Origin of the sequence: Puia dinghuensis, assembly GCF_014642875.1 — a bacterium.
Taxonomy (GTDB): Bacteria; Bacteroidota; Bacteroidia; order Chitinophagales; family Chitinophagaceae; genus Puia; species Puia dinghuensis.
In genome coordinates, this window is the sequence record NZ_BMJC01000001.1 from 1666790 (window position 1) to 1723595 (window position 56806).

At 53.4% G+C, this 56806-nt stretch carries 60 protein-coding genes (2 of these 60 cut by a window edge); 22 read left to right on the forward strand and 38 right to left on the reverse strand.

All coding sequences use genetic code 11. The features are described from left to right. Positions 1-1992 carry the 5' portion of a PAS domain-containing hybrid sensor histidine kinase/response regulator gene (locus tag IEY39_RS06645; RefSeq protein WP_188929718.1) on the reverse strand. The gene continues 324 nt to the left of window position 1, outside the view, so 1992 of the gene's 2316 nt are visible here — the first part of the coding sequence; the start codon lies at positions 1990-1992; the stop codon falls past the left edge of the window. A 24-nt stretch (positions 1993-2016) separates the two neighbouring features. Continuing rightward, the gene (locus tag IEY39_RS06650) at positions 2017-2460 is read right to left on the reverse strand and encodes a hypothetical protein (protein WP_188929720.1); all 444 of its coding nucleotides are present in this window, start codon (positions 2458-2460) and stop codon (positions 2017-2019) included. A gap of 141 nt (positions 2461-2601) precedes the next feature. Here IEY39_RS06650 and IEY39_RS06655 point away from each other — a divergent pair, with 141 nt between their 5' ends. Then, positions 2602-2997 (forward strand): Hpt domain-containing protein, encoded by a 396-nt coding sequence (locus IEY39_RS06655; protein ID WP_188929722.1) that lies wholly within the window; start codon positions 2602-2604, stop codon positions 2995-2997. 94 nt (positions 2998-3091) lie between these two features. After that, the gene (locus tag IEY39_RS06660; RefSeq protein ID WP_188929724.1) at positions 3092-3811 is read left to right on the forward strand and encodes a LytR/AlgR family response regulator transcription factor; all 720 of its coding nucleotides are present in this window, start codon (positions 3092-3094) and stop codon (positions 3809-3811) included. Between the two features lie 1026 nt (positions 3812-4837). Here IEY39_RS06660 and IEY39_RS06665 read toward each other — a convergent pair. Then, positions 4838-5299 carry a hypothetical protein gene (locus IEY39_RS06665; RefSeq protein ID WP_188929726.1) on the reverse strand — a complete coding sequence of 154 codons (462 nt, stop codon included), beginning with the start codon at positions 5297-5299 and terminating at the stop codon, positions 4838-4840. A 181-nt stretch (positions 5300-5480) separates the two neighbouring features. On the opposite strand from IEY39_RS06665, the gene IEY39_RS30065 reads away from it, so the two are divergent. The 10 genes from IEY39_RS30065 to IEY39_RS06705 all read left to right on the forward strand — a co-directional run bounded on the left by IEY39_RS30065 (position 5481) and on the right by IEY39_RS06705 (position 14112). Then, positions 5481-5615 (forward strand): hypothetical protein, encoded by a 135-nt coding sequence (locus tag IEY39_RS30065; protein ID WP_262892846.1) that lies wholly within the window; start codon positions 5481-5483, stop codon positions 5613-5615. Positions 5616-5720: 105 nt separating this feature from the next. Continuing rightward, on the forward strand, positions 5721-5858 hold the full coding sequence (locus IEY39_RS06670) for a hypothetical protein (RefSeq protein ID WP_188929728.1): 138 nt from the start codon (positions 5721-5723) through the stop codon (positions 5856-5858). 66 nt (positions 5859-5924) lie between these two features. Continuing rightward, complete coding sequence (locus IEY39_RS06675) at positions 5925-6944, forward strand: tetratricopeptide repeat protein (RefSeq protein ID WP_188929730.1); 1020 nt, start codon at positions 5925-5927, stop codon at positions 6942-6944. Between the two features lie 127 nt (positions 6945-7071). After that, positions 7072-7722, forward strand: coding sequence for a ribulose-phosphate 3-epimerase (gene rpe, locus IEY39_RS06680; RefSeq protein ID WP_188929732.1), 651 nt, complete (start codon positions 7072-7074; stop codon positions 7720-7722). Positions 7723-7753: 31 nt separating this feature from the next. Next, positions 7754-10273 (forward strand): carboxypeptidase-like regulatory domain-containing protein, encoded by a 2520-nt coding sequence (locus IEY39_RS06685; protein ID WP_188929734.1) that lies wholly within the window; start codon positions 7754-7756, stop codon positions 10271-10273. A gap of 392 nt (positions 10274-10665) precedes the next feature. Next, entirely contained in the window at positions 10666-10797 is a 132-nt protein-coding gene (locus IEY39_RS30070; protein WP_262892847.1) for a hypothetical protein, read from the forward strand. Positions 10798-10867: 70 nt separating this feature from the next. After that, positions 10868-11164, forward strand: a complete 297-nt coding sequence (locus IEY39_RS06690) for a T9SS type A sorting domain-containing protein (RefSeq protein ID WP_188929736.1) — start codon at positions 10868-10870, stop codon at positions 11162-11164. Between the two features lie 143 nt (positions 11165-11307). Then, positions 11308-12033 carry a pyridoxine 5'-phosphate synthase gene (locus IEY39_RS06695; protein ID WP_188929738.1) on the forward strand — a complete coding sequence of 242 codons (726 nt, stop codon included), beginning with the start codon at positions 11308-11310 and terminating at the stop codon, positions 12031-12033. 124 nt (positions 12034-12157) lie between these two features. After that, positions 12158-12739 (forward strand): hypothetical protein, encoded by a 582-nt coding sequence (locus IEY39_RS06700; protein WP_188929740.1) that lies wholly within the window; start codon positions 12158-12160, stop codon positions 12737-12739. A 254-nt stretch (positions 12740-12993) separates the two neighbouring features. Further along, positions 12994-14112 carry a DUF2911 domain-containing protein gene (locus tag IEY39_RS06705; RefSeq protein WP_188929742.1) on the forward strand — a complete coding sequence of 373 codons (1119 nt, stop codon included), beginning with the start codon at positions 12994-12996 and terminating at the stop codon, positions 14110-14112. 49 nt (positions 14113-14161) lie between these two features. Here IEY39_RS06705 and IEY39_RS06710 read toward each other — a convergent pair whose 3' ends face one another. The 12 genes from IEY39_RS06710 to IEY39_RS06765 are packed head-to-tail and all read right to left on the reverse strand — an operon-like array spanning position 14162 to position 24465. After that, entirely contained in the window at positions 14162-15256 is a 1095-nt protein-coding gene (locus tag IEY39_RS06710) for a TlpA disulfide reductase family protein (protein WP_188929744.1), read from the reverse strand. A 7-nt stretch (positions 15257-15263) separates the two neighbouring features. After that, complete coding sequence (gene hisIE, locus IEY39_RS06715; RefSeq protein ID WP_188929746.1) at positions 15264-15875, reverse strand: bifunctional phosphoribosyl-AMP cyclohydrolase/phosphoribosyl-ATP diphosphatase HisIE; 612 nt, start codon at positions 15873-15875, stop codon at positions 15264-15266. 46 nt (positions 15876-15921) lie between these two features. After that, positions 15922-16680: an imidazole glycerol phosphate synthase subunit HisF gene (gene hisF / locus IEY39_RS06720; protein WP_188929749.1), complete on the reverse strand. Its 759-nt coding sequence runs from the start codon at positions 16678-16680 to the stop codon at positions 15922-15924. After that, positions 16674-17381 carry a 1-(5-phosphoribosyl)-5-[(5-phosphoribosylamino)methylideneamino]imidazole-4-carboxamide isomerase gene (gene hisA / locus IEY39_RS06725; protein WP_188929751.1) on the reverse strand — a complete coding sequence of 236 codons (708 nt, stop codon included), beginning with the start codon at positions 17379-17381 and terminating at the stop codon, positions 16674-16676. The genes hisF and hisA overlap by 7 nt, the downstream gene beginning before the upstream one ends. Positions 17382-17383: 2 nt before the next feature. Next, entirely contained in the window at positions 17384-17974 is a 591-nt protein-coding gene (gene hisH, locus IEY39_RS06730; RefSeq protein ID WP_188929753.1) for an imidazole glycerol phosphate synthase subunit HisH, read from the reverse strand. After that, on the reverse strand, positions 17971-18780 hold the full coding sequence (trpA, locus tag IEY39_RS06735; protein WP_188929754.1) for a tryptophan synthase subunit alpha: 810 nt from the start codon (positions 18778-18780) through the stop codon (positions 17971-17973). Before trpA ends, hisH begins: the two co-directional genes overlap by 4 nt. Then, positions 18777-19982, reverse strand: coding sequence for a tryptophan synthase subunit beta (gene trpB / locus IEY39_RS06740; RefSeq protein ID WP_188929756.1), 1206 nt, complete (start codon positions 19980-19982; stop codon positions 18777-18779). The genes trpA and trpB overlap by 4 nt, the downstream gene beginning before the upstream one ends. A 10-nt stretch (positions 19983-19992) precedes the next feature. Next, entirely contained in the window at positions 19993-20637 is a 645-nt protein-coding gene (locus IEY39_RS06745; protein ID WP_188929758.1) for a phosphoribosylanthranilate isomerase, read from the reverse strand. Positions 20638-20642: 5 nt separating this feature from the next. Then, complete coding sequence (trpC, locus tag IEY39_RS06750) at positions 20643-21431, reverse strand: indole-3-glycerol phosphate synthase TrpC (protein ID WP_188929761.1); 789 nt, start codon at positions 21429-21431, stop codon at positions 20643-20645. Beyond that, entirely contained in the window at positions 21428-22426 is a 999-nt protein-coding gene (trpD, locus tag IEY39_RS06755) for an anthranilate phosphoribosyltransferase (RefSeq protein WP_188929763.1), read from the reverse strand. Before trpD ends, trpC begins: the two co-directional genes overlap by 4 nt. Before the next feature lie 4 nt (positions 22427-22430). Then, the gene (locus IEY39_RS06760; protein WP_188929764.1) at positions 22431-23000 is read right to left on the reverse strand and encodes an anthranilate synthase component II; all 570 of its coding nucleotides are present in this window, start codon (positions 22998-23000) and stop codon (positions 22431-22433) included. A 10-nt stretch (positions 23001-23010) separates the two neighbouring features. Further along, entirely contained in the window at positions 23011-24465 is a 1455-nt protein-coding gene (locus IEY39_RS06765; protein ID WP_188929765.1) for an anthranilate synthase component I family protein, read from the reverse strand. 211 nt (positions 24466-24676) lie between these two features. Between IEY39_RS06765 and IEY39_RS06770 the strand changes: the two genes are divergently transcribed. Continuing rightward, positions 24677-25207, forward strand: a complete 531-nt coding sequence (locus tag IEY39_RS06770; protein WP_188929766.1) for an RBBP9/YdeN family alpha/beta hydrolase — start codon at positions 24677-24679, stop codon at positions 25205-25207. Positions 25208-25209: 2 nt separating this feature from the next. Further along, entirely contained in the window at positions 25210-26373 is a 1164-nt protein-coding gene (locus IEY39_RS06775) for an acyltransferase family protein (RefSeq protein WP_188929767.1), read from the forward strand. On the opposite strand, the gene hisB is transcribed toward IEY39_RS06775, so the two are convergent. Beyond that, positions 26368-27507, reverse strand: a complete 1140-nt coding sequence (gene hisB, locus IEY39_RS06780) for a bifunctional histidinol-phosphatase/imidazoleglycerol-phosphate dehydratase HisB (protein ID WP_188929768.1) — start codon at positions 27505-27507, stop codon at positions 26368-26370. The genes IEY39_RS06775 and hisB overlap by 6 nt on opposite strands. 114 nt (positions 27508-27621) lie before the next feature. On the opposite strand from hisB, the gene IEY39_RS06785 reads away from it, so the two are divergent. Beyond that, complete coding sequence (locus IEY39_RS06785; protein WP_188929769.1) at positions 27622-28827, forward strand: ATP-binding protein; 1206 nt, start codon at positions 27622-27624, stop codon at positions 28825-28827. An 8-nt stretch (positions 28828-28835) separates the two neighbouring features. On the opposite strand, the gene IEY39_RS06790 is transcribed toward IEY39_RS06785, so the two are convergent. The 10 genes from IEY39_RS06790 to IEY39_RS06835 form a co-directional block, all read right to left on the reverse strand. After that, positions 28836-29276, reverse strand: coding sequence for a c-type cytochrome (locus tag IEY39_RS06790; RefSeq protein ID WP_188929770.1), 441 nt, complete (start codon positions 29274-29276; stop codon positions 28836-28838). Between the two features lie 23 nt (positions 29277-29299). After that, positions 29300-30619 (reverse strand): PQQ-dependent sugar dehydrogenase, encoded by a 1320-nt coding sequence (locus IEY39_RS06795; protein ID WP_229688801.1) that lies wholly within the window; start codon positions 30617-30619, stop codon positions 29300-29302. A gap of 65 nt (positions 30620-30684) precedes the next feature. Next, a complete protein-coding gene (gene hisC / locus IEY39_RS06800; protein WP_188929771.1) occupies positions 30685-31734 on the reverse strand; it encodes a histidinol-phosphate transaminase in 1050 nt (349 codons plus the stop codon). A gap of 4 nt (positions 31735-31738) precedes the next feature. After that, entirely contained in the window at positions 31739-33022 is a 1284-nt protein-coding gene (hisD, locus tag IEY39_RS06805; protein ID WP_188929772.1) for a histidinol dehydrogenase, read from the reverse strand. Then, positions 33019-33876, reverse strand: a complete 858-nt coding sequence (gene hisG / locus IEY39_RS06810; protein WP_188929773.1) for an ATP phosphoribosyltransferase — start codon at positions 33874-33876, stop codon at positions 33019-33021. The genes hisD and hisG overlap by 4 nt, the downstream gene beginning before the upstream one ends. Positions 33877-34044: 168 nt before the next feature. Then, on the reverse strand, positions 34045-34512 hold the full coding sequence (locus IEY39_RS06815; protein ID WP_188929774.1) for a hypothetical protein: 468 nt from the start codon (positions 34510-34512) through the stop codon (positions 34045-34047). Between the two features lie 14 nt (positions 34513-34526). Beyond that, positions 34527-35000 carry a hypothetical protein gene (locus tag IEY39_RS06820; protein ID WP_188929775.1) on the reverse strand — a complete coding sequence of 158 codons (474 nt, stop codon included), beginning with the start codon at positions 34998-35000 and terminating at the stop codon, positions 34527-34529. Between the two features lie 52 nt (positions 35001-35052). Then, complete coding sequence (locus tag IEY39_RS06825; RefSeq protein WP_188929776.1) at positions 35053-36375, reverse strand: gluconate:H+ symporter; 1323 nt, start codon at positions 36373-36375, stop codon at positions 35053-35055. Between the two features lie 11 nt (positions 36376-36386). Continuing rightward, positions 36387-38105: an IlvD/Edd family dehydratase gene (locus IEY39_RS06830; RefSeq protein WP_188929777.1), complete on the reverse strand. Its 1719-nt coding sequence runs from the start codon at positions 38103-38105 to the stop codon at positions 36387-36389. Positions 38106-38148: 43 nt separating this feature from the next. Then, positions 38149-38865, reverse strand: coding sequence for a carboxypeptidase-like regulatory domain-containing protein (locus IEY39_RS06835; RefSeq protein WP_188929778.1), 717 nt, complete (start codon positions 38863-38865; stop codon positions 38149-38151). A gap of 158 nt (positions 38866-39023) precedes the next feature. Between IEY39_RS06835 and IEY39_RS06840 the strand changes: the two genes are divergently transcribed. The 4 genes from IEY39_RS06840 to IEY39_RS06855 all read left to right on the forward strand — a co-directional run bounded on the left by IEY39_RS06840 (position 39024) and on the right by IEY39_RS06855 (position 41397). Beyond that, positions 39024-39833: an NIPSNAP family protein gene (locus IEY39_RS06840; protein ID WP_188929781.1), complete on the forward strand. Its 810-nt coding sequence runs from the start codon at positions 39024-39026 to the stop codon at positions 39831-39833. A gap of 288 nt (positions 39834-40121) precedes the next feature. Further along, complete coding sequence (locus IEY39_RS06845; protein ID WP_188929782.1) at positions 40122-40691, forward strand: hypothetical protein; 570 nt, start codon at positions 40122-40124, stop codon at positions 40689-40691. A 30-nt stretch (positions 40692-40721) separates the two neighbouring features. Continuing rightward, the gene (locus IEY39_RS06850; protein ID WP_188929784.1) at positions 40722-40859 is read left to right on the forward strand and encodes a hypothetical protein; all 138 of its coding nucleotides are present in this window, start codon (positions 40722-40724) and stop codon (positions 40857-40859) included. 25 nt (positions 40860-40884) lie between these two features. Then, a complete protein-coding gene (locus tag IEY39_RS06855) occupies positions 40885-41397 on the forward strand; it encodes a GNAT family N-acetyltransferase (protein ID WP_188929786.1) in 513 nt (170 codons plus the stop codon). Positions 41398-41459: 62 nt separating this feature from the next. Here the strand turns inward: IEY39_RS06855 and IEY39_RS06860 are convergent, their stop codons facing one another. The 5 genes from IEY39_RS06860 to IEY39_RS06880 form a co-directional block, all read right to left on the reverse strand. Further along, positions 41460-42080 (reverse strand): SprT-like domain-containing protein, encoded by a 621-nt coding sequence (locus tag IEY39_RS06860; RefSeq protein WP_188929788.1) that lies wholly within the window; start codon positions 42078-42080, stop codon positions 41460-41462. Beyond that, positions 42073-42480 carry a hypothetical protein gene (locus IEY39_RS06865; RefSeq protein ID WP_188929790.1) on the reverse strand — a complete coding sequence of 136 codons (408 nt, stop codon included), beginning with the start codon at positions 42478-42480 and terminating at the stop codon, positions 42073-42075. The genes IEY39_RS06860 and IEY39_RS06865 overlap by 8 nt, the downstream gene beginning before the upstream one ends. Continuing rightward, complete coding sequence (locus IEY39_RS06870) at positions 42470-42727, reverse strand: hypothetical protein (RefSeq protein WP_188929792.1); 258 nt, start codon at positions 42725-42727, stop codon at positions 42470-42472. The genes IEY39_RS06865 and IEY39_RS06870 overlap by 11 nt, the downstream gene beginning before the upstream one ends. A 96-nt stretch (positions 42728-42823) precedes the next feature. Continuing rightward, positions 42824-43285, reverse strand: a complete 462-nt coding sequence (locus tag IEY39_RS06875) for a bactofilin family protein (RefSeq protein WP_188929794.1) — start codon at positions 43283-43285, stop codon at positions 42824-42826. Positions 43286-43298: 13 nt separating this feature from the next. Continuing rightward, entirely contained in the window at positions 43299-43694 is a 396-nt protein-coding gene (locus IEY39_RS06880) for a hypothetical protein (RefSeq protein ID WP_188929796.1), read from the reverse strand. Between the two features lie 199 nt (positions 43695-43893). Between IEY39_RS06880 and porW the strand changes: the two genes are divergently transcribed. Next, a complete protein-coding gene (gene porW / locus IEY39_RS06885; protein ID WP_188929798.1) occupies positions 43894-47061 on the forward strand; it encodes a type IX secretion system periplasmic lipoprotein PorW/SprE in 3168 nt (1055 codons plus the stop codon). A gap of 103 nt (positions 47062-47164) precedes the next feature. After that, the gene (locus IEY39_RS06890; protein WP_188929800.1) at positions 47165-49582 is read left to right on the forward strand and encodes a penicillin-binding protein 1A; all 2418 of its coding nucleotides are present in this window, start codon (positions 47165-47167) and stop codon (positions 49580-49582) included. A gap of 36 nt (positions 49583-49618) precedes the next feature. Here the strand turns inward: IEY39_RS06890 and IEY39_RS06895 are convergent, their stop codons facing one another. After that, a complete protein-coding gene (locus tag IEY39_RS06895) occupies positions 49619-50089 on the reverse strand; it encodes a Dps family protein (RefSeq protein ID WP_188929802.1) in 471 nt (156 codons plus the stop codon). Positions 50090-50259: 170 nt separating this feature from the next. Between IEY39_RS06895 and IEY39_RS06900 the strand changes: the two genes are divergently transcribed. Beyond that, the gene (locus tag IEY39_RS06900; protein WP_188929804.1) at positions 50260-50712 is read left to right on the forward strand and encodes a hypothetical protein; all 453 of its coding nucleotides are present in this window, start codon (positions 50260-50262) and stop codon (positions 50710-50712) included. Here the strand turns inward: IEY39_RS06900 and IEY39_RS06905 are convergent. The 6 genes in view from IEY39_RS06905 to IEY39_RS06930 are tightly spaced (at most 59 nt apart) and all read right to left on the reverse strand, a layout consistent with a single transcriptional unit that may run on beyond the window. Beyond that, positions 50709-51185 carry a septal ring lytic transglycosylase RlpA family protein gene (locus IEY39_RS06905; RefSeq protein ID WP_188929806.1) on the reverse strand — a complete coding sequence of 159 codons (477 nt, stop codon included), beginning with the start codon at positions 51183-51185 and terminating at the stop codon, positions 50709-50711. The two genes, IEY39_RS06900 and IEY39_RS06905, sit on opposite strands and share 4 nt — an antisense overlap. 28 nt (positions 51186-51213) lie before the next feature. After that, positions 51214-52905 carry a L,D-transpeptidase family protein gene (locus tag IEY39_RS06910; protein WP_188929809.1) on the reverse strand — a complete coding sequence of 564 codons (1692 nt, stop codon included), beginning with the start codon at positions 52903-52905 and terminating at the stop codon, positions 51214-51216. Positions 52906-52964: 59 nt separating this feature from the next. Then, positions 52965-53960 (reverse strand): chorismate synthase, encoded by a 996-nt coding sequence (locus IEY39_RS06915; protein ID WP_188929811.1) that lies wholly within the window; start codon positions 53958-53960, stop codon positions 52965-52967. Continuing rightward, complete coding sequence (gene aroA / locus IEY39_RS06920) at positions 53957-55294, reverse strand: 3-phosphoshikimate 1-carboxyvinyltransferase (RefSeq protein ID WP_188929813.1); 1338 nt, start codon at positions 55292-55294, stop codon at positions 53957-53959. The genes IEY39_RS06915 and aroA overlap by 4 nt, the downstream gene beginning before the upstream one ends. Further along, positions 55291-56322: a 3-dehydroquinate synthase gene (gene aroB / locus IEY39_RS06925; RefSeq protein WP_188929815.1), complete on the reverse strand. Its 1032-nt coding sequence runs from the start codon at positions 56320-56322 to the stop codon at positions 55291-55293. The genes aroA and aroB overlap by 4 nt, the downstream gene beginning before the upstream one ends. A gap of 2 nt (positions 56323-56324) precedes the next feature. Next, positions 56325-56806: the end of a chorismate mutase gene (locus IEY39_RS06930; protein WP_188929817.1), read on the reverse strand. The gene runs 610 nt beyond the window's last position; only the last 482 of its 1092 coding nucleotides appear in the window; its start codon lies off the right edge, out of view — the gene reads right to left on this strand; it ends in the stop codon at positions 56325-56327.

Here is a 56806-nt window from a genome sequence, read left to right on the forward strand (position 1 = left end):
ATTGTCTTCCGCCAGCAGAATTAGCTTGTTCTTGAATTTGTCGTTACTCTTCGTCACCACCTTTGGCAGCGCCGCATCCGAATCGGAATGATTCCCCAGCTGCAGTGGCAGGGTAAAATTAAAATTAGAGCCCTTCCCGGGGTTGCTCGAGACAAGGATGTTGCTACCCATCAGCTCCACCAGCTTGGCCGAAATGGAAAGCCCCAGCCCGGTGCCGCCATAAAGCCGGGTAGTATTGCTGTCCGCCTGGGTAAACTGCTCGAAGATCTTTTCCTGTGCCTCTTCGGGGATCCCGATGCCCGAATCGATCACCGAGAACCGGGTAATAAAGTTGGAGCCCTTGTCCTCTACCATTTCCACCTTCAGCTTTACAAACCCTTCCCGCGTAAATTTTATGGCATTGCTGATAAGATTGTTCAACACCTGTGACAGCCGGAAGTTATCCCCCTTGACATAAAAAGGTATCCTTTCGTCGAATTCGACATCAAAGACGATATTCTTCTCCCGCGCCTTAAAACTAAAGGACTGGTAAAGACTCTGCGTCAATTCCCGCAGATTGAAATCTATCGCCGAAAGCTCTATCTTCCCCGAATCAAGCTTGGTGAAATCCAAAATATCGTTGATGATATGCAGCAGGCTTTCTCCCGAGAACTGAAGGGTCCGCAGGTCTTCCTGTTGATCATCCCGGGGCTGACTCTGCATCAAAAGGTGGGTGATGCCGATCACCGCATTCAACGGCGTCCGCAGCTCATGGCTCATGACGCTGAGAAACTGCGATTTCGCCTTGGCCGCCTGCTCCGCCTTTTCCTTCATCTGCACGAGTTCCTGTTCCCATTGGCGGCGGCTTGAAATGTCCCGGATAAAGGCGCTGTAATAGGATTCATCCCCGTCTACGATACCCGTCACCGTGAGTTCTATCGGGAACTCTTCCTTGCTTTTTCGCACCGCCGTAAGCTCATGCCGTTGGTTCAATATCGGTGTGACATGCTGGCTTTGAAACCCCTGGAAACCGTTCCAATGCGTATGATCATACGACATGGGAAGAATGGTCTCGAGCAGGGTACGTCCCTTCACCTCTTTTTCCGTGTACCCAAAGATCTCGGAGGCCGCCTGGTTCCAGTGGATGATATGCCCATAGGCGCCGGTGATGACGATGGCGTCCAGCGCCGAAGAGATCACCCCGCTAAGCATGATCTCGTTCTTGCGAAGCAGCCGTTGCGTCCGCTCGTTCTCTTTTATCTTCTGGTCGAGGGCAATATTCAGTTGCTCCGACTCCGCCAGTTTTTCAAGGAATATCTGCTCTATCTGCGCCTGCGTAAAGATGCCAAGGTGTTCTCGGTCGACGATCTCCTTCGGCACCAGCGTGATCATATAGGGGAAGAACTCCAGCTCCTTGTATTTATTGGAAAAGGAGTCATAGCTCTTCTCGAAGATCTTGCCCGCCAGCGGTTCGCCATAGTTGTTGCCAATGAATTTGAAGACGTCAAAGCTCAGGAATTGCAATTTCCGGAAGGCTTCCGGGTCCCGCCGCTGGGCATCCAGCTCGGTCAGCTCGGCTATCTTTCTTTCGAAATAACCGTCGCCGGCACGGCCGAACTTGTCTTTCACCGCCGTCAGAAAAGGTTGCAGGAAGTGAATGGCAAGCGTGTTCTTCTGCTCTGTTTCGGAGACAAAAAGAATATTGAAGATCGATCCGTCCTGTAACAGAACGGGAAATCGCTGCCGAACCCGCTCCCGAAGTGATTTTCGGGTCGGCTGGTCCACGAGCTCAAAAGAAGTAAGATATTTTTCGAATAAGAGATAGGTATGAAACACTTCCTCCGCAGGCCTGCCCGCTGCCTTTGATCCGAGCTGGATCAGTTGTTCGGCATTCGCAGGTACGGAGATGCAGCTGATGAGGAATTCAAACAGTGCCTTGTATAGTGCGGATTCATCGCCTTCCTTTCGGGTCTTAGGGGGCTTGCGCTTGCCCTGCAATAATTGCTTTAACATGGGAGAATGTCTTGATCGGCATTATCAAGCGCCCCTGCTGGCCTTGTAGATAGACCAGAAGCCAAGGCCCGACAACCCCCAGGTAACGATCAGGGCTATAAACCAGGCGATCGAGCCGCTCATCTGTCCTAACAGCGATTTGAAAATATTGATGCCGTAATAGTGCTCTATCTGCATGTGCAGATGCCCCACCGCCATGACGAGAAAGCCCCACGCCATAAAGGTCATCCCCTTGCCGAATTTTCCGCCCCGCAGCGCATAGGCCGTCATGAAGGCAAAGAAAACGGAGATAAAGAGAAAGGGAAGCTCCATGACGCCGAACCAATAATTCGCGGCGGAAGCATGAGCTACGGCAGAGGCATTGCTCACCTGTAGCAGATTACATTGTGACTGACTATAAACAGTAGAGGAAGAAGTGAGAAAACCTACGGTGATCAGTAGAAGGAATAAGGGTCTAATTTTTTTCATAAATCTGGATTTTGGACAATAAAAAGGGGAATTTTCCCGTCTGGATAAAGTCTCGTTTTTCCCGTTAAATAGGGAAATACATGTACATCGTACATATATTTATTACTTAACGAACGGGCGCCAAAAAAAATTGCAGCAGCCATGCAAAATTTCCGTACTGCCTTCGTTTTCGATGAAAGCCTCAATGCCGGTTTCCTGGCCGAACTCTTCGAAGGCGATACTATCTACGCAGAGACCGTATTCGAAGATTTCCTGCGCGATCTTCCCGTCTACTGGGATCGGGTAGAAGCAGCCTACAACAGCAAAAACCTTCCCGTTTTGGGAACTTGCATCCATACATGCAAAACTTTATTCGGTTATGTAGGTTTTACCGATCTTCAAGACCTTTGTCAACAATTCGAGAATAAATGTTCCGTTAATACTGCAGATGAGTTGCGGTTGGATTTTATCCTCCTGATCCAACGAAAGGATCGGGCGCAACACATTATAGAAAAAGAATATAATAGGTTAAGGAAGTTTAACGAAGCGAACGGTTAGTTAGTTGGATGGATATAATGCTTACCTCCTGCCCACATTAAGGATCATCCGGGTAGGATTGTTTTTGTTTTGTTTGGATTGTTTTTCGGATGCTATGAAGTTGTCTTGTATTATAGTAGAAGATATCCAGATCGCCGCGGATTTTCTTCGCAAGTTCTGTGATAAGAGCGACCTGGTCGAGGTTAAGGGGCATTTCCTGAATGTAATGGATGCCTTGGAATTCCTCGATCGGGAGAAGGTAGACCTGCTCTTCCTCGACGTAGAAATGCCCGGCGCCACCGGCTTCGACCTCCTCGACCGCCTCACCTATTCCCCAAAGATCATTCTCACCACCTCCAAAACCGAATACGCTTTCAACGCTTTTCAATATCATGTCGACGACTACCTGAAAAAACCGTTCACCTACAAGCGCTTTCAGGAAGCCATCGAAAAACTCCAGCAAAAAGCCCTGGCGGCCGCCCCCGCCCCAACTCCAATCCCCGCGGTAACGCCACAACCCGACACCGACTTCCTCTTCATAAAAGCCGAGGACAAACTCATAAAGCTGAAAAAGGATGACATCCTCTTCCTCGAAAGCATGCGCGACTATGTAAAATTCGTTACCCCCGGGAAGAATTATGTTACCTACAGCACGCTGAAGAACATGGAAGAAAAGCTCATCGGCCCCAATTTCCTGAAAGTGCACCGGTCGTATATCGTAAACATCAACAAGATCGACGACATTCGCGGCAATACCATCTATTTACTTGGCAATCAAATACCTATCGGTAAAGGCCACAAAGACGAGGTAGCCGCCCGCCTCAACATCCTCTAACGCCCTCCCCCCCCTTTCGTCGGGCCCAAAATGGGAACATTCGCGCCCAAAATGGGAACAGCATCCGTTCGTCGGGCATAACTGGCTTCCGTCGCGCAAAACCATTCCTTCATCGAATAAGTTTCCATTCTTTAACAATGTTTTACATCTTTACATAGCAAACGAAAACAATCCAATCCAGCTAAGAAGAACCACCTCAATATCCGAGAAACCAACATCCAACGATCCTGAAAAACCGAGCATCCGACATCCGAAAAAAACCAAGCATCCAACGATCCTGAAAAACTGAAGCATCCAAGATCCACGAAAATCCAAAAAGTCCAGATCAGTCTGAAAAACCCTGAAGATCCAAACCTAGAAGAATTGTCCAACTGATCCTTGAAAGCCCGTTTACGATCCATTGTCCGATGAGAACCAGGTATCCGGTATCCGAAAAGCCAAATGGCCAAACCTAAATCCAAAACCGAAAAACAGACTGAAGTCCAATCCGAGAAAACCGTAGAAGAATGCCAGGGTTGTGTAACCTGGGAAAAAGTGAAATCCGTCCAAATGATTCCATCCAAGTTCCCTCTAGAAGCCTGAAAAAGATCGTTGTTGGCCCTGACAAAAAAATTGCCGCCGTGACTCCGTCACGGCGGCTTCCTTTTCCCCCTCCCCAAACCCCCTTCCCCGCCAAAACCAAGGACCAAAAAGTCGTTCGTCGGGTAAACCCCTCCTTCGTCGCGCAAATCCACCCCTCCATCGAAAAAACTTCCAATCCCCCTTTTATCTTTCCATCTTTGTATCAGCAAACGAAAACGATCCAATCCGAAAAACTAATAATCCGAAAATCCGAAAAACCCTATCGGCCAGCATCCTCAGAAAAACCAAAAAGATCCAAACCCCTAAAGAACCCCTAAATCCAACTTCTTAAGAAAGACGTAGAAGACGAACCCATCAAAAAATTGCCGCCGCGATAACATCGCGGCGGCTTTTCTTTCCAGCCGCGTCAGCGGCAAATAACATCGTCAGCGGCAAATAATAGCATTAAAACCACGGCCTCGCAATCCCCGCCCGGAAAGGCCAGGGAATCGTCGCCAGGATGATCACCAGCCCCACCAGGAAAAACCAAAACGTGCGCCTGTGCTTCGCCGCATCCGGAATACTCTTCTTCGCCGCCCCACGGCCGACCGTGATCAACGCAATCGCCACCAGCATCCCGAAAATATGCTCCACCGCATAGAACCGCGCTACCCTATCCTTCATCACCGCCCCAAAACCCAGATTCTGGATCTCGGCAACCCCCCACGGACCCGCGAAATACAAATACAACCCCACCAGCAGCGTCGTATGCGCCGAGATCATCAAAAACAAACCCACCTTCTTATCCCCCGCCGTAAAAGGCCGTCCGGCCCTCATCCCGATAAAACTCTTGTAAATAGCAACCAATGCCAGGATGAGGATCACCCATCGAAGAAAACTATGCAGGTATAACAGTCCGGTGTACATGTAAATGAGGTTTAAACTATTAGAAATGGGTCCAAAGCTACAACCGCCTTCCTGAAAAAAGCCAAATGGGAAGAATTTCCCGCGTTGGAACGCCCTACACACAAACACTAAATTTATTTACTCTGACAATCAACCAATTATAAAAATGGTCTAACCTTAGTCCCAGCCCCAACTGGTGCACATGAACGGTTCCACCAACATGACCCCAACCATCGGTTCCCTGGCCCTGACCAACACCAGCACCATCTTCATCGGGGACCGACCGCTCACCAGCACCGCCTACCTGAATATGAACAGGATCGTACTATTACAATAATAACACCTATCAATATACGAATTCCTCCGGGACCAATTCACGACGGCCTGTACTATCCTGGCAACCACAGCGATCGATCTTTCAGCCAACCTCACCGGTTCCGGCATGCTCCTCCGCACCGACCTGAAAGGACAAACCCAATACACCCTTCATCTGCCCCTCCCGGTGCTGTCCCTCGGCTCCGTCGTTGTACAGACCATCGGCCAAACCGGCACCCACGCCTTTACCGTGCTTGTCCGGTAATTCCGGATCCCGCACCGTCCGTCCAGTCCGCCCGGTCCATCCGAAAGGATTCCTTATTTTTGTCGCATGAAGCATTTCGTAGGTGCCCTATACTGGATGGTTTGCTGCACAGCGCTGCTCACGACAGCATGCAACGGTTACGACAATAAAAAAAATAATGAACAGGCAGTTGTCCTGCACCGACCGCCCTTTGCTCCATTGACCGACAGCCTTACCCGGGCAAAAGACGATGAAGCAGCCGGCCTCTATTTCCGCCGCGGCGAACTACTCGCCCACAACAACCTTCACGAACTGGCCGCTGAAGATTACCGCCACAGCTGGGAACTCCACCCGGACGAGGCCACCGGCTTCCGGTACGCTTCCACCCTCTCCATCATCGGCCAAACCGACCGCGCCATCCAGCTACTGAAGGCCTGCGAACAAAAATTTCCGGATAACCCCTCCTTTCCATCCATGCTCGGCGACCTGTACGAGCAATCCGGTAAAATGAAAGAAGCCCTCGACATCTACGACGGCCTGCTCAGCAAAGACACCGGCAACTTCGAAGCCTGGTACGAAAAAGGCCTGCTGCTGGAAAAAAACCGCGACACCGCCCGGGCGCTTCTCGCGCTGAGCAAAGCTTACGGCCTCCAGCCCGTCAACACCTACGGCCTCGAACTCGCCCACCTCTTTGCCGAGAACCGTAACCCCGCCGCCCTGTCCATCTGCGACGGCATCCTCCGCAAGGACTCCACGCACGAGCTCCTCGACCCGCTCTTCATAAAAGGGATCTACTATTCCAACATCACGCAATACAAAAAGGCCATCGTTCAATTCGATTCCTGCATCAGCCGGGACTGGAAATTCACCGACGCCTACCTCGAAAAAGGCATCGCCCTCTTCGAACAAAAACAGCTTGACAGCGCCATGAGCACCTTCTTCATGACCATCAAAGTATCCAACACCTACCCCGACGGCTATTTCTGGGTCGGCCGTTGCTATGAAGCCACCGGTCATAAAGACCAGGCCATCCTTTACTACCGGCAGGCGCTGGCCCTCGACAGGGATTTTACCGAGGCGGCCGATCGCATCAAAAAACTCCAATAAGGCCGCCCCCACCGTCCCCCCCAAAGCCCGCTGCAATCCCCGCCCCCGCCATCCCTCCGATGCCCCCGGACAACTGCCCAACGCGGAAGTCTTTTATTCCCTATCTTAGCCCGGCAAAAACACAGATATGCCCATTATAGCGCCCTCTTTGCTGGCCTCGAATTTTCTACGGCTCGAAGATGAATGTAAGATGCTCAACGAAAGTGATGCCGACTGGTTCCACCTCGATGTCATGGATGGCCGGTTCGTCCCCAACATCAGCTTCGGCCTGCCGGTGATCGAACAGATACGCAAAACCACAAAAAAGTTCTGTGACGTCCACCTCATGATCGAAGAGCCCGAACGCTATGCCGAAGCCTTTAAAAAAGCCGGCGCCGACCAGCTCACTGTCCACATCGAAGCCTGCCGCCACCTCCACCGCAATGTCCACCAGATAAAATCACTCGGAATGAAAGCCGGGGTAGCCCTCAACCCGCATACACCCGTCGAATTCCTCTCCGATACGCTGCAGGATATCGATACCGTCCTCATCATGAGCGTCGACCCCGGCTTCGGCGGCCAGGAATTTATCCCCCATACGACGCAGAAGATCCGCAATCTCCGCCGGATGATCCATGACAGGGGACTCGACGTCCTCATCGAAGTCGACGGGGGCGTCACCGAAGAGAATGCCACCGCCATCATCCATTCCGGCGCCGACGTCCTGGTGGCAGGCAGCTTCATTTTCCATTCCAAAGACCCGAAAGCAACCATCAGTAAACTAAAGAACCTGGATTGATCGTTCTTCCGTCATCAACAACAACACCTATTTGAGAACCGTCTTCGCCGCCCTGGTCTTCGTTTCCCTGGTCTTTCCGGCTCTTGCCCAAAAAAAGCCCGCGTCCTCACCTGCCAAAACCCCTCCGGCCGGTCAACGGCACACCGCCTTCGTCTCCGGCCGCATCCTGGACGAGAACGAGAACCCGCTCGCAGGCGTATCGGTCACCATCCTCGGCCGCCAATCCGGCCTCATCACCACCGACTCGGGAACCTTCCGCATAAAAGCGCCGGCCGATAAAGCCTTCGCCCTCGTCTTTTCCTTCACGGGCTACAAATCCGAACAACGCAATTTCCTGCTCAATGAAAAGGAAGAAGAAAGCATCGTCGTCCGGCTGGAAAGAAGCGACAATGCCCTGCAGCAAGTGGTTGTCTCCGACCAACGCGATCGCCAGGAGTCGGGCCTGATAAAGATCAACCCCAAAAACGCCATCAACATCCCCACCCCCATCGGCGGCATCGAAAGCCTGCTAAAGGTCTTCGTCGGCTCCAACAACGAGCTCACATCCCAATACTCCGTCCACGGCGGCAACTACGACGAAAACCTCACCTACATCAACGACTTCGAGGTCTTCCGGCCCTATCTCGTCAGCAACGCCCAACAGGAAGGCCTCAGCATCATCAATCCCGAACTGACCCACAGCGTCAACTTCTACACCGGCGGCTTCCAGGCCCGCTACGGCGATAAGATCTCTTCCGCATTGGATATACAATATCGTAAGCCCGGCGGATTCGGCGGCTCCGCCTATGCCGGCCTGCTCGAACAGGGACTCCATCTCGAGGGGACAGGCGCGAACAATAAATTTACCTGGCTCGTCGGCCTGCGCAATCGCACCAACAGCAGCCTGCTCAGCAGCCAGGAGACCCAGGGAACCTACGCCCCTTCATCCTCCGATCTGCAGGCGCAGCTTACCTGGCAGCTCACCCCCCGAACCCAGCTCGAACTGCTGGGGACACTCTCCCAAACCCGTTTCCATCTCATCCCCCAGTCCAGCCAGCTCACCTCATCCATCTTCTCACCGTATTATACCGCCAATCTGGGCCTCGACACCTGGTTCGACGGCCAGGAGAAGGACCAGTACGAAGCCAACCTGCTCGGACTCACCCTCACCCAACAGGTGACCCGGCGACTCAAGCTGAAATGGATGGCCTCCCGCTTCGAAGACAAGGAACAGCAGTCTTACGACATCACAGGCGTATACATCTTCGGCGACCGCGACTTCGATAAGTCAAGCGCCACCTTCGGCCAGATCACCAACCCGCTGGGCGCAGGCGCCTATCAGAACTTCGCACGCGACCACCTCGACATCGACGTGTACAACGTTACGCACAAAGGATACCTCGCCCTCAACCACCACTATCTGCAATGGGGCCTCAGCGCCGAACGGCAACTGGTCGTGTCCCATCTCGACGAATGGCAGTACCAGGACTCCGCCGGCTACTCCCTCCCCTATACACCCGGCGTCCCCAGCATCAGCAATGTCGTCAAGGGCGATCAAAACCCCAATATCACCCGGACGACCGGCTATATCCAGGACAACCTGCTGTTTCGGGACTCCGGCCGCTTCACGCTACAAGGCGGAGTGCGCTACAACTACAACGATCTGAATAAGGAATTCCTCGTCTCTCCGCGGCTCGGCGCATCCTGGCGACCCCGTTACGCGACAAAGGATATCGTCTATAGAGCAGCGGTAGGTATCTACGACCAGCCGCCGTTCTTCCGCGAGATGCTGCGCCCCGACGGCACCCTCAACACCAGGCTCAAAGCGCAGCGCAGCTGGCAGGTCACCGCCGGCTTCGACCAGAACTTTCACATGGGCGATCGCCCCTTCCGGTTCACGACCGAAGCCTATTACAAATCCATGACACGCGTAGATCCCTATGACATCAACAACGTACATATCCAATATTTCGCGCAAAATGACGCCAAGGCCTATGCGACGGGTATCGAGTTCCGCCTCACGGGCGAACTCGTAAAGGACGCAGAGAGCTATCTGAGCCTGGGCTTTATGCGGTCGATGGAAAAGATAGACACGTTCTATTATACCTACACGCTCGACAGCCTCCACCATCCGCTGGACAGCACAAGAACAAGAATGGGCTGGGTCCGCCGGCCAAGTGACCGTCTTTTCAATCTTGGTCTATTCCTTCAAGACTACCTTGCTACCAACAAGAACATCAAAGCCTATCTCAACTTCCTGTACGGCAGCAACCTCCCCTTCAATATTCCCGGCAACCTGCGCTATCGCAATGCCCTCACCATCGATCCCTACATCCGCGTCGATGTCGGCTTCAGCGCCCTGCTGCTCGACAGCGAAAAAAGCAACCGCCGCAGCCACAGCCCCTTCCGCAACTTCGAGAACATCTGGGCCACCCTCGAAGTCTTCAATTTGATCGATCGCGCCAACACCATCTCCTACATGCTGATAAAAGACTTCTCCAACACCACCTATGCCATCCCCGAACGCCTCACCCCCCGCCTGCTAAACCTAAAGCTCGTCGGCACCTTCTAACGGGTCCCTTGGGCGCCTCCCGCGCTTCGGCCAGAACTTCGTCGACGCTGCTTCGCCACGCGTCTCCTCGTTCGGGTCCATCGCTCACGCTCGGACCCCTCGCGCGGGTCGGGCTTTCCGTTCCAAGTCCTCGCCCTGGACCTTCGCCAGCGCTCGGTTTCTCGGCCTCCGGGCTTTCCACTGCAATCCCTGGCGCAATCCTTGCGATTCTACGCAAAAATTTTTCGTCAAATCCGCAACTTTTTTGCGTATATTCACGTGTCAATTCCCACAAAAACCGCAATCTTCCCATCCAGGGAACCCATCCTGTGATTATATTGGTGCAATCACCTCATCCTCAACATCTTAATTTTTTGGCCGCAAATTGGTCTATATTATTGTAAACCGCGCATATGAAAACCCTTATGACAACGCTCAACAACTTCCTCAATACCGTCCTTATCAATCTGACCTTCCACAAAGAAAAAATGCCTGCATTGATCCCCGTGCGTGTCGTTACCAAGGTCAACCCGCATCAGCGTTAACAACGCTCATCCCGGTACCCCGTAACAGCCCGCATCTAACCCTAAAATTTAAATCCTAGAGGCTATGGTTATGGCAATTGAAATTTCGGTTTACCCGAATCCGTTTGATCATTATCTCATGCTCGAGATAACGTGCGAAGAACCGATCGACTGCATCATTCTGTTGGCCGATCTCCAACAAGGCAAAATCATCCGCATGTTAGGCGCCGGCCTGAAGAGCGGCACCAATCGCATCCCCCTCGACGACCTGCAATCACTCGCCGCAGGTAACTACCAATTGGAAATAAAAACAGCCGCCGCCGACTCTGTCTTCCGGACCAAGCTCTTCAAGCAGTCGGCCGAAGGCCCTACCATTTCTCTTAACTGATCAACGATACGAGCAACCCATCGCGACAATTACGGAGGCATCTCAATGGTGCCTCCTTTCTTTTGCCCTCATTCGAGCCATCTTCAGTCCTCATTCGAGCCATCCTTGGACCTAATTCCAACCGGCATCCTTACCTTTGCCCCATGACAAAGCTCTCGGTCAACATCAACAAATTCGCAACCCTCCGCAATAGCCGCGGCGGCAACAATCCCGACGTCGTCAAAGCAGCCGTAGACGCCCAACTCTTCGGCGCCGACGGCGTCACCGTCCACCCCCGCCCCGACGAACGCCACATCCGTTATGCCGATGTCTACGCCATCAAATCCATCATCACCACGGAATTTAATATCGAAGGGAATTCCCAGGAACAGAAGTTCGTCGACCTCGTCCTCGACGTAAAACCCACCCAGGTCACCCTCGTCCCCGACGCCCTCGATCAGATCACCTCCAACCACGGCTGGGATACCATCCGTCACAAGGAATATCTCGTGGAGATCGTAAGCGTCTTTCAAAAAGCCGGCATCCGCGTCAGCCTTTTCGTCGACCCCGTCATCGCCATGGTGGAAGGCGCGGCCGACACCGGCACCGATCGGATCGAACTCTACACCGAAGCCTACGCCCATGGCTATCCCGCTGACAAAGAAAAAGCCATCGCCCCCTATCACCAGGCAGCCCTCCGCGCCCGCGAACTCGGCCTCGGCCTCAACGCCGGCCACGATCTCGATCTCCACAACCTGCACTACTTCTCCCGCAACATCCCGCATCTCGACGAGGTCTCCATTGGCCACGCCCTCATCTGCGACGCCCTCTACCTCGGCTACGAGAACACGATCCAGCTCTACAAACGCCAGCTCCAGCCCACCCCCTAAAACCCCATCCCCACCGCAACCCCACGGCCGCCACTCCCCCCTCATCGCGCCGCCCGCCGCATCCTCATCGCCCCGCCGCCGCGTCCCGCTTGCAAATACGCGCACTATCCCCTATATTTAGAATATGCTGAAACGCATCGCCGCCTACTGCTTGATCGTGCTGGGCCTCACTACCGTCATCATAGGCTTCATTACCTTCCTCTTCTTCCGCCACTATAGCGGCAAACTCATCCCCTACCCCTGGGCCTTCATCCTGCTGGGCATCGGCATGTTACCGGCCGGCTACCTCCTGATGGGCTACGCGGTGTCCGTGACCAATAAAGCCGATCTCAGAAAGCTGCAACAACGCATCGAAGACCTAAAGGCTAACGGCGAAAAGATCCCGGTCGACCTCAATAGCTGCGACATTCGCGGCCACGACTACTCCGAACAAGTTTCCTCGGATGACCCCGATTATCCATTCCACTACTTGCATCATTATCACATCAACGAAGAACCCATTACGCGCGAGATACCTCAATCCATCATCATCTTCCCCTATTCCAATAGCCGCACCGGCCTCACAGAAAAATTCTACAGCCCCGTTATCCCAAAAGATCAACTAACCCTCTCCTTCTATCTCGATCGTCAAAAGCAAACCACCCTTTACGTAGATAGAACCAACCGGAAGCTATACTATTTCGACCTCGACTTCCTGAAAGCCTGAGACTCCCAAGCCCACAAGCAACCCCAGGACCGCCATCACCCCCTCATCGCCCCTCCCGCCGCAACCCCACGGCCGCCACTCCCCCCTCATTGCGCCACTCCTTTTTCAACCACTGCCGCCCATTCTTCAACGCCCTGCCCCCCAACCCAATGCCCCGGCGCTCATATCCCTGTTATCCGCCTCCCCTGTAAAATCCCTTCCCCCCGGCAACCCAAATCACCATCTTTACTCCACATTCACCAAAAAACATCCATATGAACAAAGGTCTTCTCACCGCTACTGTGGTGGCCGTCCTCTGCCTCGGCGCCAACTCCCGATCCTTCGCCCAGTTGACAACCCTCCCCGACGGCGGAAACAAAAAAGCCTCCGTCAGCGAGCGCATAGGCCTCACCGATGTTACCATCGACTACGACCGACCCGCCGTCAAAGGCCGCGAAGGCCAGATCTGGGGAAAGCTCGTCCCCGCCGGCTACACCGACCAGGGCTTTGGCACCAGCAAGGCAGCACCCTGGCGGGCAGGCGCCAATGAGAACACCACCATCGAATTCAGCACCGATGTCACAGTCGAAGGCAAACCCCTCCCGGCAGGAAAATACGCATTCTTCGTCGCCTACGGCCCCGACGATTGCACGCTTATCTTCTCCCGCAATTCCACATCCTGGGGTAGCTTCTTCTACGACCCCAAAGAAGACGCCCTGCGCGTCGACGTAAAACCTGTCCCGATGGATAAAGAAGTAGAAAGGCTGAAATATGAGTTCACCGATCAAAAGGAGAATGCCGCCACCATCGCCCTGGAATGGGAAAAGCTCAGCATCCCCTTCAAAGTGGAAGTAGACTATGTCAACCAGCAGTTGGAGTCCTTCCGCCACGAACTCCGCAACAGCAAGGGCTTCACCTGGAACTCCTATCAGCAGGCCGCCGAATTCTGCGCCACCCGCAATGTCGATCTCCAGGAAGGACTCACCTGGGCCGACAACGCCATCAACCTGCCCTTCATCGGTGAGAAGAACTTCCAGACCCTCTCCACAAAAGCGCAGGTCCTCGCCGCGCTCAACCGCAAGGACGAAGCCGACGCCGTCATGAAAGAAGCCCTGCCCATGGGAAAAGTCAACGAGGTGCATGCATACGCCCGCCAGCTCCTGGCAGCGAAAAGATCAAAGGACGCCTTCGACGCCTTCAAGCTCAACTATGACAAACACCCCAACGAATTCACAACGAATATGGGCATGGCCAGAGGATATTCCGCAATGGGCGACTACAAAAAAGCTATGGAATATTTAAAGAAAGCGCAGACCATGGCGCCCGACAAGGCAAATAAGAACAACATCGCACAGATGATACCCAAACTCGAAAAAGGTCAAGATATAAATTGAGTCGCACCCACCGCTAACAAAGAGCCCCGCCGTAAGCGGGGCTCCTCATTTAATTACATCCTAGTAGCTCGCAAAGCTTCTGCTGCAACGCCTCCCCTCGCAAGTTTCGCGCTATGATCTTCCCATTGGGATCCACCAATAAATTCTGCGGAATACTTTCAATATGGTATTTGGTCGCAACATCATTGTACCAAAACTTAAGATCGCTCACCTGTGTCCAGGAAAGCCCATCATCCTTTATCGCCTTGACCCAGGGCTCCTTCGCCTTGTCAAGACTGACCCCCAGCACGGTAAAATTCTTGTCCTTGAATTTCTTGTATGTTGCCACCACGTTGGGATTCTCCATCCGGCAAGGGCCACACCAGGAAGCCCAGAAATCTACCAGCACATATTTCCCCTTAAAAGAAGAAAGAGTCACGGCACGCCCCGCCGTATCGTTCTGCGTAAAATCTATCTCATCCGTACCGACAGCCCCTACGCTTGCCTTCTCCAACATCGGCCCTAAATACTGGGCATAATAGCCCTTCTGCACATCCGCCGAAAGCGAATGCAGCCGCTTCTCCTGCGCCAGCACGTCTTCGGTAAGCTGATTGACCACCACCAGCACAAAAGGAGAGACATAGGAATTTGGCCGCTGCGCAATGAATTGATCAACGGAAATAAAGATAGAATCTGTCAATCGCTTATACGTCCGGAAAAGCGAGTCGCGTATCGACGCCCCCGCAGGAGTATTAGCCACACTCATCACGGCATTCAGCCGTGTAAAATAAGGGGTGAACATCGCCTGGAACGCCGTAAAATCATCGTTGCTCGACGAACCCGTCATCTTCAGTCCCGCGATGTCCTCCACGCTGCCGCTGAGGCTCATCTTATCATTACCCAAAAACACCGGAACCTTCTTCTTCGCCGAAGCAAAATTCAATTCATAAAGATTCGGCTCCGATACATGACCGCTAAGTACAAACTGCCCGTCTTTTACCAAAGCTTTCGCTACCGTATCGGTGGGATTCGATGCATCGACAACAAAAACCGTGGATTTCTCCGCCAGACCCGCCACCTTCCCCGTTATCGTAAACCCGGGCGCCGCCTGCTGCGCAAGCCCCACCACCGGCAAAGCCAGCATTACTCCAAAAAATAATTTCATATAATCATTAGTTTTCATGTCTCCCACGTAACACATCCGTTACATCCTGTAAGTTATATCCTTTTGCATTGAGAAGGATCAAATAATGGAACAAAAGGTCTGCTGCCTCATTCAGAAAAAGCTTGTCATCATGATCCTTGGACTCGATCACCAGCTCTACTGCCTCTTCCCCAACTTTTTGCGCAATTTTGTTAATGCCTTTGTCAAAAAGGCGCGCAACATAGGAGGTCTCGGCATTCCCGTCGCGGCGGCGCTGCTCGATAATCTCTTCCAGGCATACCAGGAAGTCCTCCCGATGGTTCTTCTCATTCCAGCAGGTGTCAGCGCCCGTGTGACACACAGGTCCAAGCGGCTCCGCCTTGATCAACAGCGTATCCTCATCGCAGTCCACGGTAATCTGCTTAACCAGCAGGAAATTACCGCTTTCCTCTCCCTTGATCCAAAGCCGCTGCTTGCTCCGGCTGAAAAACGTGACCTTTCCCTCTTTCTGCGTCTGATCCAGCGCTTCCTGGTTCATATACCCCAGCATCAGCACCTTTTCCGTCACATGGTCCTGCACAATGGCCGGCACCAGCCCGTCCGGTGACTTCGCAAAATTGACGGTTAAAGTGTTTGTCATATGATCATTTTTTATTTTCCGCGAATCGCCGCCTGGTTCATCGTTTCTAGAGCCGAACGGCAATCCCGCGCTCCTGCAAATATCCTTTTAATTCCGGAATGGCGATCTCCTTAAAGTGGAAGATACTGGCCGCAAGCGCCGCATCCGCCTTCCCCGCTTCCAACACTTCCACAAAATGATCAGGGATCCCCCCGCCACCGGAGGCGATCACCGGCACCGGCAAAGCCTCCGCCAGCTGCCGCGTAATATCCAGCGCAAAGCCCTTCTTCGTACCGTCATTGTTCATCGAGGTCAGCAGTATCTCTCCTGCCCCCCTGTCTACGACATTATGTGCCCAATCAATACACTTCGTCTCCGTCTTCACCCTTCCGCCATTCAGATAGACATACCACTGCCCATCGGCTTCCATTCGGGTATCAATAGCCGCTACCACACACTGGCTGCCAAACTCCTTCGCAAGCTCCGACACCAGCTCAGGCCGCCGGAAGGCCGACGTATTGACGGAGATCTTGTCGGCGCCATTCTGCAACAACACCCGCACATCGTCCACACTGCTGATGCCACCCCCCACCGTAAAAGGAATATTGATATGATGGGCGATACGGTTCACCAGCTCGCTCAACGTCTTTCGCTTCTCATTGGTCGCAGTAATATCCAGAAACACCAGCTCATCGGCGCCCTCCCGCGCATACAACGCCCCCAGTTCCACCGGGTCCCCGGCATCGCGGATATTTTCAAAATTTACCCCCTTGACGGTCCGGCCGTCTTTAATATCCAGACACGGTATGATTCTCTTCGTCAGCATAGTTCTTTTAATGTTATCCGTCCTTCATAAATAGCTTTCCCTATAATAACCCCTTTGCATCCCACTTCTTCCAATCGCCGCACATCATCCATTCCACTTACTCCACCGCTGGCGATAAAATGCAGCTCGGGAAACTTCCCGACAATATTTCTATACAACTCCAACGCCGGCCCCTGCAACAACCCATCCTTGCTCACATCCGTACAAAACACCTGCCGAACGCCCTTGTCCAGGTACTCGGCGATAAAATCATACACCCACCGGTCAGTCGTCTCCTGCCAGCCACTCACCGCGATCTTCTCATCCTTTACATCCGCCCCCAGTAAGAACCTTTCGGCCCCATACGCTGACAACCAACTGACAAACAACGGCCCATCCTTGACGGCAATACTCCCCACCGTAGCCAGCGCGGCGCCCGAATCGAAAACGATCTCCACATCCGCCGCCGTCTTGATCCCGCCCCCAAAATCGATCACCAGCCCCGTCTTACCCGCCAGCGTCTCCAGCACCTTCCAGTTCTTCACCGCTCCTGCCTTCGCCCCATCCAGGTCCACTAAATGCAGCCGCCGCAACCCCGCATCCTCAAACGCCTTGGCCACTTCCAGCGGATGTTCGTTATACACTTTCTTCTGGCTGTAATCGCCCTGTGTCAACCGAACACACTTCCCGTCAATAATATCAATAGCCGGTATAATTTCCATGATCAGATCAAATCAATAAAGTTTCTCAATATCCTTTCCCCCGCCTGTGCAGACTTCTCCGGATGGAACTGAACTCCATAAAAATTGTCCCGGTGCAGGGCCGAAGAGAACGTCTCCCCATATCCGGTGCGGGCAATCGTCTGTTCACCCAACGCGGCATAATACCCATGTACAAAATAACAATAGCTCTTATCTGCAACTCCTTCAAACAGCGGCGACCGAAGATCATAGATGTTGTTCCACCCGATCTGCGGCACCTTCAACCCACCCTCACCGGAAAACTTCCGCACCTTCTCTTCAAAAATTCCCAGACAGGTAGTATCATTCTCTTCGCTATAACTGCACATCAGCTGCATTCCCAGGCAAATCCCCAGCACCGGCTGCCGCACCCCCTTTATCACGGCATCAAGTCCTCGCTCCCGCAAATACTCCATCGCCGTGCTCGCCTCGCCTACCCCGGGAAAGATCACCTTGTCCGCCGCAACAATTTGCGCTGCATCATCAGTGACGACAGCCTCCCTCCCGATCCGCTCCAGCGCATACAACACCGATTGGATATTCCCCGCGTTATACTTTATAATAACCAGCTTCATATCGCACTCTTTTTCGCTGCCCCCGATGCCTCAGCGGGCCCCAAAATACCCGATAAAAATTTTTTCGTCGCCGCCCCAACATCCGCCCCACCTTCCAGCGCCCGGATATACGCCGTCCCGATAATCGCTCCATTGGCATGCCTGCAAGCCGCTTCAAAAGTCCCCCGGTCGCGGATACCAAAACCCACCAACACCGGATTCTTCAGCTGCATCTGCTGCAACCGCGCAAAATATGCCTCCTGCTCCCCCATATCCTTGTCCTTCCCCGTTGTCGAAGACGACGACACGGCATACAAAAATCCCGAACTCAAACCATCCACCTGCCGGATCCGTTCCGGAGAGGTCTCCGGCGTCACCAGGAACACAAAGTCCAACCCACACTTCCTCATCACCGGCCCATACTCCGTCTCGAACTCGTATATCGGCAGATCGGGCAGTATCAATCCATCCACGCCCGCAGCAGCCGCATCGGCACAAAATCGCTCAAATCCATATTGCAACACCGGGTTCATATACCCCATCAGCAACACCGGAACGCCGATCGACTCCCTCATCCTGGCAAGCTGCCCGAACAACGTAGCCAGTGTCATCCCATTCGACAAAGCAACAGTGCTGCTCGCCTGTATCACCGGACCATCCGCCAGCGGATCGCTATACGGCATCCCCAATTCGATAAGATCGGCCCCATTGTCCTGCAACGCCTTCATTACTTCCAGCGTGCTGTCCAGCCTGGGGAATCCCGCGGTGCAATACACATTCAATACCTTACTGCTCTTTCGTTTGAATAATTCCGTTATCCTGCTCATATGTTACCTCCTTCCATTACTCGCATATATGTCGCCATATCTTTATCGCCCCGCCCGCTAAGACAGAGCACTACAGTATCCTGTTCATTCAGCTGCAGCTGATCCAACGCCGCCACCGCATGCGCCGATTCCAGCGCCGGGATGATCCCTTCGAGGCGAGTCAATTCAAAAGCCGCTGCCACCGCCTCATCATCTGTGGCACTCAGGAAAGTAGCGCGCCCACTATCGAACAAGTATGCATGAAGCGGACCGATGCCCGGATAATCAAGACCTGCCGAGATACTATGCGGTTCCACCACCTGCCCATCCTCCGTCTGCATCACATAGCTGCGGCTCCCATGCAATATCCCAGGTTTTCCCAACTGCGTCGTCGCGGCGCTCATCCCGCTGTGAATCCCATGCCCCGCCGCTTCTACCGCGATCAGCTCCACTTCTCCTTCCTCGAGAAAATGATAAAAAGCACCCGCCGCATTGCTGCCTCCACCAACACAAGCAATAACATGCGTTGGCAGCTCACTCCCCGTCTTCTCCTTCAGCTGCGCCCGCGTTTCTTCGCTGATCACACTCTGAAACCGGGCCACCAGATCCGGGTAGGGATGCGGTCCTACGACACTACCGATGATATAATGCGTGTCGACAGGATTGTTGATCCAGTCCCGGATGGCCTCATTCGTCGCATCCTTCAACGTTTTGCTGCCACTGGTCGCGGGCACCACCTTCGCCCCAAGCATCTTCATCCTCGCCACATTCGGCGCCTGCCGCTCGATATCCTTCTCGCCCATATAGACGATACACTCGATGCCTTTCAGGGCACAGACGGTGGCCGTCGCCACCCCATGCTGACCCGCCCCCGTCTCGGCGATGATCCGCCGCTTGCCAAGCCGCTGCGCCAGCAATATCTGACCGATCGTATTGTTGATCTTATGCGCCCCGGTATGATTGAGGTCCTCCCGTTTGAGATAGATACGGGTATTGTACTTCGCACTCAGCCGCCCCGCCAGGTACAAAGGCGATGGCCTTCCAACATAGTCCCTCAACAGATCGCGATACTCCATCTGAAAAGCCGCCTCATGCATTATCTCCAGGTAGCGACGCCGCAACTCCTCCACATTGGGGTAAAGCATCTCCGGGATGAATGCCCCGCCAAACTTCCCATAATATCCCCGCTCATCCGGAGAGGTACTGACTCTTTCCTTTATCATAAAGATGTTATTATTTGTTTGTCCCCTTTATCCCGTCGAGCATCGCCCTAACCTTCTTCAGATCCTTTACCCCGGGACTCACCTCGAACTTACTGTTGATATCTATCGCAAACAGCTTCCGCGCCACCGGCTCCCGTTCAAATTCCCTCAGCTTCTCCACATCCCCCGGCTCGATACCCCCGCTGAGGAAAAAGAGTTTATCGATGTTCGCTGGCTTCAGCGTGTCCCAATTGAACTTCTTTCCCGTGCCCCCATAGCCCACCCCTTCCGTGTCGAAAAGGAACATATCGCAATAGTCCTGGTAAGGCCGGATAAGCCAGTCTATCGGATCGTTCTCACCAAGCCGGAAGACCTTGATCACCGTAATATAGTTGGCCAGCTGCTCGCAAAAGTGCGGGGTCTCGTCTCCATGAAGCTGCACCATATCCAGTCCATAGCTGTCCACCTGCTTCATCACCTCGTCATAGGTAGCATTCACAAATACCCCCACCTTACCAAGCCGGAGCCTGGCCTTCTTCACCTGCTCGCCGGCAAGATGGCGGACCACATAACGGGGAGATTTGGGGTAGAAGATAAAACCGGCGAAGTCGACCCCCATGGCGTCGAGCTGTTTCACCTGGTCTAACTCGGTCATTCCGCAAACTTTTACTCTCATAAGTTTTAGCGACGCATTTTAAGCTGTTCAACAAATGAGGCAAAGGCAATCGCAGGATCTTGTTCTTTCATAAAGCGCTCACCGATCAGAAACCCATGAAAACCGGCATCCTTCATCCGGAAGATCGTTTCCACATTGTCGATCCCGCTCTCCGCAATCAGTAATTTATCGGTCGGTATCCGTTCGATAAGGCGGATACTGCTTTCTATATCCACCGTAAACGTCTTCAGGTCCCGGTTATTCACCCCCACTATCGGCGTGGCTCCGCAGATATGCCCCAATTCATCCTCCCCATGTATCTCCAGCAACACCTCCAATCCCAACGATCGCGCAAACTTCGCCAGCCGGCAGACCTCCTCCGGCGACAAACAGGCCGCGATCAGCAAAATGACATCCGCCCCAATGGCCTTCGCCTCGACGATCTGGTATTCGTCTACGATAAAGTCTTTACGCAGGATAGGGATGTTATTCACCCGCGCCGCCATCAGGTCTTCACTGCTGCCGCCAAAAGAAGGCCCATCCGTCAACACCGACAGACAGGAAGCCCCCGCTGCCGCATACCCCTTCGTCACGGCCTCCACCGATACCCGGTCATTGATCACCCCCTTCGAGGGACTCCGCCTTTTGAACTCGGCGATGACCCCCGTCTTTGCCGGATCGGTCAGACTCGCCCGTAAAGACAAAGGCTGCCGGTCAAAGAACCCGTTCCTTTCCAGCATCGCCACCGGCGCTGCCGCCTTCCTTTCTGCAACTTCCTTTTTTTTGTATTCAACTATCTTATCGAGAATGTTCATTGCAAGGATATTAACGTTGACAAAGCTCCATACGCCCTACCGCTCTCCAGGCTCTCCACCGCCGCCGCATACGCATCATCATACCCCCCATATCCGCCCGCAGAATACAGCGCCATCGCCGAATTGGCCAGCACCACCGCCGACTGCGCCCAGCTTCCCTCCCCCTTCAGTATCTTAACAAACAGCTTCGCCGACTCTTCCACAGTGTTGCCGCCATAAATATCGGTAGCATTTACCATTCTCTTACCTAATTCTTCGGGTGTGGCGATCCTTTCACCCGTATTCGTGATCACCTTGGTATCCCCCGTCAGCGAGATCTCGTCGTATCCGTCCAGGCTATGGATGATGGTAAACCGCCCGCCCGTCTGCTGCAACAGGTAATTATATATCCGGGCCATCTCCAGATTGTAGACCCCCACTAATTGTGTCGCCGGGAATGCCGGGTTCACCATCGGTCCCAGCATATTAAAGAACGTGCGGATGCCTAGCGCCTTCCTTATCGGCCCCACCGTCTTCAATGCCGGATGGAAAAGGGGCGCATGCAAAAAACAGATACCCGCTTCATCCACTTCTCTACGCAACTGGCCCTGCTCATTCTTAAACCGGTAGCCCAGCTGCTCCATCACATTGGAAGCCCCGCTGATGCTGGAAGCCCCATAATTGCCGTGCTTGGTGACCTTGTACCGCCGCCCCGTGCCCGCCACAATAAAACAGGACAGCGTGGAAATATTGAAGGTATTCTTCCCATCCCCACCTGTCCCCACAATATCGATCGTCTCCTCCCCGCCGAGGTCCACGCGAACGCAAAGCTCCAATAACGCATCCCGGAAACCTTGCAGCTCATCGATCGTAATGCTACGCATAAGATAGACGGTGATAAAAGCCGCCATCTCGCTGTCATTGAACTCACCCCGGGCGATCCGGGTCAGTACATCCTTCGCCTGTTCCCGTGACAGGGCCTTGTGCTCGAATAAATATTGTAATATCTTTTTCATAAGCCTAAGCTTTTAACCAGTTCTTCATTAATTGTTCGCCCGCCGGCGTCAGCACGCTCTCCGGATGGAACTGCACCCCCTGAACGTCAAATCGGGTGTGCCGTAGTCCCATGATATAATTGTTGTCGTCCCGCGCCGTTACCTCCAGCTCACCCGGCAACCCTTCGTCACTCACCACCCAGCTATGATAACGGCCGACTTCCAGCCGCTCCGCCATCCCTTCGAACACCCCCTCCGGCCGAAGCACCCGCACCGGCGTCGCCACCCCATGATAAACAGTGCTCAGGTTCACCAGCTTCCCGCCAAATGCTTCGCCAATAGCCTGATGTCCCAGACAAACCCCAAGGATAGATTTCGATGCCGCATACTCGCGGATCAACGGCAGCAACAAGCCCGCCTCGGACGGGATCCCGGGCCCCGGCGAAAGAATGATCTTATCATATTCGGCCACCTTTTCCAGCGCTATCGCATCGTTACGGTGCACATCCACCTTCTGCTGCAACAGCTTCTCCACCAGGTGCACCAGGTTATACGTAAAAGAGTCGTAGTTGTCAAAAACAAGTATTCGTGTCACGATCGTCTATTTAAAGTTGTGCTGCATACCGGATCGCCGATTTCAGCGCACCCAATTTATTATTCACTTCCTGTAATTCGCTTTCCGGCTGGCTGGCGGCCACCACCCCTGCACCCGCCTGATAGGTCAGCGTATTGTTACGGCTCAGCAGACTGCGGATCATGATCGCATGTACACAGCTACCGTCAAATCCCATAAACCCGATGCACCCCCCATAATAGCTCCGCGCCGTTGGCTCATATCCATCGATCAGTTCCATCGCCTTGAACTTCGGCGCCCCGCTAAGCGTCCCCGCCGGAAAGGTCGTAGCCAACAGGGCAAAAGGGTTATGGGCAGGCCTCAATTTGCCCCGCACCTCGCTCACCAGGTGGATCACATGGGAAAAATATTGCACGCTGCGATATTGAACTACGCGCACATCATCACAACTGCGGCTTAGATCGTTCCGCGCAAGATCCACCAGCATGACATGTTCTGAATTCTCCTTTGCGTCCTTCAACAATCTGTCCGCCGTCTGCCGATCGACAGCATCATCTCCACTTCGCTTGAACGTCCCCGCGATGGGATGCACAATTGCCTCACCGTTCTGCAACAGTATCTGCGACTCGGGCGAAGACCCCATCAGCTTATAGTCGCCATAGTCAAAGAAAAAGAGATAAGGCGAAGGATTGATATTGCGCAATGCCCTGTAGACATTGAATTCATCACCCCGGAAACCCTGCTGAAACCGGCGGCTCAGCACGATCTGGAAAACATCGCCCCGCAGACAGCTCTTGATCCCCTTCCCCACCATCTGCCGATAGTCCTCGTCCGTCATATTGGACACCTCTTCCCCCGCCGGCTCAAAGGGATATACGGGCACATCCTTGCTCCGGATAAGCGATTCCACCACGGGCAACTCTGACTCCAGGCCCGCAATAACATTCTCACAGATAAACAGCTCATCCTTAAAATGATTGATCGCGATCACATACTGGTAAAGCCGGTAGCGCATCAGCGGAATCGCCTTCTCCGTACCCCTGTCGCTAAATTTAACCGTATCAAAAAATTGCACCGCATCAAATGTCGTATACCCAAACAACCCCTGCACCGCCCGAACCGGTTTCTCGACGGCAGGCTCCACCTCGAATCGGGCCATAAAATCCCACAACAACTTCGGCGCATTCGCTAAAGTCTGGCCTTCGGCCGGGCCGCCACCGGCGTCCTGGGCCAACTTCCCCAGCGGCTGACGCTCCGGCGCCTGCCCCGGTAGTTTAAATTCGATGCTCTTCTTATCCGTGATCTCTATCCCGGCAATCGCATTGATACAGATAAAGGAATAGCTGTTGTCCGCAGCATGATAATCCGTGCTTTCCAGCAGGATCGTATCCCTGAACCGGTCGCGCAGCCGCAGATAAATACCCACCGGCGTATAAATGTCCGAGAGCAGCTTCTTGCAATGGGTCTTGATGGCGATCTTTTTCATAATTGTCTGATGGCGGGAACTCCGTCCCTTCTGGCCAAAAATTAAAAAGGCCCCGAACTTCGGGGCCCAAATATGGTAATAACTATGATAATAGCCTTACTTGCCCCGTTCGGAGTTCGTATGCCACCACCACGCTTGATTAAATTGCTTTTTCATTGCTCAGCAAATATGGTGGCTAAAAATGATTCCACCAAATTTTTTATTTTTGAGCATGTCGTCAACCTTCTGTTTCATCCTACCGGGACTCAACAACTCCGGACCCCAGCACTGGCAAACACGTTGGGAAGAACTATATGGCTTCACCCGCATCCAGCAACAGGACTGGGATACCCCCGTCAAAGATGATTGGATCCATACGATCAACGAGGTCATCGCCCCCTTTCCACCCGATCAGGTCATCCTCATCGGTCATAGTCTCGCCTGCGCCACCATCGCCCATTGGGCCAACCGCTATCAGCGCGCCATCAAGGGAGCATTACTCGTAGCGCCAAGCGACGTAGAAGCGCCATCCTACCCGCCCGGCACCGAGGGATTCACCCCCATGCCCCTGCAACCACTTCCCTTCCCTTCCCTCGTCGTAGCCAGCGATAATGACTATTATGTCACCCCCGAACGGGCCACCCGGTTTGCCACGCAGTGGGGCAGCCGCTATATGTCGATCGGCAATCGCGGCCATATCAATGCCGCCTCCGGACTCGGCGACTGGCCCGAAGGGTACAAACTCCTGCAAACCCTGTTTTAAATATGGAATCCCCCTCAACCCAACCCGCCGCAACCGCACCCCCGGCCCCTCCTTCGGCGACCTCCTCCGCATCGGCGCCCCGCCCCCCGCGCCTCCTCTCCTTGGATTTCATGCGCGGAGCCATCATGGTTCTGCTCGCACTGGAATCCACTCATCTCTACGAACACCTGGAAAAGGACACGGAAAATACCCCGCTTCATGCGATCGCAATCCAATTCTCTCATCATCCCTGGCACGGCCTCCACGCGTGGGATCTGGTGCAACCCGCCTTCATGTTCATGGCCGGGGCCGCCATGGCCTTTTCCCTGCACCGCCAGCAGCAACAGGGCATCAGCTGGAACCAGTCTTTCCGTAAGGCCCTCAAACGCTCGGGCTGGCTTTTCTTCTGGGGTGTGCTCGATTACGCCGTTCGCCCCGGCGGCCTGTCGTTCGAACTCTGGGACGTCCTGACCCAACTCTCCTTCACCTCCCTGGTCGCCTTCCTCATCTTCCGCTGGTCCGTCCCCGCCCAGGTCGCCACCTGCGCCGGTCTCCTGGTACTCACCGAGATCGGCTATCGCTTCACCCACATTCCCGGCTTCGACCAGCCCTTCACCGACCAGCACAACTTCGGCAACTATATCGATCTTCTCCTGATGAACAAGATCAACAAAGGCGGCTGGGTCGCCATCAATTGCATCCCCACTTCCGTACACACCATCGCCGGCGCCCTCGCAGGCAAGCTGCTGCTCGGCCCGTCCACGCATAAGGTAAGAACCCTCCTCGGCTGGTCAGCGGCCTGTCTGCTCCTCGGCTATACCATGGATGCTACCGGTCTCACCCCCATCATCAAACGCATCGCGACCAGCTCCTTCACCATCGTCTCCCTCGGCTGGTGCCTCCTCATCCTGGCAGCCTGCTATTGGTGGATAGACGTCCGTAACCATCGAAGGCGTCTGCTCTTCTTCACCATCGTCGGCATGAACTCCCTATTCATCTATTTATTCTTTGAAATAGTCGGTGACAGGTGGTTCACCGCCTACATCGGCGCCATCACCAACGGGCTAATGGGCATGGCTCATATTCCCACTGCCATCGCAGCCATCATCACCTCCCTGACCGTCTTCGGTCTCGAATGGTATCTCTGCTATTTTCTATACCGCAAAAAGATATTCTTCAAATTATAACACCCCCTTCGTACTCGGCAGGTAATTACTCAACGGGTCGCGCCGCACCGCCATCCTGATCGCCTTCGCAAACGCCTTGAAGATAGCCTCTATCTTATGATGCTCATTCTCCCCCCGGCTCCGTATATTCAAGTTGCAGCGGGCCGCATCGGAAAAGGATTTGAAAAAATGAAAGAACATCTCCGTCGGCATCTCCCCGATCCGCTCGCGCTTGAACTCCGCATCCCAAACGATCCACGACCTGCCGCCGAAATCGATCAACACCTGAGCCTCCGCCTCATCCATCGGCAGGGCAAACCCATATCGCTCCATCCCCCGTTTGTCGGCCAGCGCCAGCGCAAAAGCTTCGCCAAGCGTGATACCCGTGTCTTCAATGGTATGATGCTCGTCGATATGCAGGTCGCCATTCGCGCGGATCACCAGGTCCATCTTCCCATGCCGCGCAATCTGCTCCAGCATGTGATCAAAAAAACCCAGCCCCGTGACGATCGCCGCCTTCCCGCTGCCATCGATCGTAAGATCGATCTTTATCTGCGTCTCATTCGTATTCCGCTCATGTACCACCCTCCGGATACCCAGCTTTAAGAATTCATAGATCCTGCTCCACTCCGAGGTCTCGAGCGCAACCGCCCCCTCCAATTCCCTGCGGGAATCATTCACTTCCGCCCCGCCAAGACCCGGATCGTTGTTTAGCCAGATCGCCTTACAACCCAGGTTCTTCGCCAACTGCACATCCGTGATCCGGTCGCCGATAACAAACGAATTGGCCAGATCATACTCCGGGTTACCGATATACTTCGTCAGCATCCCCGTACCCGGCTTGCGGGTCGGCGCCTTCTCCGATGCAAAGGTCTTGTCGATATACACCGCACTAAACCGTATTCCCTCCCCTTCCAGCGCCTTCACCACAAAATCTTGCACCGGCCAAAAAGTATCCTCCGGAAAACCCTTCGTACCAAGCCCATCCTGGTTGGTCACCATCAACAGCTCGTAATCGAATTCCCTGGCTATCCGGCCCATATACTCGAACATCCCCGGGTAAAATTCCAGCTTCTCAAAAGAGTCTATCTGGTAGCTCGGCGGCGCCTCTTTGATAAGGGTGCCATCCCTGTCTATAAATAAGATCCGTTTCATCTTCTAAATTACAAATAGTTGAAAAACAATTCATTAACATCCAATCCCAACGCCTTTACTCTATACCGTACAAATTTAATAATTTTAAAAATCTTTACGCCATAAAAGAAACTCATGAATTACATCAGACGCCCCCATTATAGCGATAAAATTATTCCGTTCATCGATAAGCAGATCATTAAAGTGCTTACGGGTCAGCGACGCGTTGGCAAAAGCTTCGTACTCTACCAATTGATGGACGAGATCAAAAAAAAGTATAAAAATGCAAATATCGTTTATATCAATCGGGAATTAGAGGATTTTTTATTTATCCAGGATCACAAAGATCTTAACAACTATCTGAAGGAAAAGGCAGTTGAAGGAGAAAAGAACTATTTATTCATTGACGAGGTCCAGGAAATTAGTGATTTTCAATTATCCTTACGAAGCCTTTTGGCAAAAAATACGTGGGACATTTATTGCACTGGAAGCAATGCCAGGATGCTTTCCGGTGAATTAGCGACTACCGTGGCTGGTCGTTACATCGAATTCCATATTCATGCTTTAAATTTCCAGGAATTCATATTGTTTCACGACTTGGAAAACAACTTTGAAGCATTGATGAAATATTTGCAATTCGGCGGAATGCCTTATTTACGCAACATAGGCTTCGAAGAGAATTTGCCTTATGAATACCTGCGAAATGTTTACTCAACTATACTTTTAAAAGATGTCGTAGCCAGAGAGAATATCCGCAATGTATCCTTCCTCGAAAACCTTGTCACTTATTTGTGCGACAATGTCGGCAATCTCTTTTCGGCATCCAATATCAGCAAATTCCTCAGGTCTCAGCGTATCGATATATCCCCCCAACTGACCATAAACTATCTCAAAGCGCTGGCAAATGCCTATTTCGTTTATAGGGTCCCACGTACTGAAATAGGCGGTCTAAAGATCTTCGAAATAGGAGAAAAATATTATTTCGAAGATCTCGGATTGAGAAACGCGATACGTGGATTTAATCAGCGATCCGACATTCACAAATTGTTGGAGAATGCGGTTTATAAACATCTCATACAGCAGGGATACAGGGTATATGTAGGTAAACTTGGCCACAATGAAATAGATTTCTCAGCAGACAAGAACGGCCAGAAGATCCACGTACAAGTTGCTTTAACGGTCAACGATAAAGATACCGAAAGACGTGAATTCGGCAACTTACTCCTGATCCCGGACAATTATCCCAAATTCGTAGTTACGCTTAATGATCCGATGCTGGGCAACGATTATAAAGGCGTAAAACAGTTGAACTTGCTGGAATTCCTCAACGAGATCGGATAACCTCGGGATCACTGCGCCGGCGGCGTATTTGTAGCTCTTATCGCTTTCACCTGCGCAGCCGTCACCGCCGTCGCCTTATTTCCAAAACTATTGCGGACATACGTCAACACATCGGCTATCTGCTCGTCCGTAAGATCGGGATGCGGCGCCATCACCCCATGATAATCGTCCCCGCCGACATCCACGCCTTGCATTCCATTGAGCACGATCTTCACCAGCGTCGGCTTATCACCCAACACGAATTTCGTCTTCACCAGGGGCGGGTTCATCCCCTGCACTCCAAGCCCGTCCACCTGGTGGCAGGCCAGGCATTGCTCGAGATACACCTGCTTTCCTCTCTTTATCTGTGCAGCCAGACCACCCTGTGCTGGCTTCCCCGTCTGGGACATCAACCCCCAAGCCAGGACGAAGAGCCCCCCGGCCAAAACAAAAGAACTATACTTTTTCATGCGTATACGCTCTATAGTTAGCATTATTTATGATAAGATATCTTCCAGATCGTCCCCTTGGAATCATCCGTGACATAAAGGGCTCCATCCGGGCCTTGAGCCAAGCCACAAGGCCGGTAGTCTACCCGACCGGAAGCCGTTTTTTCCGCACCGCCCGAGAAATTGTCGGCAAATACTTCCCACTTGCCACTGGGCTTCCCATTCTTGAACGGCACAAAAACGACAAAATACCCCGCCTGCGGTTCCGGCGCCCGGTTCCAGCTTCCATGGAAGGCGACAAACGCGCCATTCTTATACTTTGCCGGAAACTCGCTGCCGGTATAGAACAACAGGCCATCCGGCGCAAGGTGACCAGGGAAAGCCACTATCGGCTCCTGGTACTCCTTGTCGGGTCCTTTCTTGCCGTCGCCGCCATATTCGGGCGCCAGTACCAGCCGGTGCTGCATCTGGTCGTAGAAGGTATACGGCCAGCCGCAGTTAGAACCCTGGTGCAGCTCGTACATGCACTCGGCAGGCAGCTCGGCGCTTTGTTTGGTATCCCAGATATCGGGGAACAGATCGTGCAGCTGGTCGCGACCATGCATCATCACGAAAAGCGAATTGGTCTGCGTGTTCCAGTCCAAACCAACGATATTCCGCAATCCCGTGGCATAATGGACGCCATCGCCATAGGTCTGGTTCTCCTTATTGGCCGTGAACATCCAGATGCCGCCCGCCGAATCCAGGATGGGACAAGGCATCTGTCCGGGTGAACCCTTTTGTCTGTCTTTAAACTGACAGGAATTGGAATAAGCCCCGACATTGACATACAGGTTGCCATTATGATCCAGCACGATCGACTTCGATTCATGCTCACCCCGGTTAAGCAGCCCCGTGACAATTTTCTCGGGCTGATCGGGATTGACGACATTATAGTCATTGTCCAGTTTATAACGGAAGACCTCCTCATCGGAAGAAGCATACAGATAGCCGTCGCTGATATAGATGCCCGTACCGCCATAATTGCCAAACCCGGTTATCTTGTCGGGCTTGCCGTCGCCATTCGTATCCTCGAGCCGGTAGATCCCCTTCCCATCCTTTGGCCGGTTTAATTTGACAAAGATCACCCCGTTGGGCGCCACCGCCAGATGACGGGTCCGGCCGAAATTCTCTACTAAGGTCCTGGCCTTGAACCCTGCCGGCAATTTGAGCTGACTGGCCGCATGCACGGTCGCTGCCGGATGTTTTGCTCCTTTTCCGCCGCCGGCCTGGCCAAAGGTTATCAGGCCGCTAAGACATAATCCCGCTGCGCAATACAATGATCTACGGAACATTTCTTTCGATTGATTGATGATGTGTTGCATGAAATGATCGATTAACGAACCGTAATTTAGTCCAAAAATCTACCCCGTAGTTACTAATTTTTCTCTTAGACTTGCCAGCCTCTCAGCGATTTTAACAATTCCGCGTTCTCCTTTTCAGTGCCCACCGTGATCCGCAGACAACCCGCACACAATTCTACCTTACTGCGGTCCCGAACGACAATGCCCGCGCGCAGCAGATGCTCATATACCCCCCGCGCATCATCCACTTTCACCAACAGGAAGTTGGCGTCGCTGGGATAAATATGCCGCACCAGCGGCAGCTCCCCAAGATCGCGGATCAACTGCTCACGCAGGGCCACCAGGCTACGGATCATATCGTTCACCTGCCCCACCTCTTCCAGGGCCTTCAGCGCCAGCTCCTGCGTCGCCTGGCTGATATTATAAGGCGGCTTCACCTTATTATATACGTCGATGATGGCCTCGCTTGCAAAAGCCATACCGAGCCGCAGCCCCGCCAGCCCCCAGGCCTTGCTCATCGTCTGCAACACCACCAGGTTGGGATACTCGCTCAGCTCCTGGATAAAGGACTTATGACGTGAAAAATTAATATAGGCTTCATCTATGATAACCAGCCCCGGGAAATTGTTCAGGACGATCTCGATATCCTGCCGGTCGATGGAATTGGCCGTAGGGTTATTGGGACTACAGATCCAGATCAGCTTGGTGTTCGCATCCACGAGGTTTTCCAGGTGCACCAGGTCGAGCTGGAAATCATCCAGCAAGGTCGCCCGGCGTACTTCCACATCGTTGATATGCGCACTTACTTCATACATGCCGTAGGTGGGCGGATTGATGATCACATTGTCCTTACCCGGCACGCAAAAGGCGCGGTACAGCAGGTCGATACACTCATCACTGCCATTGCCCAGAAAGATATGTTGCGGCGGAATGCCCTTTATCTTACTGATCGCCTCCTTGACTTTCCACTGATGCGGATCGGGATAGCGGTTATACCATTTCGTAAGCGGTGACCCAAGACTGTTCTCATTGGCGTCGATAAAGACCCTTGCCTCGCCCGTAAATTCATCCCTGGCCGAAGAGTAAGGCGTCAGCTGCCGGATGTTGTCGCGTAAAAGCTTATCTAAATTGAACATAATCTCATTTTTCTATTCTTATCGTCACCGCCCTCGCATGCGCCTCCAACCCCTCGGCCGAAGCCATTGCCATCACCGTCCCGCCAATCGCCTCCAACCCCTCCCGGCTCAACTGTTGAAAGGTGATCTTTTTCACAAAACTATCCAAACTCACCCCGCTAAACGCCCTGGCAGCTCCATTGGTCGGCAGCACGTGGTTCGTCCCGCTCGCATAATCGCCCACGCTCTCCGGTGAATAATGACCAAGGAATACCGACCCGGCGTTCACCACGGTTGAAGCCAGCCGCTCCGCATCATCACAGGCCAGGATAAGATGCTCCGGCGCATACTCATTCAGCAGCTCCATCGCCTGCTGCCCATCCCGGACAATAAAGGCCCGGCTATTCGTCAACGCTTTGCGTGCGATAGCTGCCCGCGGCAGCAATGCCACCTGCTCGTCGACAGCCGAAAGCACCCGCTCCACCACCGCTACCGAAGAGCTCACCAGTACCACCTGGCTGTCCGCTCCATGCTCTGCCTGAGACAACAGGTCGGCCGCAACAGATCCGGCGTCAGCCGTTTCATCAGCATACACCGCCACTTCACTCGGGCCCGCAGGCATATCTATCGCCACCCCGTCCCGCTGCACCAGTTGCTTGGCGCAGGTGACATATTGATTGCCCGGTCCGAAAATTTTATACACAGCAGGAATAGACTCCGTCCCATACGCCATCGCCCCGATCGCCTGCACACCACCCACCCGGAAGACCCGGGTCACGCCCACCAGCCCGGCGGCATACAGCAGCGCCGGATGCAGCCTGCCCTGCGCATCGGGTGGCGAACAAAGGACGATCTCGCGACAACCCGCGATCCCGGCAGGGATCGCCAGCATCAGCAACGTCGAGAACAACGGCGCCGTCCCACCGGGAATATAAAGCCCCACCTTCTCGATAGCGACCGATTTCCGCCAGCACCTCACCCCCGGCATCGTTTCGACGACGTCCTCCGAACGCTCCTGCCGCCGGTGAAAAGCTTCGATATTTTCTTTGGCCATCCTGATCGCCGCTTTCAACTCCTCATCTACCATCGCCGCACCTTCCGCTATCTCCTCCGCCGTCAGCTCGACCCGCTCAGGCGCCACCTTATCGAATTGCAACGAGAACTTCCGCACCGCATCGTCCCCACCCGATCGAACCTCGCTCAATATTGCCCCCACTGTCTCCTCCAGCCTTGAAACATCGATCACCGGCCGCGTCAGCAATCCGCTGGCAGCCGCGAGGCCCGTCTCTCTTATATCAGTAATAGTCATATCACCATTTTTTCGATCGGTACGACAAGAATACCCTGCGCACCCGCATCCTTCAGCTGCTCGATGATATCCCAGAAATCATTCTCGCTAAGCACGCTGTGTACACTGCTCCACCCCGCCTCCGCAAGCGGCAGCACCGTTGGGCTCTTCATCCCCGGCAACAGCCGGATTATCTCCGGCAGCTTGTCATTGGGCGCATTAAGCAAAACATATTTGTTGTTCCGCGCCTTCTTCACCGCCCTTATCCTGAACAGAAATTTCTCCAGCAGCTGCTGCTGCCGGGCCCCAAGCTGCTCATTACGGATAAGCACCGCCTGGCTCTTCAAAACCGTCTCCACTTCCTTCAGTCCATTCATAAACAGCGTACTGCCGCTGCTCACCAGGTCGACAATGGCATCCGCCAGACCAATACCCGGAGCGATCTCCACCGATCCGCTGATCTCATGGATCTCCGCCTTGATGCTGTTCTTATCCAGAAACTGTTGCACCAGCACCGGGTAAGTAGTAGCGATCTTCTTCCCATGGAGAAAGTCCACCCCATCGTACTGCTCGCTCCTGCCTACCGCCACCGACAGCCGGCATTTCCCGAATCCCAGCTGCTCGACGATCTCGGCCTTCTTCTTCTTCTCATAGAAAACATTCTCCCCCACGATGCCGATATCCGCCACCGCATCTTCCACATACTGCGGGATATCGTCGTCACGAAGGAAATAGATCTCCATCGGGAAATTGTCGCATTCCGCCTTTAACTTGTTGACCCCGTTCTTCAGGTCGATGCCGCAGTCTTTTAACAGTTTGACGCTATCGTCATACAAACGGCCTGACTTCTGGATAGCAATTTTTATTTTATCCATATATTTAAAATAAGAAGGGCCTACCTCGCGGTAAGCCCTTTAGTAATTTTATGTTTTAGACAAAACATCACCGGCCTACCTACGGTAAGTACACATGATGGTGATGATGTTGTCTGTAATTCTTCATTGCGGGCCCAAAATTAATGGCCAAAATCCAATGTCCAAAATTTATTTTCCAGCGCCACCGCTGGCGCCCTGCGTCTTGTCCAGCTGCCGCTGCAATTGCAACACCTCCCCCTGCGCATGCCGGTACTCGACAAAATAATAAATAGCCAACCCCAAAAAGATCTTGGAAACAATACAGAAAATAATAAACCACGTCCGCCAGACCTTGTGCACCCGGATATAAGGGTCGGTTACTTCCGCCCGGACATACTCCGCATGTTGCCTCCGGTAATAACCCCGCCTGTACGCCCGCCGGACATCCGGCATCTCCCTGATCCGCTCTTCTATCTTCACACGGACACCAGGCGGCGGTGGTATCTCATGATCGATAGAAAACAGCTCCAAATGGTATTCGAAATCCGACAACGCCTCCTTCAACTCCGGGAAATGCGGCAGCAACTGCTCGAATTCGTCCACCTCTTCCGGGGTAGCCAAACCCAAGGCATAGCTTTCGACAATGCCGCTTTGCATATATAACTCTATATTCACCCAAGGTTTTTTCTGATCATAACCAGGCACTCCCGAAGGATTTTGCTGATGTACGCAAGGTCTTTACCCGAGCAGGCAGCCAGTTCCTCTTTTTTCCGGCCATTCAGAAAGAGCTCCCGGAATACCCATTGATGTTCCGGCGGGGCATCTTCCAATAGAGAAAAATAATAGGTCCTGGTCTGTCCACCCTCCTTCGTTGTCTCATGTAAGTGCTCCAGGATGATCTTCCTCGACTCTACCTGCAACCAGCAATAGACGCTGAGATGGGAGTCGAAGCCGTTCTGCAGTTTGGGTGTCAGGCGGGAAAAAATGTCCACTAATAGGGTAGCGGCTTCCTTCTCATCGGGTACAAACTGCAGGATATAAGAGAACAACATCCCACTATACCGCGTATACAGCATCTCTGCGACGGACCGATCACCGGTATGCAACTCTCTCCTCAAAATATCCTTTGTAATAGTCTGCTCCAAAATAGTCAGGTTTCACCCCCGGACGGCGGGGATATGCTAAATTTAGCTAATATTAGAGGAAAACCATTAAATAATTTATCGATAAAACCCCAATAAGACCCACCACGGATACAATGGTTTCCATCAGCGACCACGACCTTATTGTATCCTTTAAAGACAGGTTGAAATACTCCTTGAACATCCAGAACCCCCCGTCATTGACATGCGAGAACATCAGGCTGCCCGCACCGATGGACAACACCATCAGGTTTGGGTCTACATGTAGCCGGTTCATCAGCGGGAGGATGATCCCCGCAGTCGTCAGGCCCGCCACCGTCGCCGATCCCAGGCACACCCGGATAATGGCCGCTATCAGCCAGCCCAGCACCAGCGGATGTATAGGCCAGCCCTGCAGCACATTGGCAATCTCCTTGCTGACCCCGCTGGCCGTAAATACCTCCTTCAGCGCCCCGGCCCCCGCCACGATGAGAAGGATCATCGCGATATCCTTCACCGCCTCTTCATAGATGCGCATCACCTTCGCCATCTTCATCCCCCGGCGAAGCCCAAGCAACCACGTAGCCAGCCCGACGGCCATCAGCAGGATCACCGACGGATCGTTAAAGAAATCCAACACCGCCCTGGACTTCGCGGACAAAGACATCCGCTGCCCCAGAATCGTTGTCAGCATCAGCATCCCCACAGGCAACAGGCTGCAAAGCAGGCTGTTACCAATACCCGGCAACTGGTCCGCAGGCTTGTCTGCCGCCACCAGACCCTCCAGCGGCCGCGCTACCACATTCTTCAACGTGCGCGAATACAGCAATCCGGCAAGGATGATCGCCGGGATGGCGATCGTCATCCCATACAACAACGTCTTACCCATGTTGGCATGAAACTGGCCCACCAGCGCAGCCGGAGCAGGATGCGGCGGAAGAAAACCATGCGTCACCGACAAAGCGGCAAGCATCGGCAGCCCGATATAGATCGCCGGCAACTTGTACTGATACACCACCGAAAAGATCAGCGGCACCATCAACACAAACCCCACATTGTAGAAAAGAGGAATGCCGATGATAAAACCCGTGATCATCAGCGCCCACTGGATATACTTCTCGCCAAACGCATTCATCATCGTCGTGGCAATGCGCTGCGCAGCCCCACTCTCGGCGACTATCTTCCCAAGCATGGCGCCAAGCACGATGACAATGGCCAGCTGCCCAAGCGTGTCGCCGATGCCTTTATACACGGCTTGCGTAATGTTGTTGATAGGAATACCCAATAAAAGCCCGGTAATGATCGCGACGACAAGAAAGCTGAGAAAGGCATTCACCTTCCCCCAGGAAATAAGCGCCACTAATAACAGGATACCAAAAAGAACAAGCAGTAAATGCATAAACAATTAGTCTAGTGTGAATCCCTCGTAACCTCCGAGCCCGAACCACCTCGTAAAAAATCCAGGTCAGCCCCTTCATGGGCTTGCTGTACGTGTTTGCGATATAGCTGGACATACCCTCTATCCGCCTGCGAAACCACCGGTGGCGCCCAGGCCTTCTTCCTCCTTTCCAGTTCGGCATCAGACACATCCAGGTGCAGCCGCCGCCCCTCCACATCGAGCTCTATCCAATCCCCATTCTGCACAAGAGCCAACACCCCGCCGATGGCCGACTCCGGCGAGACATGCAGCACAACCGTTCCATAAGCCGTCCCGCTCATCCGCCCGTCCGAGATCCGCACCATATCGGTAACTCCCTGCTCCAACAATTTCTTAGGTAAGGCCATATTGCCCACTTCAGGCATACCAGGGTAACCAACCGGCCCCACGTTCTTCAAAACCATCACAGAAGAAGCATCGATCTCCAATCCCGGATCGTCTATCCGCCGGTGATAGTCTTCGATATCTTCGAACACGACGGCCCGGCCGCGATGCTGCATCAGCGCGGGTGTCGCGGCAGAAGGCTTGATGACGGCGCCATTGACGGCCAGGTTGCCCTTCAACACCGCTATACCCGCGTGCTCGATCAGCGGCTGTTCAACCGCGGCGATCACCTCCCGGTTGTAACAGACATCCCGGCCCTGCACATTCTCTCCATGCGTGCGACCGTTCACCGTGAGCGCATCCATGTCCAGCACATCACGCAATTCGCTCAGGATCACCGGCAGACCACCCGCATAATAAAAGTCCTCCATCAGGAATTTCCCCGAGGGCATAAGATTGAGCAGCAGCGGTATCCCGCTTCCAAGCCGATCGAAATCCGCCAGTTCCAGCGGCACCCCGATACGACCCGCAATAGCCGTAAGATGAATAATGAGATTGGTGCTACCGCCAACAGCTGCATTCACCTTGATCGCATTCTCAAAAGCGCGCTGCGTCAATATCTTGCTAAGCTTCAAGTCTTCTTTCACCATTTCAACGATCCTGCGGCCCGAAAGATGCGCCAGCACCTTCTTCCGGCTGTCGACTGCAGGGATCGCCGCCGCCCCCGGAAGCGTCAGCCCCAACGACTCGACCATACAGGCCATCGTGGATGCCGTACCCATCGTCATACAATGACCCGCGCTCCGCGACATGCAACTCTCCGCATACAGGTAGTCAGCGTCGGACAACTGTCCTTTCTTCCGTTCCTCGTCAAACTTCCAGACATGCGTCCCCGACCCGATGTCCATCCCCCGGAATTTCCCATTCAGCATCGGGCCTCCCGGTACGACAATGGTCGGCAGGTCCACACTCGCCGCGCCCATCAAAGTAGAAGGCGTGGTCTTGTCACAACCGGTCAACAACACTACTCCATCGATAGGATTACCGCGGATGGATTCCTCGGCATCCATGCTGGCCAGGTTCCGGAACAGCATGGCCGTGGGCTTCAGCAGCGTCTCCCCAAGGGACATGACGGGAAACTCCAGCGGGAAACCGCCGGCCTCGAAAACGCCACGCTTGACAACCTCAGCAATATCCCGTAAATGTGCGTTGCAGGGAGTGAGTTCCGACCAGGTATTGCAAATCCCTATCACCGGCCGGCCATCAAAAAGATCTTCGGGAAACCCCTGGTTCTTCATCCAACTGCGGTAGATGAACCCCATCTTATCGGTCTTCCCAAACCAACTTCGGCTTCTGAGTTCTTTCATGGGATAAATATAGCCAAAGCCGACCAAAAACCGGACCCGGAAATCAATTGTCGCCTTTCATGTATTGTTTGTAACTATCGCTGATATATACCAGAATATCCACATTGGCCGCCCGCCGGCAATAGTCGTAAGAGGGACGGTATCGCCGCATGAATTCGGTAAGCGAATCACCCTTCAGCTTGGTGATCTTGGAGACATAATCCTTGTTATAGCGAAAATCGACATAATAATCCTGCTCTTCCTTCTCCAGCCGCTTCTCCAAATGGATGCGCTGTTTGGCCGCCGAAGAGGTATTGCGGAAAATATTCAGCGTCACCCCCACCCCATCGGCGCCCTGCCGGTCCTTCGCCATCCGCGGTGTATTGTCATGACCGTAGACCCAGGCATATTCCTTCCGCCGGTCGACCGAATCCAACTGGTAATTGCTCAGCTCCCCAACCCGCACGGCCTGTAACGTCTGAGGCCGCACATCCATATAAACGGGATAAGCCGCCGTCAGCATCGAAGTCGTCACCGTTATCGTATCTGCCTTATAACCCACCGACGAAAACGCAATATGATCGCCCGGAGCCGCCTGTATCCGGTAGCTGCCATCCTCATCGGAGAGATCATAACGCTGTTGGGTAATGTTGTGGATGCTCACGGAAAGAAGCGTTTCCGTACTGTTCTCCTTATAAACCTTCCCTGTCAGAAACTGCTGGGCTCTGCTCCGCAGACAGGAAAGCAAACATAGTAGAAAAAGACAAGTTATATACCGCATAGATTAGCCACGCATAGATTAGCCAGGAATTGGTGAAAATAGGACTAATTTTTTTATTAGCCTGCCCTACCCTCTTCAAGTTTTTGTTAAAACAGGGATACTATTCTACATTTATCCGGTCCAATGGGGCAGACCCAATCATATTAAACAATTAAATAATGACAAAGATATTAATCGCCACCCTTTTATTAACTGCTCTGCACATTTCCGCTACCCCAATCCCGACGCCCCTCCACACTTCGGCTACCCCTGCCGCCAAACAGGAATACTACTCCATCCGCATATATCAGTTGAAGAACGCACAGCAGGAGACAAGGGTTGACAACTACCTGCAGGCTGCGCTCCTCCCTGCCCTGCATCGCCAGGGCATTCCCGATGTGGGGGTATTCAAACCCATCGGAAATGATACGGCCGCCATCCGTCGCATCTATGTGCTCATCCCATTAAAAAGCCTGGAACAATACACCGGCCTCTCCGCCGCCCTGCTCAAAGATGCCCGCTATCTCGCCGATGGCAAGGACTATCTCGATGCCACCCATGACGACCCGCCCTATGCCCGCATCGAAACAATACTCCTGCAGGCCTTCCCCGACATGCCGCACCACGCAGCCCCCGGCTCCCTGCAAGGCTCACCCGCCGAAAAGGTCTACGAGCTCCGCAGCTATGAGGGCCCCACAGAAAAGTATTTCAACAACAAAGTACAGATGTTCAACGCCGGCGGCGAGATCCCCCTCTTTTCCCGGCTTGGCTTTCACGCGGTCTTCTACGCCAGCGTCCTGGCCGGCAGCCATATGCCCAATCTCATGTATATGACAAGTTTTGAGAATATGGCTTCCCGTGAGCAACATTGGAAAGACTTCGGCGCCGACTCCGTCTGGAAAAAGCTGGTGGCCGACCCGCAATACCAGCACAACGTTTCACACATCGACATCGTTTTCCTGCACCCGGCGCCCTATTCCGACCTTTAGTCCCATTTTGTCCTTTTTTACCACCCAGGTCCCCAAAACGCCGCCACAGGTACAAGTTAACACTTACCATTTCTTACAATTTATTGGAAGAAGTGGTTTTTGACATCTATAAAATTTCTATTATCTCAAAATTTAGTTCATCTTCGCACCCTGTACTCCACATTGCACTACACTATTATCGGTTAAGACTCCACTCGCCCGTAAAAAACCAGCACATTCGTTAAGGTCCGATGGGTAGCAAATTTGCACGACAAAATTTAAACGTCTGCTGTCTAAACCATCTGCATCATGTTGACTATAACCTCATCGCCTATGAAGGGGCCCTTCTCAGTACGCCCCATTTGCAAAGAGACCGACAGGACCATTGTCCGCGAACTGTTCCGCCAGGAATTTTATGGCCCGCTTCAGCTGCTCTATCCCGACGAAGGACTATGGGAGATCTATGACAGTATGGAGACGGACGACGCCTACGGCGCCTATCTCGTGTTCTACAACGATCGCCTCCTGCTCCTGCTCGAAGTGCATCCGCCCGTCCAGATGGACCTCGCCGCCGATTATATGTCCAAACCGGGCACCATTGGCATCTATTGCTTTTACGCCAACCGGCAGGACCCCATGAACCTCCCGGCCATCCGGACCTGCATCGACGCCCTGCTCGGCTATCGCAGCATCAAACGCATCGTCACCCGCGTCAACTTCGTTGGTCCCCAGGACCCAAGGGTTGCGCTTCTCGAACAAGCCGGCTTCCGCCGCCTGGCGAAAAGCCCCGACAAATCCGCCATCTACTACTGCACGCAGGACACTTTCTCCCTGCTAGGCAAAAACCAAAACAAACACCTCCTGCAAAACACTTTTTAACAAAACTCTTTTTATTCTCAGGCATACTATTTGCCTTTCTCCCTCCGTTATCAAGGTATTCACCCAAAGAAAACGGAGTATTCAATGAAGAACGCAGACAGGCCGTTCATCGGTATCCTCATCGTCTCCATAGCCATCCTCTATGGAGTCATCGCCCTGCTGAGCTAAAGCGTTTTTGCCTTAGTTTCGCCCTATGGATAACATAGTGGACCCAGGTTGCATCTCCCCCATCAGCATCCGCGCCATTCTCCCTGCGGATAACCCGGTCATAGCCGCCATCATCCGCGGCACCCTCACCGAATTCGGTCAAAACAGACCCGGAACAGCTTATTACGACGCCGCCATCGACGATATGTACAGCAGCTTTCAGACTCCCGGCAGCCGTTATCATGTCTCCCTGTTCAACGGCCAGATCATAGGCGGCGGCGGAGTCTACCCCTCCAACGGATTGCCAACAGGCATTGCCGAACTGGTAAAGATGTACCTCCACCCCTCCGCCAGGGGCATGGGCGCAGGCAAACGGCTCATAGAAGCATGTGTGGAATTTGCAAGGCAATACGGCTACAAACAACTCTATCTCGAGACGATGCCGGAATTTGGCACAGCCGTAGCTATTTATGAAAAATTTGGGTTCCGCTACCTCTCCGGACCCCTGGGCAATACTGGCCATTATGGCTGCACCGTCTGGATGCTGAAAGACCTGTAGACCCGCCGTCATCCTGGGATCGGCGCCCCTCAGGACGCCGGCCTCACCTCACCCCCAGCCCCTCACGAAGCCGGCCTCACCTCATAGATCGGACTGAATAAATACAATTTGCCGGTCGCTATCTCCAGGCACTGGTATCTCTTTCTTAATTTTTTCCCCCGGCGAAACACCCGCTTATCCTCGAGGCTAAAACACCCACCCTCGGGTATTTGCTCCACCAGCAACAGCTCCCCCGTATTCTCATCATATTTTTTGAGCACCCGCATCAGATCCTCATCCGCACAGCTGCTCGCAGGAAGATTGTGCAGACTCTTCTTAAGCGCGGCAAGAATATCTTTTGGGAAAACCGCAAGCCGGATAAATTCCTCCAGCATCTTCCGGTAGATCCCTTTCCATTCTTTCCCATGCGAATTGACCCCGTTGCCCCATTCCATAAAGGTCACCAGGTGCGCTAATTCATGGATCAGCGTGATCAGGAAAGAATAATGGTTCAGATTGCCGTTGACGCTTATCCGGTGATTGCTGGTACGCGTGGCATGCCGGTAATCGCCAAGCACGCTCTTCCGCTCCCGGGTGATGGTCAGATGAACATTGTAATGGTTCAGATACTCCAGAATCAACGGAGCGGCTTGCTCGGGTATCCAGCGGCGCAAATAATCGAGCGGAGCTTCTTTCTTAGACATTTTTCGCGGGTTTCCGATTCAATTGCACCAGTATCCTCACTTCCAGCCACGTATACAACATATACAGGCCAAAACAGCCGAATATTCCGTTCTTGTTGACACCCCGCCCCGCTATCCAGCCATACACCAAAGTAGCCAACAGGCAGGCAAAAAGCTTCACCAACAGGCTGCCATACATCGTACGCACAAAAGCATGAACATTATTATTACGCAACGCGCTGGTATACAAGTAAAAAGAAATTACCGTCACCCCGAATAGCAGGATATTGCCCGCCAACAGGACCCGGAAATCAAACCTTCCCTCCGCCAGCAGCGGCCGGGCAAGGACAATAAAAAGGGTGGAAACGATGAATACAATGAGAATAGGCAGAAAAGGCCTGCTACTGACTTTATTTTCCATTTTTCTTATTCGTACCCGCTTTGACCAGGTTGATCAGCAGGACTACGATTACCAGCAAAGGTAACGCCCAGGAAAGGATTGGAAAAGAAAGCTTCAACCATTTGTCCGCCTTCACCCCCAGCCATACGGATACCCCTACGGAAGCAACCACTTCCGTCGACAATCCCGCCCATCGGATCAGCTCCCGCCGGCGGGCGGCTCCACCTTCATCATCACCATCAGGCTGGGGCGATTTGCCTCGTTTCATGATGTCTTCTCAAATGCCTCGGCGATCCGCATCGCTACGCAATGGCGGATTACTTCGCATGTTAATGTCTCTTCAAAGGCCTCAGTGAACCGCCCGCTACGCTATGGCGGTGTCTGCATTTTTGAATTCCTTCTTGATTTCCGGCGTAGACTTCGAGGCAGGCGCACTGCTCGTAGCCGCGGCGGCAGGCGTCATATGACACTCCCCGTTGAAATTCGCCGTAGGCTCGATCTGCAATTTGGAAGCCTGGATATTACCGTTCATGAAGCTGCCGCCCTTCAATTGCAGCAGATCCTTCACTTTGATCGTCCCGGTCACCTTCCCCATGATGTCCGCCGTCTGGCCGTTGATATCGCCCTGGACATTGCCATTGGCGCCGATGACGACCTTTGCCGAACAATGGATGTTTCCTACCAGGGTCCCGTCGATCCGCAGATCGCCGTTGCTGGTGATGTCCCCTTTCATGGTTGTGCCGGCGCCGATCAGGCTGGCGCTCGCGCTCACGGGCGCTGCTCCGCCCACCTCAAATGAATCAGATTTGGTCTTACCGTTAAACATATAAATATGGATTTTAGTCGTTTATTTTCTCGGGTTTCGGGATCTTCAACGTCGTCGTATCCAGCTTCACCGTCGTATTCCCCTGCAACACATTCCGGATGCTCTCCAGGTACTGATCCTTATACCGCACCTGCTGCTCTAACGAATCCGTCCGTATTTTTAGTTCACGAAGGTCCTTCGTATTATTCACATCCCCATATCCGGGAATATACAGCTTCAACGGGGTAAAAACGATCAGTGCTACCGTCAGCCCCGTCAACAGTACAAAAATCGTGCAGAGAAGGGTATACACGCTCAGCCTCGACAACTTAAAGGTGACCACCTCTTCGTACGTATCATCGTTCATAACTACCAGGCGGTAGCGGTTCTGCAGACGCTTTAAGGTGGAATTGGCATCAAATCTGGCCATACAGGATTAATTGGTACAATCTTGGTCTTTCGCAATAAAGATAATAAAATAAATTTCCCTAAAAAGAGTTAATTGTAATGCGGCGGCGCTTTATTTGCAATTTAAATCACCGCCGCATTACGGCTAATGATTGGCCTTCGGCCGGCGGGCTGGAGGCCCGCTTGGTTAATTGCGGACTGGTTTCTCAATCTCGATCATCTTGGCTCGAAAGATTTGGCTATTCGGAGTATTCTTTTCCTGCTGCCTGGCCGCATTCGCCCAGGAGGGCGTCGACTATACCCTCGTCAAGCCAAAAAAATGGGAGAACCGCACACTCGCCTCCGAAAACTCCAACAACGGCCATAAGATCAAAAGGGTCCGCCGCTTCATCCAGAACACCATCACCCACTACAACTACTATTACAACGCCAACGTAAAGCTGGATATGATCATGGCCAGGGCCAAGGCCGCTTTCAAGGAAGACTACACCCGGCTCCTGCCCTTCTACAACTATAGCCTCGACGCAACAGCCAGCCAAAAGCGCGAACTGGACTCCGTCATCTATAAATGTACCATGGGCATCCTCATCCACGACACCCGCGACGACTGGATGGACAACCTCTACCTGCTCATCGGCAGAACCTACTACCTGAAAAAAGATTTCGACTCGGCCTTCATCACCTTCCAGTTCCTCAACTGGGCCTTCGCCCCAAAGGATAAAGAAGGCAACGACCAGCCCATCGGCAGCAACTACAACAAGGACGAAGGCACCAGCGCCGATAAGGTCGCCACAAAAGAGCATCCCAACATCGCTCAAAAGGTCTTATCCACCCCCCCAAGCCGCAACGACGCCCTCATCTGGAAGATCCGCACCTACATCGCAAAAGAGGAGTTCCCCCAGGCTTCGGGTCTCATCGAGATCCTGGTCCACGACCCCCAATTCCCACCCCGGCTCCAACCCAGCCTGCAGGAGGTAAGGGCCCTCTGGTTCTATAAACAAAATATTTACGACAGCGCCGCCTTCTACCTGGAAAGAGCCCTGCCCGCCGCCGAAACCCGCGAAGAGACCGCCCGTTGGGAATACCTCATCGCCCAGCTCTACGAAAAAACCGGCAACAGCTACCTGGCAAAAACCTGGTACGAGAAAACGGTCAACCACACCTATAACCCCGTTCTCGAGATCTATGCCCGCCTCAACGCCATCCGTCAGAATAAGGAGGGCGGCGAAGATTATATCGCCCATAATATCCAGGCCCTGGTAAAAATGGCGCATCGCGATCGCTACGAATCCTACCGCGACATCATCTATTTCACCGCTGCGCAGATGGAGCTGGAAAGGAATAACAAGCCCGGCGCCGTATCCGACCTGCGCCTATGCATAAAATATTCTGTCGGTTCGACAAATAACCAGCGCAATAAGGCCTTCCTGCAATTAGCCAATCTCTCTTTTGAGGCAAAAGACTATCGCTCGGCAAAGAACTTCTACGACAGCCTCAACCTCACCGCCGCCGACAGGGAGACCCTCGGCGACATCAGCTGGCTGACCGACCGCAAAGCGGCCCTCGCCATCCTCGTCCGGCAGTTACAGGTCCTCGATCGCCAGGATAGCCTCCAGCGCATCGCCGCCCTGCCACCCGCACAAAGGGACGCCTATATCAAAAAGCTGGTCCGTACCCTCCGCCGGCAACAAGGCCTCCGCGATGAAGCAGACAGCAGTTTCTCCCCTTCGCCGCTCAACAATAGCAACACCACCCCCGATCTTTTCGCCGCCAGCAGCGGCGCCGATTGGTATTTCGACAACCAGTCCATAAAAGCAAAAGGCTATTCCACCTTCAAGGAAAAATGGGGCAACCGGCCCAATGTCGACAACTGGCAGGTCGCCGCTCTCGCAAGGAACAGCCTCGCCACCCGCAGCGGCGCAAGAGGCGCCCCCGATCTGTCCGACAGCGCCACCCGCGCCATCAGCCTGACAACCATCGACTTCAAATCGTTGCTGGCCAACCTGCCGCTGACACCCGAGAAAATGAAGAAGTCGATGGACTCCGTCGAGAACGCCCTCTTTACCCTCGGCCGCACCTACCAGGACGGGATACCCGATTACGTCTTTGCCATCAATGCCTACGACAGCCTGCTCGGGAAATTCCCCGACACCCGCCGCAGGCAGGAAACCCTGTTCAACCTCTACTACTGCTATAAAAAACTGGGGGACGAAGAAAATGCCCGGCGCATCCTCGCGCTGCTCAACAGCACCTATCCCACCGGCGCCTTCACCGCCCGGCTCGCCAACCCCGACTCCGCCACGGAAGGACCGGGCAGCCTCAAAGCCAGGGCGACCCAACAATACGAAAAGGTCTACAATGACTTTATAGAAGGACGGTTCGATGAAGCGCTCGCAGAAAAGAACATAGCCGACAGCCTCTACGGGGACAAGTATTGGACCCCGCAGCTGCTTTACATAGAATCCGTTTACTTCATCCACACCCGGCAGGACGCCCGGGCCCGGATCGAACTCACCGGCATCACCACTAAGTGGCCAAAGACCCCCATGGCCGAAAAGGCAGCCAGAATGCTCGATGTCCTCGGCCGGCGAAAGCAGATCGAAGAATACCTCACCCGCCTGCAGGTCACCCGGGCAACAGAGGACGAGGTCGTAGCCCCGCAATTCGACACCGCCGCACAGGCCGCCGCCAACCGCAGACCCCGCCTGGTCCGCAACGACTCCAACCTCCTGGTGAAAGTCCCTGTCAAAAAACCCACCGTGGCCGGCCCCGGCGACAAGCTCAAAACCGACACCGCCAGCCTCACTAAGATCAATATGGATGCCGATCGGCTGGCCAGCCTCCATCGCCTCCAGGATTCCCTGCAAAAAGCCATGTTGCAGGCAAAGGCCGATTCCGTCCAATCCGCTATCCTGAAACACAAAGCGGACTCCATCGCGGCGGCAGTACAGAAATTACAGGCCGATTCCACTCAATTGGCCGCAAAATTGCGTACCCTTAACTCGGTATTTTCCCTCACTCCGGATCAGCCCCATGCGGTGATCCTGGTCCTAGATAAGGTAGACCCGGTATACGTTTCAGAAGCTGGCAACGCTTTCAACCGCTACAACATCGAAACCTTTTACAGCAAGTCCCTCAAGACGGAGAATGCCGCGCTCAGCGATTCGTTGAAGTTGGTGATCATCAGTAAATTTGATAATGCAAACGACGCCCTGGAATATTACAAGAACGTAAAAGCGCTGGCTCCAAGGCAGATCGTCCCCTGGATGCCCGCAGGCAAGTACACCTTCCTGATCATCTCCACCTCCAACCTCAACTTACTGCTGGACAACAAGGATATGCCCGCCTATCGTAAATTCCTTTCGGCCGCCTATCCAACCATATTCTAGCCGCCCCGCCTACCCAAATTTTGGAAAGGAATTAACACACTAAGCCCTACCTTGCGAACTCGGGCCCGCCACCCGAAAACAACTTATTACAACTATATTGCATATGTCGTCCAAACTCATTCATCTCTTCTGGAAGGCCTTCTTTTATGGACTGGGGGCCTTTATCCTTTTCCTCATCCTCATCAACCTGGGCGTCTTCGGCTCCCTGCCGTCGTTGAAAGAGCTGGAGAACCCTTCCATCACGCTGGCAACCGAAGTCTTCGCCGAAGACGGGACCCCGATGGGAAAATATTACAAGGACAAGGGCAATCGCAGCAATGTCGAGTTCAAGGACATCTCACCCAATGTCGTCAATGCACTCATCGCAACCGAGGACGAACGCTTCTATGAACACTCCGGCATCGACGGCTATTCGGTGATGCGCGCCGTCCTGAAGCTCGGCCGCGATGGCGGCGGCAGTACCATCACTCAGCAGTTGGCAAAGAACCTCCTCGATCAGGGGTCGAAGAATTTCGTCCGGCGTTTCATCGAAAAGCTGAAAGAATGGATCATCGCCATAAAACTCGAACGCAATTTCACCAAACAGGAGATCCTCGCCCTCTACCTCAACGAAGTGCCTTTCGGCGACAACGTCTATGGCATCCGCAACGCGTCCCGCACCTTCTATCAGAAAGAACCCGATCGCCTCTCCGTCGACGAAGCCGCCGTGCTCATCGGGATGCTAAAAGGCAATACGCTCTATAATCCCCGTAAGAATCCCAAGATGGCCATCGAACGGCGCAACGTCGTCATCAGCCAGATGGTGAAGAACAACTACCTCACGGATGCCGAAGCCGCAAAACTCAAGGTAAAGCCCATCGATCTCAGCAACTACAAAAAAGTCGACGAGAACAACGGCCTGTCACCCTACTTTCGCGATGTCCTCCGCACCTATCTGCAAGCCTGGTGCAAGGAACACAAGAACCCCGCCACCGGCGAACCCTATAACCTGTATACGGATGGGTTGAAAATTTACACTACGATCAATCCACGCATGCAGATCTATGCGGATGAGGCAGTAGCCAAGGTTCTGCCCATGTTGCAACACAACCTCAGCGCGCAGTACGACATCCGCAAAGGGCTCATCTGGAAAGATCACATCAACGTCCTGGAAGCCGCCATGCGCAACAGCGAACGCTGGCACAACCTCGAAGACGATGGGCTCAATGACGCGCAGATCCGCAAGACCTTCGATCGACCCGTTCCCATGAAGATCTTTGCGTGGAACAGCAAGCGGGAAAAGGATACCGTGATGACCCCGCTCGACTCCATCAAATACCACCAGGCCATGCTCCAAACAGCCTTCATGGTCATGGACCCCATCACCGGACAGGTAAAAGCCTGGGTCGGCGGCATCGACTTCAAAACCTATAAGTTCGACCACGTCAACATCAATACCAAGCGCCAGGTCGGCAGTGCGATCAAGCCCTTCCTCTATAGCCTCGGCATCGAAGACTACAACTTCACGCCCGAGACGGAATGCCAGACGAGCCAGCAATACTTCCCTGGCTTTGGCTATGTCCCCGCACGGCCCGACAAGCATGAGGGTGGCTCTATGACGATGGCTTCCGGTCTTGCCTGGTCCATCAATGGTGTTGCAGCATACATCATGAAGACAGTAGGACCGAAGCGCTTCGCGGAATACGTTAAACAGATCGGCATCCCGACAAAGATCGACCCTTATCCTTCTATGGCTTTGGGTACCTGCGACCTCTCATTATTCGAATTGATGTGGGGCTATACGATGTTTCCCAGCGGCGGCTTTAGCACGAGACCTTTTTATATTTTACGCATCGAAGACAAGAACGGCAATGTCCTCCAGCGCTTCGACACCGAACGCAAGGAGGTCATCAGCCAGGGTACCGCCTATACCATGGCCCGCATGATGCAGGGTCCCGTCGACTTCGGCACGGCCGCGGGCCTGCGCAACCGGTTGGGCCTCTCCGAGATGGGTGGCAAGACGGGCACGACAAACGACAATGCCGACGCGTGGTTCATGGGCTATACCCCACAACTGATGGCCGGCGCGTGGATAGGTTGCGACGATAGGTTCATCCATCTCGAAAGCGGCCTCGGCTACGGAGCGCAGGCGGCGCGCCCCATCTGGGAATACTTCTTCGCCAAGGTGCTGACCGACCGCACCCTCGGCATCGAACGCCAGGCCAAATTCATCGAGCCGGAGAATATGCGCAAGGAAATGATGTATGACTACATGAACATCGAGAAGGTCGCCCCGCCGGGCGCCGAAGGCGGCAACCAGGGTAATGGCAAGGCCAACCAATACCTCGATACCAGCCCGCCAACAGTGCCTGTCGACTCCAAGCTATCCCCCGATGAACAAAAGGTCCTCCAGGAAGCAAACCGAACCAGCAAAGAAGGCTCGGTGCGCATCACCGTCACCGACGCCGATAAAAAACCTCAGCCCCCCAAAAAGAAAGGCGGCTTCTTCAAACGCCTCTTCGGAAAAAAAGATGACCAATAAGCAAACGCCCCGTCAGGGGCGTTTCGCTTTTAATTATTACAAATGCGCGCGTAAGAACCACGCCATCTTCTCGTGCTCTTCCATCAGCCCTGTGATAAAATCAGCCGTACCCAGATCACCATAATCATTGCCGAACTTGTTGATATTTTCCCGCAGGAAAATAATGACATTCTCATGGTCCGTCAACAGCTCATGGATAAAACCCTTGCTGTCATTGCGCTCACCGAGTTTCTCCGTCAGGTGCGTAAGCGAAAGAAAGCTTTGCATCGTGGCCGGCGCATAATGCCCCAACTGACGGATCCTTTCCGCAACGCTGTCCATCACATCATCCAGCTGTTCATACTGCCCCTCGAAAAAGATATGCATAGAATGGAAATCAGGCCCCTCCACATTCCAGTGTGCATTCCGCGTTTTGGTGTACAGGAGAAATTCATCTGCCAGTAACTTGCTCAATTCGGATGCTACAGCCTGAAGATTTGCGGGCGTAATGCCAATGCTTGCTTTCATAATTTTATTTTTAAGTTTAAAATGCATTTGTCCTGTTACCGTACAACCGATCGTCCGAAACCGAACACTCTCATTTGTGACGAAAAAGTTAACGCCGCTCACAATCAACATCTTACATCACACAACCTTTTTGGCATTGCATTGGCCTCTATTCATCAAAACAAATAATCATGAAGCACCTATCTATCGCCGTTATACTCTTATTGACTATCATCGGCAACACTTATGCCACTCCGCTTTCAGGAAAAAATGATCCTACCTTTGTCGGCGCCGCCAATTTCTATCATCAGTATCCTCAGGCTACCGACATCCATTGCAAAGTTAAGGGACTATACACAGAAGTCAACTTCACCTGGAACGGCCTGCAGCTGCAAGCCTTTTACGACAACGACGGCAACCCCATGGCCACCACCCGCACCGTTGGGCGCAACGACCTGCCTATAAATGTCCAGGTAAGTCTGAAAAAACAATACACCGATGGAGTCGTCACCGACGCCATAGAATATACCGACGAAAATGATGGGTTGTCCTACTTCGTCACCCTGGCCCGTCCAAAAGTGACTTATCTCCTGCGGGTGTCTACCAGCGGCGAGATCAGTGTTTACAAGAAAATGAAGCCTTAATCCTGCCCGGGCTGCCGGACCGCCACCTCGTCCTCGGCGTCCGGCGGCCTCTTTTTACCCAGGACATCGATCCGCACCCGGGTAAGCCCCTGGCCGGCAAAACCCAATCGCGTGGCGGCCGCCTGGGTCAGATCGATAAGCCGCTTGTTGTGGGGATTCATCTTATCATTGATGCGGACGATAACAGACTTATGGTTGTGAAGATTGGTCACCCGCACCCAGGTATGCATGGGGAGCGTATTACTGGCCGCCGTCAGTTTCTGCTGCGTAAAGATCTCATCGGTATACGTCTTACGCCCTTCGAATTTATTTGCATAGTAACTGGCGACCCCAATTTGCACTTTCTCCGGGGCCGGCTTGTGATGCCCCTTGTGCGACGCATCATGGTGCATCGTGGAATCTTTGGTAGGCTTCTCCTCGCGGCCAAAGACCGCCACGGGGAGGAACAGACAGGCGAGAAGTCGGGTTTTCATGTGTTGGATTTATAACACACAAAAATACTCAATAAATTGGTTTCTGACCAAAATATCTGTTCCTCAGCGCCCTATCCTCCCCATAAATATCATCATAAAACACGATCTTCCCCTTCTTTCCCTCCGCTGTAAAATACCGCAAATAGATCGGAACCCGGGAAAAACCCCACACCGTATGCTTCTCCTGCCGGGAGATCCAATTCTTCAACGTATCGGGATGATACCGCATCGTATCGTTACGGATAAGGAAAGCCGACAACTTCCGCCATTCCTTCACCCGGACACAACCATGACTCAACGCCCTGAACGTCTTATCGAACATCCAACGGACATTAGTATCATGCAGATACACATCATACTTGTTCTTAAAGTTAAACTTCATCACCCCCAATGAATTATCGTCGCCCTGGCGCTGCTTCAGTTGATAGGGGAAATTATTCTTATTCAATCGCTTCCAATTGATCGTCAGCGGGTCCCGCACACTGTCGTTATCATCCACCACCATCAGGTTCTGCTTGCGCAGGTAGTCGACATTGCGCTTGATGGCCGGCAGCATTTCCTTAAAAATGATACTGTTCGGCACCGTCCATTGGGGATACGTGACGAAATTCGAGATCTCGCTGGTCAGCAGCGGGGTCCGGGTCTTGGGCGCACCGACGATCACCTTCGATTCCAGGGCGACGGTATCATCGCTCCTCACCTGCAAGCTAAAGGCAGGAAGGTCCACCCATACATACGTCTTTGGCAGGGTGTCAGGTAAAAGCTTATATCTGTCCAGGTTGATGGCTATGCGTTTGAATTTCTCCCAATCGGAATTGTCCATCATCGACACCGTCTCCTGCGATGCCTTCCCCGTCACTTTAAGTTTATTGTTCTCCTGGTATTTACGCAGGGCCCCCGTGAGCATCGCCGTGTCGGCAATAGTCACCGCGCTGTCAATATAGCCCACCTCCTGCAGCCGCCGCATCAGCGCCGTATAGAACACCGCCGAATCCTTATAGGGATAGTCCAGCCAGGTCAGCTTCCGGAAATGCGCCCCCGCAAGAAAATCGCCAAGATACGCCTTCAGCGAGTCATACCCCGGATGCCGCGGCTCCAGGCTGTCCAGCGCCCCCCTGACCCCAAACTGCCGCGCCGTAGCCAGCGTCCTGGTAAAAATGCTGTCCGGCAATACCGAATCCCTCCGCAATGTGACACTGTCATAGTCCAGCCGCCCCTGCTTGAGATGCTTCACCAACGTAAAAAAAGCATCGGTCAGCAGCACATCGGCCCTGTTCCACATAGCGGCATTCTTCCGCGCCAGGGTATCCTCAACCACAACACGTTTGAAAAAAGCAAGTAAGGGAAAATGATAGTCAGTAGGGAACAACCCATAGGTCTTACAACCTTCGATAAAAGATAAGAGACTATCACCCGCCGGCAGCCACCGTTGCTTATCACTCCAGATGGCGGTATATCCGTTGTTGTCATAGACGCTGTCCACCAATTTACGGTATACCAGGACGGTAGAATCGTTCAGCTTGTCGCCGTTGTTCGCAATGGATTCAAGCATGGTCTTCAAATCGCCGTCGATATCAACTCGTGCGCTCGTCTGACCCGGGGTTTTCACGTCGTCCTTATCCATCCGCCGATTTTTGCCCTGCGGGTTGCAGGCCATCAACATCACCATCAACGATACTGTCGGAAGAAAGAAAAGGACGCTTCGCTTTCGATAGTTCATATGCGGCCCAATATAATACAACCGGCTAATATTTCTGAGTGCAAACAACTATTTTTTGGTTATTTCACCACTCGCGGGATACGTTGCTCCAGCAACCAGAGGTCTGCTAATACAATGGCCGTCACAGCCTCGAGGATCACCGGTGCCCTTAAAGCGACGCATAGATCATGTCGCCCCTTGACGGAAAAGGCCTCCTGCTGTCCCGTTTCCCAATTGAGGGTCCGCTGCTCCTTTGGCGTGGATGACGTAGGCTTTATCGCGATGCGGAAGACGAGCTCATTGCCATTGGTGAGGCCTCCAACTACCCCGCCCGCATGATTGGTCCGCGTATGACCCTGCATGTCTTCGATGGCATCGTTATGCTCGCTGCCAAACATCCGGGCCGCCGCAAAGCCGGTACCGAACTCCACCCCGCGCACCGCCGGGATGGCAAATACGGCATGCGCCAACACCGACTCCACGGAGTCCCAAAAAGGCTCGCCAAGCCCGATGGGCAGTCCGCCCACCCGGCATTCCACGATGCCGCCAATGGAATCCTTGGCATCGATGGCCTTTTGCAACCCCTTATCCAGATCGGCTTCGCCGCCAATCTCCAGAATGGACGAAGTGATCCGTACACCCCCCAGCAGCTTCTTCGCAATCACCCCCGCAGCCACAAGACCCACCGTAAGCCGGGCGGAAAAAGGCCCACCCCCACGATAATCTTCAAAACCGCCAAATTTGGTATGCGCGACAAAATCCGCATGACCCGGCCGGGGTACGGCCCGCTGCTTCTCATAATCCCCGCTCCGCGTATTATTGTTCTCGAAAAGAATGGTAATGGGCGATCCCGTACTCACCTGGTTGAAAAGCCCGCTCTTGAAGATCGGCAGGTCATCCTCCTTCCGGGGTGTCGTCCCCTTCTGCATCCCGCCCTTGCGTCTTTCCAGATCAGGCAAAAAGTCTTCCAGCGGCAGCGACAACCCCGCCGGACAACCGTCGATATTGACGCCTACGCTCTCCCCATGGGATTCACCAAAAATGTTGACCCGGAATAGCCGGCCAAAAGTGTTCATAGCTCAATATTTACTTTTCCCCCCAATTGCGCCACATGCCGGTAAAAGTCGGGATAGGATTTTTCAATGGCCTCCGCATCCTCGATCGTCACCGGTCCCGAAGCCTTCAACGCAGCCACAGCGCAGGCCATGGCGATCCGGTGATCATGACGGGAATGGACAGTCGCTCCCTTCACCCCTTGCCCCCCATGCACCCGCATCAAATCTCCATCCAGCTCGATCCTTACACCCATCTTCCCAAACTCTTCCTGCAAAGTAAGCCCGCGATTGCTTTCCTTATGCGCAAGCCGGCTCACCCCCTTGATCACCGTCACCCCCTCGCAATAAGCAGCCAGCGCCACCAGCGGCGGAAACAGATCGGGACAATCCGTCGCATCAAACGTAAAGGCCCTCAATCCCACCGGCCCTGCTCCGCCAGCCTTCAATCCCGCCCGCGCGGGCCCCGAAGCCGCACCATCCACCGGCCCCACCAGCATCTCTTCTCCCCGCATCTCCAGCGTGGCCCCACTATCACACAACGCCTGCAAAATAGCTTTATCCGCCTGCGTCGACCATTCATCAAGCCCCCGCACGACGATCGGTCCGGCAACAGCGCCCGCAACCAACAGAAACGCCCCGCCGCTCCAGTCACCCTCCACCGTGTACTCCGGCTCCCCGGTACGACGCTCCGCCGGGAACCGAAACTCGGCATATCCCCGGTTCTCCACCTCCCAGCCAAAATGTTTCATCACTTGTAGGGTAAGATCGATATACGGTTTGCTCTTCAGATCACGAACCCTGATCGCAACACCCCGTTCACCCGCGCCCGCCGCCGCAAAAGCAAACAGCAAACCCGTCAGGAATTGCGAACTCAACGACCCGTCTATCTCGATGTCCCGCGGCTGCAACGGCCCCTGTATCTCCAACGGCAATTTCCCGCCATTCGACACCACCCGGATACCCAATTGCGGAAACACCTCGTCAAAAAAATCCATCGGCCGTTTCAGCAGGCTGCCTTCGCCCTTCACCCGGATAGCTTTTTCGCTAAGCGCAATAATAGGCGCAAACATCCTCAATCCCAGCCCACTCTCGCCACAATTCACTTCCAGCTCTCCGGAAGGCGCCACACCCTGGCTCTTCACCCGCAACGCCCCATCAGCCAGTTCACTCACTTCCGCCCCCAAATCCTTGATCACCCCAAGCGCCGCCTTATCATCATTCGAATATCCCGGATGACGGATCACCGTCTCCCCTGCCCGCAACAACGCCGCCGCACAGGCCCGCTGCATACTGCTCTTGGACGCCGGCGCCAGGATAGCCCCGCTCAACGCCGAAGGCTCTATAGTCGTAATCATCTTGCAGTAATAATTGATTGTACCAGTTTTTCCAGTTCCGCCAGGGGTATCGTCCGGACAACACCCTGCCCGATCTTATTCAGCAGAACATAATTCATCGATTCCTTCACTTTCTTCTTGTCCATCCGCAACACATTGATCACTTCCTTCGCATTGAATGCCGCCAGCGTAGGCAACCCATATCTTTTCAACGCCCCGATGACCCGGTCCGTTTCTTTGAAATCGGTAAACTCCTCGGAGATCATACTGGCAGCAACCATCCCGATGGAGATCGCCTGCCCGTGGGAAAGTTCATAAAGGTTCTCGATAGCATGCCCAAGCGTATGCCCGAAATTCAACAACCGCCGGTCCCCGCGCTCGAACTCGTCTTTTTCCACCACCTTCGCCTTAATACCCACGTTTCGTTTGATCAGCTTGGCCAGCGCAGCCTTATCCTTCTGGTAGGTGGTCAGCTTGTTCTTCTCCAATTCGCGGAACAAAGCCGCATCCTTGATCGCCGCATGCTTGATGATCTCCGCAAACCCATTCACCCACTCTTCCTTCGGCAAAGACTTCAGCATCGCATAATCATAGAGCAGGAATTGCGGCTGCCTTATCGTCCCGACCATATTCTTATAGACACCCACATCGATACCGTTCTTCCCGCCGACGGACGCATCTACCATCGCAAGTAACGAGGTCGGAACAAAGCCAAAGGCCAGACCACGCATATAGATCGCAGCGACATACCCCGTAATATCCGTCACGACGCCACCACCGACACCGATAAGCGTGGTCTTCCGGTCCGCACCCAATTCGATCAGCTGTTCGATGATGGAGTCGACCGTCGCCTGCACCTTATATTGCTCACCGGCATTGATGACGATAGTACTCCAACCGCCAAACCGCTTCTGGTGCGCAGCAAAAAGATGCTCATCGGTGATCAATACCGTGTGGTCTTTATCTACAAGTTTGGCTAAATATCCGAAATCCGCATCCAGGTACCAGGTAGTCGTCTTACCCGAGAAGGTATACTGTAGTTTATTCATGATCAGCTATTCATGATCTTGTTCTGGTGGTTGATGGACTCCATATGCACCGCATCATAATACTTGGTGATAAACTCCTTGCTGAGATTCAGCTTCTCCCCTTTTGCAAAGGCCTTCTCCAGGATGGCATTCCAACGGTTAGTCTGCAGAATGGTGATATTGTTCTCTTTCTTGTATTGCCCTATCTCATCGGCGATCTTCATCCGCTGACCAAGCAATTGGATCAGCTCGTCATCGATATGATTTATCTGCTCGCGAAGTTTGGCAAGCGCATCGATAAAATCCTTTTCATTGGTCGTCTCATGACGCCATTTGATGCTGTCGAGCATCTCGGCCAGCCGCTCGGGTGTTATCTGCTGCTTGGCATCGCTCCAGGCATGGTCCGGATCGATATGCGATTCGATGATCAGTCCGTCCATATCCAGGTCGATGGCTTTCTGAGCGACATCCAGCAGGATATCCCGCCTTCCGCTGATGTGCGAAG

Excerpts from the sequence above, each read along its gene's own strand:
- IEY39_RS06650 (WP_188929720.1), bottom strand. The coding sequence starts at position 2,460 with ATGAAAAAAATTAGACCCTTATTCCTTCTACTGATCACCGTAGGTTTT.
- IEY39_RS06655 (WP_188929722.1), top strand. The coding sequence starts at position 2,602 with ATGCAAAATTTCCGTACTGCCTTCGTTTTCGATGAAAGCCTCAATGCC.
- IEY39_RS06660 (WP_188929724.1), top strand. The coding sequence starts at position 3,092 with ATGAAGTTGTCTTGTATTATAGTAGAAGATATCCAGATCGCCGCGGAT.
- IEY39_RS06665 (WP_188929726.1), bottom strand. The coding sequence starts at position 5,299 with ATGTACACCGGACTGTTATACCTGCATAGTTTTCTTCGATGGGTGATC.
- IEY39_RS30065 (WP_262892846.1), top strand. The coding sequence starts at position 5,481 with ATGAACGGTTCCACCAACATGACCCCAACCATCGGTTCCCTGGCCCTG.
- IEY39_RS06670 (WP_188929728.1), top strand. The coding sequence starts at position 5,721 with ATGCTCCTCCGCACCGACCTGAAAGGACAAACCCAATACACCCTTCAT.
- IEY39_RS06675 (WP_188929730.1), top strand. The coding sequence starts at position 5,925 with ATGAAGCATTTCGTAGGTGCCCTATACTGGATGGTTTGCTGCACAGCG.
- rpe (WP_188929732.1), top strand. The coding sequence starts at position 7,072 with ATGCCCATTATAGCGCCCTCTTTGCTGGCCTCGAATTTTCTACGGCTC.
- IEY39_RS30070 (WP_262892847.1), top strand. The coding sequence starts at position 10,666 with ATGAAAACCCTTATGACAACGCTCAACAACTTCCTCAATACCGTCCTT.
- IEY39_RS06690 (WP_188929736.1), top strand. The coding sequence starts at position 10,868 with ATGGCAATTGAAATTTCGGTTTACCCGAATCCGTTTGATCATTATCTC.
- IEY39_RS06695 (WP_188929738.1), top strand. The coding sequence starts at position 11,308 with ATGACAAAGCTCTCGGTCAACATCAACAAATTCGCAACCCTCCGCAAT.
- IEY39_RS06700 (WP_188929740.1), top strand. The coding sequence starts at position 12,158 with ATGCTGAAACGCATCGCCGCCTACTGCTTGATCGTGCTGGGCCTCACT.
- IEY39_RS06705 (WP_188929742.1), top strand. The coding sequence starts at position 12,994 with ATGAACAAAGGTCTTCTCACCGCTACTGTGGTGGCCGTCCTCTGCCTC.
- IEY39_RS06710 (WP_188929744.1), bottom strand. The coding sequence starts at position 15,256 with ATGAAATTATTTTTTGGAGTAATGCTGGCTTTGCCGGTGGTGGGGCTT.
- hisIE (WP_188929746.1), bottom strand. The coding sequence starts at position 15,875 with ATGACAAACACTTTAACCGTCAATTTTGCGAAGTCACCGGACGGGCTG.
- hisF (WP_188929749.1), bottom strand. The coding sequence starts at position 16,680 with ATGCTGACGAAGAGAATCATACCGTGTCTGGATATTAAAGACGGCCGG.
- hisA (WP_188929751.1), bottom strand. The coding sequence starts at position 17,381 with ATGGAAATTATACCGGCTATTGATATTATTGACGGGAAGTGTGTTCGG.
- hisH (WP_188929753.1), bottom strand. The coding sequence starts at position 17,974 with ATGAAGCTGGTTATTATAAAGTATAACGCGGGGAATATCCAATCGGTG.
- trpA (WP_188929754.1), bottom strand. The coding sequence starts at position 18,780 with ATGAGCAGGATAACGGAATTATTCAAACGAAAGAGCAGTAAGGTATTG.
- trpB (WP_188929756.1), bottom strand. The coding sequence starts at position 19,982 with ATGATAAAGGAAAGAGTCAGTACCTCTCCGGATGAGCGGGGATATTAT.
- IEY39_RS06745 (WP_188929758.1), bottom strand. The coding sequence starts at position 20,637 with ATGAGAGTAAAAGTTTGCGGAATGACCGAGTTAGACCAGGTGAAACAG.
- trpC (WP_188929761.1), bottom strand. The coding sequence starts at position 21,431 with ATGAACATTCTCGATAAGATAGTTGAATACAAAAAAAAGGAAGTTGCA.
- trpD (WP_188929763.1), bottom strand. The coding sequence starts at position 22,426 with ATGAAAAAGATATTACAATATTTATTCGAGCACAAGGCCCTGTCACGG.
- IEY39_RS06765 (WP_188929765.1), bottom strand. The coding sequence starts at position 24,465 with ATGAAAAAGATCGCCATCAAGACCCATTGCAAGAAGCTGCTCTCGGAC.
- IEY39_RS06770 (WP_188929766.1), top strand. The coding sequence starts at position 24,677 with ATGTCGTCAACCTTCTGTTTCATCCTACCGGGACTCAACAACTCCGGA.
- IEY39_RS06775 (WP_188929767.1), top strand. The coding sequence starts at position 25,210 with ATGGAATCCCCCTCAACCCAACCCGCCGCAACCGCACCCCCGGCCCCT.
- hisB (WP_188929768.1), bottom strand. The coding sequence starts at position 27,507 with ATGAAACGGATCTTATTTATAGACAGGGATGGCACCCTTATCAAAGAG.
- IEY39_RS06785 (WP_188929769.1), top strand. The coding sequence starts at position 27,622 with ATGAATTACATCAGACGCCCCCATTATAGCGATAAAATTATTCCGTTC.
- IEY39_RS06790 (WP_188929770.1), bottom strand. The coding sequence starts at position 29,276 with ATGAAAAAGTATAGTTCTTTTGTTTTGGCCGGGGGGCTCTTCGTCCTG.
- IEY39_RS06795 (WP_229688801.1), bottom strand. The coding sequence starts at position 30,619 with ATGCAACACATCATCAATCAATCGAAAGAAATGTTCCGTAGATCATTG.
- hisC (WP_188929771.1), bottom strand. The coding sequence starts at position 31,734 with ATGTTCAATTTAGATAAGCTTTTACGCGACAACATCCGGCAGCTGACG.
- hisD (WP_188929772.1), bottom strand. The coding sequence starts at position 33,022 with ATGACTATTACTGATATAAGAGAGACGGGCCTCGCGGCTGCCAGCGGA.
- hisG (WP_188929773.1), bottom strand. The coding sequence starts at position 33,876 with ATGGATAAAATAAAAATTGCTATCCAGAAGTCAGGCCGTTTGTATGAC.
- IEY39_RS06815 (WP_188929774.1), bottom strand. The coding sequence starts at position 34,512 with ATGCAAAGCGGCATTGTCGAAAGCTATGCCTTGGGTTTGGCTACCCCG.
- IEY39_RS06825 (WP_188929776.1), bottom strand. The coding sequence starts at position 36,375 with ATGCATTTACTGCTTGTTCTTTTTGGTATCCTGTTATTAGTGGCGCTT.
- IEY39_RS06830 (WP_188929777.1), bottom strand. The coding sequence starts at position 38,105 with ATGAAAGAACTCAGAAGCCGAAGTTGGTTTGGGAAGACCGATAAGATG.
- IEY39_RS06835 (WP_188929778.1), bottom strand. The coding sequence starts at position 38,865 with ATGCGGTATATAACTTGTCTTTTTCTACTATGTTTGCTTTCCTGTCTG.
- IEY39_RS06840 (WP_188929781.1), top strand. The coding sequence starts at position 39,024 with ATGACAAAGATATTAATCGCCACCCTTTTATTAACTGCTCTGCACATT.
- IEY39_RS06845 (WP_188929782.1), top strand. The coding sequence starts at position 40,122 with ATGTTGACTATAACCTCATCGCCTATGAAGGGGCCCTTCTCAGTACGC.
- IEY39_RS06855 (WP_188929786.1), top strand. The coding sequence starts at position 40,885 with ATGGATAACATAGTGGACCCAGGTTGCATCTCCCCCATCAGCATCCGC.
- IEY39_RS06860 (WP_188929788.1), bottom strand. The coding sequence starts at position 42,080 with ATGTCTAAGAAAGAAGCTCCGCTCGATTATTTGCGCCGCTGGATACCC.
- IEY39_RS06865 (WP_188929790.1), bottom strand. The coding sequence starts at position 42,480 with ATGGAAAATAAAGTCAGTAGCAGGCCTTTTCTGCCTATTCTCATTGTA.
- IEY39_RS06870 (WP_188929792.1), bottom strand. The coding sequence starts at position 42,727 with ATGAAACGAGGCAAATCGCCCCAGCCTGATGGTGATGATGAAGGTGGA.
- IEY39_RS06875 (WP_188929794.1), bottom strand. The coding sequence starts at position 43,285 with ATGTTTAACGGTAAGACCAAATCTGATTCATTTGAGGTGGGCGGAGCA.
- IEY39_RS06880 (WP_188929796.1), bottom strand. The coding sequence starts at position 43,694 with ATGGCCAGATTTGATGCCAATTCCACCTTAAAGCGTCTGCAGAACCGC.
- IEY39_RS06890 (WP_188929800.1), top strand. The coding sequence starts at position 47,165 with ATGTCGTCCAAACTCATTCATCTCTTCTGGAAGGCCTTCTTTTATGGA.
- IEY39_RS06895 (WP_188929802.1), bottom strand. The coding sequence starts at position 50,089 with ATGAAAGCAAGCATTGGCATTACGCCCGCAAATCTTCAGGCTGTAGCA.
- IEY39_RS06900 (WP_188929804.1), top strand. The coding sequence starts at position 50,260 with ATGAAGCACCTATCTATCGCCGTTATACTCTTATTGACTATCATCGGC.
- IEY39_RS06905 (WP_188929806.1), bottom strand. The coding sequence starts at position 51,185 with ATGAAAACCCGACTTCTCGCCTGTCTGTTCCTCCCCGTGGCGGTCTTT.
- IEY39_RS06910 (WP_188929809.1), bottom strand. The coding sequence starts at position 52,905 with ATGAACTATCGAAAGCGAAGCGTCCTTTTCTTTCTTCCGACAGTATCG.
- IEY39_RS06915 (WP_188929811.1), bottom strand. The coding sequence starts at position 53,960 with ATGAACACTTTTGGCCGGCTATTCCGGGTCAACATTTTTGGTGAATCC.
- aroA (WP_188929813.1), bottom strand. The coding sequence starts at position 55,294 with ATGATTACGACTATAGAGCCTTCGGCGTTGAGCGGGGCTATCCTGGCG.
- aroB (WP_188929815.1), bottom strand. The coding sequence starts at position 56,322 with ATGAATAAACTACAGTATACCTTCTCGGGTAAGACGACTACCTGGTAC.